Here is a 57,671-nt window from a genome sequence, read left to right on the forward strand (position 1 = left end):
CCCCTCGTTCTCGCGGAGCACGATGCAGTCGTGATCGGCCAGGTCCTCCACGCGTTCGGGCGTTCCGCTCCGTTCCAGGTAGGACGGTGCGGCGCAGGGAACCCGGCGGTTCTCCGCCAGCCGCCGCATCCGCAGTGAGGAGTCCGGGGGCGCTCCGACGTGGACGGCCAGGTCGAACTCGCGCCGGTGCGGACGCAGGGGCAACGCCGTCGTACGGAGCTGGATGCTCAGCCGGGGATGCCGGACGGTGAACTCGCCGAGCAGCGGCGCCACGTGCGCGCGTCCGAGGCCCAGGGTCGCCTGGACCACGACGGAGCCCCGCAGTTCGCCGGAACGATGGCTGACCAGGTCCTCCAGCTCGCGGACCTGGTCGAGGATCGTCTCCAGGCGCGCCGCGTAGACCTCCCCCTCGGCGGTCAGCGAGAGCCGGCGCGTGCCGCGGTGCACCAGACGTACGTCGAGCCGGCGTTCCAGGGCGCTGAGGCGCTTGCTGACAACGGGGAGGGAGCAGTCCAGCTCGCGGGCGGCCGCTGTGAGCGTTTCGCAGGAGGCGACCACCTGGAAGAAGCGGAGGTCGTCCATGGAGGTCGTCATCGGGTGCGCAGCGGGTGTCTTTCCATGGGCGAAAGGATAGGTTGCTCCGGGCGTTCTTGTGGCGGGCGTTGCCCGGCGACGAAGGTGAACGGGCGCGTGCATCGTCGACGTGGCTGGAGGAGCGCCTGTGTCCCATCGTTACCGCATCGCGGTCATTCCGGGCGACGGCATCGGACGTGAGGTCGTCCCGGAAGGGCTGCGGTGCCTGCGGGCCGTCGCGGAGATCCATGGGTTCGAGCTGGAGACCGTCGAGTTCGGGTTCGCCTGCGCCGGCTACTGGGTGCGGCACGGCGAGATGCTGCCACCGGACTGGAGGGAGGTGCTCGGCGGCTTCGACGCGATCTTCTTCGGCGCGGTCGGGTGGCCCGAGGCCGTGCCCGACCACGTGTCGCTGTGGGGCAGCCTGCTGAAGTTCCGCCGCGAGTTCGACCAGTACGTCAACCTGCGGCCGGTCCGGCTGTTGCGCGGGGTGCGCGGCCCGCTGCGCGATCACGAGCCGGGCGACATCGACTTCCTGGTCGTCCGCGAGAACACCGAGGGCGAGTACTCGAGCATCGGTGGCCAGATCTTCGAGGGCACCGACCGCGAGACGGTCGTGCAGGAGACCGTGATGACCAGGACCGGGGTGGACCGGGTGCTGCGGTACGCGTTCGAACTGGCCGGCTCCCGGCCGCGCAAGCACCTGACGTGGGCGACCAAGAGCAACGGCATCTCCATCACGATGCCGTACTGGGACGAGCGCGCGGCCGCGATGGCGGAGCGGTACCCGGACGTGGTCGCGGACAAGGACCACATCGACATCCTCGCGGCCAAGTTCGTCCTGCGTCCCCAGCAGTACGACGTCGTCGTCGCCAGCAACCTCTTCGGGGACATCCTCTCCGACCTCGGGCCGGCGTGCGCGGGGACGATCGGGATCGCCCCGAGCGCCAACATCAATCCCGACCGCACCTGGCCGAGCCTGTTCGAGCCGGTTCACGGCTCGGCTCCCGACATCGCCGGACGCGGGATCGCCAACCCGGTCGGTCAGATCTGGAGCGGCGCGATGATGCTCGACCACCTGGGGGAGCCCGCCGCGGCGGCGCGGATCGTGGCCGCGATCGAGAACGTGCTCGACGAGCGACCGGAGGTGCTCACTCCCGATCTCGGCGGCTCCGGGACGACCGCGGGTCTCGGCACGGCGATCGCCGCCGAGATCGGTTCGCAGCCGAAGGTCACCACGGCGTCATGACAGCGTCCTTCTCCGACCCGATCGCTTTGGAGGTCCGGTGGGACCGGCTCGCCGCCGCGACCGACGAGGCCGCCTCGAGGAGCGCGAGTCCTCGTGCTGTTTCGGACCGGAGTGCCGCATCAAGGTCGACCGTGACCTGGCCCTCCTCGTCAACCTCGCGCGCTGACCCGGGTCGTGGCTCTTCAGGACTGCGCGACGGAAGCCCTGGGCGCGGCGAGCAGGTCCCCGAGCCCGCCGCGGGCGTCCTCGATCACGAGCGCCTCCGCCGCCGCCGAGTCACGCGCCCGCAACGCCCGGACGAGCGCGCGATGGCTCGTGTAGCGGTGCAGGCCGAACTCGGTGTCGTGGCGGATCCGTTCGATCAGCCTGGCCCGGCGCTCCGACCACGAGAACACCCGGCTCTGGTCGAGCAGACGCACCAGGACCGGGTTGCCGGCGCAGGACTCGACGACCTCGTTGAAGCGCTGCATGGCGTCGAGCAGCCGGCCGACGTGCCGCGACGGCTCCTGCCCGGCCTTGTGCCGCTGCTTGATGAGGATCAGCAGGTCGTCGGCCTCGTCGAGGATGGCATCGAGCTGGTCAAGTTGCTCCTGGGAGGCGTGCCGGGCGGCGAAGCGGGCCACCATCCCGCGCAGGGCCACCTCGACCTCGGCGAGGTCCTGTATCGCGACGTCGCCGAACGTGGCGACCTGCACCGTCCGCGGTCCCGTCCGTTCGAGCAGGCCGTCCTGCTCCAGGCGCCGGATCGCCTCGCGCACCGGCGTCGGGCTGACCGACAACCGCTCGGCGAGCCCCCGTTCGGTGACCTTCTGGCCCGGACGTAGCTCTCCGATCGTGATCGCGTCGCGGATGGCGCGGTACGCGCGGTCGGCCAGCGTGCTGGCCGTCAGGCCCTTCAACGTCTCATCCGCCACACGAACAGTCTATCTGCCGTTGCAAAGTCAATTTGCAACTCTTGACCATTTTGCTATAGCAAACCTACCGTGGTGCTCGTCACAACGAAGGGAACGGGCCCATGTCGACGACGAGCGGGCAGCGCACGCGAGCAGGACGGATCACATTCTTCGTCTCCCTGGCGGTCTTCGCGCAGGAGTCGACGTGGAACCTCTACGACGCGCAGGTCCCGCCGTTGCTGCGCGAGCACCTCGGCAGTGCCGCACTCGTCGGCCTGCTCATGGGGATGGACAACCTGCTCGGCATCTTCATCCAGCCGTGGATGGGCAACCGGTCCGACAACACCCGTACCCCGTGGGGAAGACGTATCCCGTACCTCGTCGTCGGGATGCCGCTGGCGGCCCTGCTGTTCCTCGCCATCCCGCATGTCGCGGCCACGCTGCCGCTGCTGGTCCTGGTGATGTTCGCCTACGCGCTGGTCGCGAACTCGTTCAAGCCCATCGCCGAGTCCCTGCTCCCGGACTTCATCCCGCCGCAGCGCCGGAGCCGGGCCAACGCGGCGGTCAAGATCGCGTCGAGCCTCACAGTGATGGTCGCGGCGCTGATCAGCATCTTCCTGATCGACGACTTCCCGAAGTTGTCGTTCGCGATCCCCCCGGTCCTGATGATGGCGTCCATGATCGTGCTCGCCGCGAAGCTGCGGGACAGCCGGTCCCCGGCCTACCAGGCGGCTCTCGAGGAGGACCGCGAGCGGCGGGGTACGGCGTCGGCGGACGTGCGGCTGCGGGACGTCGTGCTCGACATCGTGCGGGACCCGGACCGCAGCAGGTTGTGGCTCATCGTGTCCATCCTGCTCTTCGGCGGTGCGTGGGCCGCCTCCCGGGCCCTCGTCACGCCGTACGGCATGGAGGCGCTGGGCCTGTCCCGCGGCGAGGCGGGCGGGCTGACCCTGCCCAGCGGGGTGGCCTTCATCGTGGCGGCCTACCCGGTGGCGATGCTCGCGGAGCGCTTCGGCCGGCTGCGCGTGATGATGGCCGGGATGGCGGTGTTCGCCGCCGGCCTGCTGCTCGGCACCGTGGTGCAGACGCCCACCGGTGCGGTGATCGGTCTGTGCGTCGCGGCGGCGGGTGCCTCCTCGTTCCTGGTCAACGCCGTCGTCGTCCTGTGGAACCTCGCCCCGTCCGACGGCGTGGTCGGCACCTACACCGGTCTCTACACCGTCGGATGGGTGGGCGGCGGCTTCCTCGGGCCGGCGGTGGTCGGCGGCATGGTCGACCTGACGAGCTGGTCCCTGCTGCTGGTCCACGTGTCGATCATCGCGGTCATCGCCATGCTGACGGTCGCGCGCGTCAGCGCCCTGCAACGACGCTCCTCCTCCGGGCGGGCGCTGTGACGGCGACCCGCGTGCTGATCACCACGGACTACCTCCGCCCCGGCGACGAGGTCGACGAGTTCCTGAGACGCTCCGGGCTGGAGACCGTGCACCTGCCCTTGGCCGGCCGGCGTGACCCCGAGCAGCTCGTGGCCGCGCTCGCCGGGATCGACGCCGCGCTGGTGGCCAACGAACCGCTGACGGCCGACGTCCTCGCCCGCGCGCCGAGGCTGAGGGTCATCGTGCGGACAGGCGTGGGCTACGACTCGATCGACGTCGCCGCCGCGACCCGGCTGGGGATCAGCGTCAGCAACCTGCCCGGCATCAACGCCAACGCCGTCGCCGAGTACACCATGGGCCTGTTGCTCGCGGGCGCCCGGCGTCTCGTACAGTCCGCACACGGGGTGGCACAGGGGGCCTGGCCACGTGAGGACGGACGCGAACTGCGGGGGGCGACCCTCGGACTCATCGGCTACGGCGCGACGGCGCGGGCGGTGGTGCCGCTGGCTCGCGCCTTCGGCATGAGCGTGCTCTGCGCCACCGGCGTGCCGGCGCGGTTGCGGAGCGACCCCTTGGTCCGGTTCGTCGACCTGCACGAGCTGCTGGCCACCGCCGACTACGTCTCGGTGCACACCTCGCTCACGGAACGGACCCGGGGCCTCCTCGGCGAGCCGGCGTTCAAGCGGATGAAGCCGACCGCGCTGCTGGTCAACACCGCGCGTGGCGCCATCGTCGACGAGGACGCGCTCGTCGCCGCCGTACGGACGGGACAGATCGCGGGCGCCGCGCTCGATGTCGTGAGCGAGGAGCCGCTGCCGCCGGGCAGCCCGCTGCGCGGCGTCGACGGCATCGTCGTCTACTCCCACCTGGCCGGGCAGACCGCCGAAGCACGAGCCGCCGCGGGACGCGGAGGGGCCGAGGAACTCGTGGCGGCGCTCGAAGGCCGAGCACGGTTCCCGGTGAACTGACACAAAGAGAAAGAGGGATATGGACAGCGTCAAATCCGTCCGGGTCCTGTCGCCGAGCGGCATGCTCGGCGCCGGTTGGGACCACGCGACGATCGAGCGCGGCATCGCCCTGGGTGCCGACGTCATCAGCATCGACGCCGGGTCGACGGACTCCGGCCCCTACTACCTCGGCTCCGCGACCCCCAAGACGACGGCCAAGGCGGTGGCACGTGACCTGCGCAGCCTGCTCACAGCCGCGTCCGGTGCGGGCATACCCGTGATCGTGGGTTCCTGCGGTACGAGCGGGACCGACAGCGGCGTCGACTGGGTCGCCGGGATCGCGGCAGAGGTGATGGCGCGGGAGGGCCTGGACCTGAAGGTCGCGCGGATCTACAGCGAGCAGAACGCGGCCGAGCTGAAGGAGCACCTCGACGCCGGCCGGATCCACCCGCTGCCGCCGTCGGGACGGTTGCGGGCCGAGACCCTCGAGAGCTGCACCCACATCGTCGGCGCGATGGGCCACGAACCGATCGTCGCGGCACTCCGTGCCGGCGCCCAGGTCGTGCTCGCCGGCCGGGCCACCGACACAGCGGTGGCCGCCGCCTACCCGCTCATGAAGGGCATGCCCCCCGGGCCGACGTGGCACGCCGCCAAGATCGTCGAGTGCGGCGGTCAGTGCACCAGCAACCCGCGCGCGGGCGGAGTCCTCGCCACCATCGACGCCGGCGGCTTCACCATCGAGCCGCTCGACCCCGCGGTGTCGTGCACGCCGATCTCGGTGGCCGCCCACATGCTCTACGAGACCGTCAACCCGTTCGAGATGCGGGAGCCCGACGGCACCCTCGACGTCCGGGACGCGCGCTACACCGCGATCGACGACCGGATCGTCCGCGTCGAGGGGTCCAGGTTCCACGTCGCCGACCAGTACACGATCAAGCTGGAAGGCGCCCGGATCACCGGCTACGAGACCATGTCGTTCACCGCGATCAGAGACCCGCTCATCCTCGCCGACATCGACGCCTGGGCGGATCTGATGCGCACGATGATCAGGCGGCGGGTGGGCCAGACGCTGGCGCTGGCGGACGACGAGTACGCCTTCGACCTGCGCCTCTACGGCCACAACGCGGTGCTGGGCGACCTCGAGCCCGAGACCGGGCCGCCCCGGGAGGTGGGCGTGATGCTGCTGGTCAACGCGCCCGACCAGGCGACGGCCACGGCGATCGCCAAGGTCGCCAACCCGCTGATGCTGCACCTGCCGACGCCCGCGATGGACTACCTGCCGAGCCTCGCGTTCGCGTCCTCACCGGCCGAGGTCGAGCGCGGCGCGGCGTACGAGTTCGTGCTGAACCACGTCGTCGACTGCGCCGACCCGATGAGCCTGTTCCGCATCGAGATGGGGGAGAACGCGGATGTCTGAGATCACCCTGGCGGACCTCGCCCATGAGGTCCGGTCCAAGAACGCGGGCCCGTTCTGGGTCACCATGGAGCTCTTCCTGCGCGACGCCGACGGTTACCGGATCGCCGCGGACGAGTCCTTCCTGAACGAACGCGTGATCGCCCAGCTCTATCGGGTCGAGGAGAGCACGGTCCAGATGTTCCGGATCCCGTCGCTGAACGTGGTGAAGATCTCCTTTCCTCGTCCCATCAGCCAGGGATCGCTGCGGGACCGCGACATGCACGCCGGCCAGCACCACGTCCCGCTCGCGCGCATGCCGATCAAGCGGCCGGCCGACCGTGATCGCTGACGACCTCGGTTCCTGGGCGGCTGAGCTGCGTTTCGACGACCTCGGCGAGGTCTGGAACGTCGATCTGGCGCCGACCGTCACCACCCTCACGAACGTCCTGGTCCTCCTGCCTCGACCTGAAAGGGAGATCCCGTGATCCGTGTCGAAGACCTGCCTGCCGGGCACCCGGGCCGTCGGCTGCTGACCGGCCGTACACCGTTCTTCGTCGCGCCGACTGAACCGCGCTGCAGCTACTGCGCCTACGTCCCCAGGAGCTGGACTCCCGATGCCCGGATGCCGGTGCTGGTGGCCGTGCACGGCACCGGGCGCAACGTCGGCGCGTTGCGTGAGGGACTCATTCCCTTTGCCGACCGGCACGACCTCATCGTCGTGACACCGCTGTTCCCGGTCGGCATCGACGATCCGGACGACGTGCACAACTACAAGACCATCGACGCCCACGGCATCCGGTTCGACCTGGTGCTGCTCGAGATCCTGGAGCAGGTCCGGGTCCGGTGGAACGCGCGGGTGGACACGGTGCTGCTGTGCGGGCACTCCGGTGGCGGTCAGTTCGCCCACCGGTTCCTCTACCTCCACCCGGATCGGCTCGCCGCCGTCGCGGTGAACGCGCCGGGCACCGTCACCCTGCTCGACCACTCGCTCACGTGGCCGGCCGGCATCGGCGACACACAGCGGCGCTTCGGGATCACGGTGGACCTCGCCGCGGTCGCCCGGGTGCCGGTGCTGCTGGTCATCGGCGGTGACGACGACGGGCGGGCCGACCTGGCCGCCATGGGCGAGCCCGGCCGCAGCCGCCCGGAGGAACTCGACCGCCTGGCCGTGAGCCTGGCACGGCACGGGACCACGGTCAGGAGGGCCGAGGTCCCCGGGGTGGGCCACGATGCCGCGGGGACGCAACCGCCGATCATCGGCTTCTTCGACGACCTGCTGGCGGGCTACGCCGAGTTCGCGGATCCGGCCAGTCCCCACCTGGCACCGTGATGTCCGGACGGTCGCCGGCACCTCCCTGGCCGGTAACGCGGGGGGTGAACGCCCAGCTCAGCAAATCACTGCAAAGGGCTGCACCCAACTAACACGGCGTTCTTTCCAGGACGGTGACGTCCTTCGGCAGCTTCCCGTGGAAGAAGTCAGAAGCGGAGATCCCATCGCCCTTCGCGATCTTTTCCATGGGAATGGTCAGGTCGCCCGAGCCGACGAAGTCCATGAAGGACTGAGCGATGGCCGTTACCGGGATTTTCACGCAGACTTTCCTCTCCTGGCCGGCGTTCGGCAGGGTGTCGGCGGTGGCGGCCGGCCCTGAGAGCAGGGCGGCACCGATGGTGGTCGCGGTCAGAGCGCGCTTGTACATGCTGCTTCCTTCGTAGCCGGTGAGAAGATCAAAGTCGGTTTGCCACCGCTGAGGCGCCGCCGTCGGCCAGGTCACGGCCCGGGGCGCCCCAGCGCGAGCGCCGCCCGAGCCGCACCCCACCTTTACGCACACGCCCCGGCAACGAGGCGGGCCCGCGTGAGTACGTCGGCGATCGTGCGTACGCCGGCGAGGGTTTCGTGCGGCATCGGGCCCCACGTGTCCTCCATGGCGACGTGGAGTTCGGCGAGGTCCAGGCTGTCGGCCTCCAGGTCCTCGCGGAGCCGCGCGTCCGGCGTGACCCGGCTCGGGTGGACCTTCAGGATGCTGACACAGCGGTCGCGCACCACCGCCAGGATCTCCTCGTCGCTCACGCCGGGCCCCTTCCTCGTATCGGTCTTGTCACTCAGCGTGGCCGGGCGCCTGATAAATGGGCACTCGTGACGCGGAAGCCGCCGTTAAGGAGTTGATCAAGTTTCGAGGGTCGCGGCGGGCGCGCGCAGGGCCTCGTACCTATCCTGAGCAGCACCTGATCTTGAGGAGGGGGATGGGTGTGGCCGCGCAGCCCGAGCCGTACCCGAGGCGGTACGCCCACGTGGCCGGGGTGGCGGTGCATCTGCCTGAGGAGAGCCTGACCACGGCGGAGCCGGCCACCCATGATTCGGGCACGCGCATCCACCGCGGCGTCATGGAGCAGGCCAGTGGTGTGGAGTGGCGGCACGTGGCCGCTTCCGGCCAGACGGCCGCCGGGCTGGCCGCGGCCGCCGCTCGTACCCTGCTTGAGCAGACCGGGCATGTCCCGCCCGTCATAGAGCTGATCATCTACGCCGGGGTTAGCGGCGACGCCGTCGAGCCCGCCACCGCGCACATGGTGGCCGCCGAGTTGGGGGCGAGCTGTCCGGTATTCGATGTACGCAATGCATGCAACGGTGTTCTGAACGCGATCGAGCTGGCCGACACGCTCATCGCGGCCGGCCGGTACCGTACGGTCCTCATCGTGGGCGGGGAGGTCGCCACTCCGGCCACCCGCCGGCAGGTCGAGTCGGGCGCGGACTTCGCCACTGCCGGGCCCTCCTGCGCCGTCTCCGAGTCGGGGACGGCCATGCTGCTGGAGGCCAGTGCGGTGCCCGGGGTGCTGGGTCACCGGTTCTGCGCCGGCTCGGCCCACTGGGATGCCGCCGTCCTGCCGGTCACGCGTTCGGCCTCGGCGAGCTACCAGGTGGTGGATCCTGCGGGGCTGGTCGTCGGGGTGCAGGAGCTCGACCGGTCCGTGCTGCGGGCGCCGCTGGACGAGCGCGGGCTCGACTGGGATGACATGGCGGCGATCTGCGTGCATCAGGCGTCCCTGCCGTCCTTGCACACCTTCTGCGAGGCGGCCGGGATCCCGCTGGGGAAGGTGACCATTGCCGAGCACGGCGATCTCGTCGCCTCCACGATCCCCGCGCAGTTGCATCAGGCGGTCCAGTCGGGCCGGGTGCAGCGGGGCGATCTGGTTGCGCTGGTCGGGGTGGCCAACGGGGTCAGCGCAGGAACCGTGCTGCTGCGCTGGTGAGTGGGCTGGAGCTTCCGCGCCCCTCGGCGCCGGTCACCGCTCCCGGAGCGGCATGATGGAATGAGCGGTAGCGACACTTCGGAGTTGTCGCGCTACCTTTCGTGACAATGCGTGGGATGATCGTGTCCATGCCGGACATACGATCCAGCGAAGGTCCGATGCGCGCCCGGGTGGCCGTCACCGGAATGGGCGTGCGTACCCCCGCGGGCGCCCATCCCAAGGAGCTGTGGGACGCCCTGCTGGCCGGCCGGTCGACGGCGCGGACGATCACCTCGTTCGACGTCCAGGGCCTGCCCGTGGACTTCGCCTGCCAGGTGCCCGACCTCGACCTGGACGACTACGTGAAGCCCAGGGACGCCCGCCGGATGGACCGGGTCACGCAGATGGCGTTCTGCGCGGCGAGCGACGCCCTGGCCGACGCCGGCTATCCGCTGGCCGCGCCCGAGCGCCGGGCCGTCGTGACCGGGACCGGGTACGGCGGTGTCGCCACCCAGGAGCTCGCCTTCGGCACCCTGGACGAGCGCGGACGCGCCTGGCCGGGCCCCCTGCACATCCCCATGAGCATGCACAACGCCGCCGCCGCGGAGATCAGCATCCGGCACGCGTTCCTCGGTCCGAGCATGTCGGTGGCCACCGCGTGCGCCTCCGGCAGCCACGCCATAGGTGAGGGCATGCGGCTGGTCCGCGACGGGACGGCGGACGTGGTGCTGGCGGGCGGCATGGAGGCGGGGGTGCGGGCCGGCGCGCTGGTGGGGTTCGGGCGGGCGGGGGCGCTGTCGCGCCGCGCGTCGGAGCCCGAACGGGCCAGCCGGCCCTTCGACGCCGACCGCGACGGGTTCGTGCTGGGCGAGGGCGCCGCGTTCCTCGTGCTGGAACGGCTGGAGGACGCCCTGCGCCGGGGCGCCCACGTGTACGCCGAGCTGAGCGGGTACGGCCGGACGTCCGACGGCCATCACCTAACGGCCCCCGACCCCGAGGGCGGCGGCGCGTACCGCTGCATGCGTCATGCGCTGGCCGACGCCGGGATCGCCGCGGCGGACGTCGTCCACGTCAACGCGCACGCCACCGCCACCCGCCTCAACGACGAGATCGAGGCGCGGGCGATCGCGCGGCTGTTCGGCGAGTACGCGGTGCCCGTCACGGGGAGCAAGAGCGTGATCGGCCACGCCCTGGGGGCCTCGGGCGCCATCGAGGCCGTGATCAGCGTGCTGACCCTCAGCGAGCGCACCGTCCACCCCACCGCGAACCTCGACCACCCCGACCCCGCCTGCCCCGTCGACGTCGTGACCGCGCCGCGCCCCATCGTTCCCGGCCCGGTGCTGTCCAACTCGTTCGCCTTCGGGGGGCACAACGCGACCCTCGTCTTCACCCCGTTCCGGGAGGACCGATGAAACTGGCGGGCACGACCGCCCTGGTCACCGGCGCCAACCGACGCCGCCGAGATCGACGTCGCGCCGCTGCCCGTCCGTGTCGCGGCCGGGCCGGCGAGCGTGTGGCCCGGGGCCGGCGCGCGGGTGCGGCGCCTCATGGGAGTCGAGGGGTACGCCCGCGCCGCCGCCGGCCGCGGCTTCCTGTGAGCGGTTGACATCAAGCAAAGTTGAGGTTGCAGGCTCGGAGGACGAGTTGATTACCGTCTCCGGGAGTGCGCCATGCATGCCGTCGTCCTGCACACCTTCGGCCCCGCCGAGAACCTCCGCTACGAGAGCGTGCCCGACCCCGAGCCGGGGCCCGGCCAGGTTCGCATCGCCGTGAAGGCGGCCGGGGTCCACCTGATCGAGACGACCATGCGGTCAGGGGCGACCGGTGGCATGACGCCGCCGCTGCCCGAGCTCCCGGCGATCTTCGGCGGCGAGGTGGCCGGACGCGTGGACCAGGTGGGTCCCGGGGTGGATCCGTCCTGGATCGGGCGCGATGTGGTGACCGCGTACGGCCGCCCCGGCGGCTACGCGGAGCTGGCGGTCGCGGACGTGACGTCCGTGCACCCGATCAAGGCCGGTTACGAGGCCGCCGTGGCCATGGTCGTCACCGGGGTGACGGCGCTGCAGTTCCTGGACGTGGCCAAGCTCACCCCTGACGACGTCGTGCTGGTGACCTCGGCGGCCGGCGGCATCGGGCGCCTGATCGTCCAGTACGCGCGCGGCCTCGGCGCCAGGGTCGTCGGCGCGGCGGGCGGGGCCGCGAAGGTGGCGGCCGTACGGGACCTCGGGGCGGATCTCGCCGTCGACTACGACCAGCCGGGCTGGGCGGAGACCGTCGCCGAGGAGCTGGGCGGCCGCGCGGTCACGGCCCTGCTCGACGGGGTCGGCGGCGACAAGGCGCGGGCCGCGTTCGGGCTGCTGGGCGACGGCGGCCGCTACGTCACCATCGGCAACGCCTCCCGGCAGGAGTTCCAGCCGGACCCCCACACGGTGGAGGAGCGCGGCCTCACCGTGACCAACGCCCTGATGCTGCTGCTCAGCGAGCCGAACACGCGGCCCGACTACGAGGTCAGGGCACTGGCGGCGCTCGCCGACGGCACGCTGACCCCTGCCGTGCAGACGTTCCCGCTCGCGGAGGCGGCGGCCGCCCACGCCGCGCTCGAAAGCAGGCGTACGACGGGCAAGGTCGTGCTCATCCCTTAGCCGCGATGGCGTACTGCGGGTTGTCGGGGCGATAGGACGAGCCGACGACGGTGAACCCGGCCTCGGCGAGCCGCGCCTCCAGGTCGGCGGGGGTGAACGGCTGGAAGTCGATGGTGTGCCGGTGGTGGCCGAGCGTGCCGTCGGGGTGCTCCAGGATGAACAGGATCTCGGCCAGGCACGGCTCGTCGAAGCTCTCGGGGAAGGTCCAGACGTAGACGCAGGTGCACCGTACGCCGTCGCGCTCGCGCACCCGGTCGCCGACCACGATCCGCCGGCGCTCGCGATAGAGCAACTCCCAGTTGCGGGAGTCGACGATCAGCGTGCCGGTCGGGGACAGCACCTGCCGCATCCCCGACAGCGCCGCCACCATGGCCTCGCGCGACCCCGTGTGGACGAGGGAGTTGCCCAGGCACAGCACCAGCTCGTACGGCCCGGTCACGGCGGCGGGCAGATCCTCCCACCGGGAGATGCGCAGCTCCACGCCGGCGGGCACGCGGCGGCGCGCCTGCTCGACCATCTGCGGGCTTCCGTCGGTGGCGGTCACCTGGAACCCCGCGTGCGCCAGCGCCATGGCGTCCGCCCCGATGCCGCAGGCGCAGTCGAGCACGGGGGCGCCCGGCGGCAGGGCGTCGACCACGGCTTGGATGAACTCCCGGCGGGAGGGGGACGTGCCGCCGATCACGCCCGGGGGGTTCACGATCTCGTCGGCGCAGAGCCAGTGGTAGTCGACGGCCAGGTCGCGGTAGTAGTCCGACACATGACGAGCCTCGCATGATCACCACATACGGTCCAGCGATTAAAGTGCCGGGCGATGGACACCTTACGAGCTCCCCGCCTGGTGCCCGGCGATCGCGTCCGGTTCGTCTCCCCCGCCTCACCGCCCAACCCCGACCTGGTCGCCGCCGGAGTCGAGCTGCTCACCTCATGGGGCCTGCCGGCCGGGCACGGCGACAATCCGCCGACCATCCCCATCGGCACCGAGGCCACGATCGACACGGCCGCGGGAACCCTCACCGTGCGGGCCGCCGTGAGGTAATCCGCGTCAATCGATGAAGAATCTCTTCGCAAAGATCTCGCCTACGAAGGAAAATGTTGAGACGCTGATCTGCACCAGGTGCCCCCCAGTCCCGAGGAGTGGTTCATGCGCCGCCTACTGGCGATCTCCGCGGTCGCCGCGCTGCCCTTAACTTCTGGCATCGTCCCAGCTCACGCCGAGGATCCCGGTGATCGCCAGCAGGCCTTCGCGGCCGCCGCGCAGGAGTTCGAGGTCCCCGAGAGCGTCCTGCTCGGCGTGTCCTACCTGGAGTCGCGGTGGGAGGCCCATGCCGGGCAGCCGTCCAACGACGCCGGGTTCGGGCCCATGCATCTCACCGACGCCGCCGCGTACGCCGCCTCCAACCATCACAGCGACGGCGAGGAGGACGCCCGGGGCGACGAGAGCCGGCCCCTGCCCGCCCCCGAGCCCCAGCAGTCCTCCGTCGCGATCCCCGCCTCCCTGCGCACCATGGAGAAGGCCGCGCAGCTCACCGGCGAGACCCACGAGCGGCTGCGTACGGACGACACCGCCAACATCCGGGGCGGCGCCGCGCTGCTCGCCGACTACCAGAAGTCGCTCGGCGCGCCGCTGAGCGACAACCCCGGCGAGTGGTACGGCGCCGTCGCCAAGTACTCCGGAGCCCAGGAGGACGGAGCGGCGAAGTTCTTCGCCGACGAGGTGTTCGCGACGATCAAGGACGGCGCGGCCCGCACCACGGACGACGGGCAGCGGGTCACGCTCCCGGCCGTCCCGAACGTGGACAAGATCGAGAAGTGGCTGGAGAAGCTGGGTCTCCGCCCGACCAGGAAGGATGGCGTGGAGTGCCCGGCCTCCGTCTCCTGCGAATGGATCCCCTCCGCGTACCAGGAACTGCCGCCCCCCAAAGACTACGGCCACTACGACCTGGCGAACCGGCCGTTCAGCCAGAAGATCGAGTACATCATCATTCATGACATGGAGGGATATTTCGCCCCCTCCATCCGCATGAACCAGGACCCCACTTACGGCGCCAGCTGGCAGTACTCCGTGCGCTCCAGCGACGGCCACATCGCCCAGCACATCAAGGGCAAGGACGTCGCCTGGCAGGCCGGCAACTGGTACGTCAACGCCAAGTCCATCGGCATCGAGCACGAGGGCTTCCTGGCCGAGGGCAGCACCTGGTACACCGAGGCGATGTACCGCTCGAGCGCCCGCCTGGTGCGCTACCTGGCCTTCAGGTACGGCATCCCGCTCGACCGCGCCCACATCCTGGGCCACGACAACGTCCCCGGCACGCTGCCCACGACCGTGAAGCAGATGCACGAGGACCCGGGCCCGTTCTGGGACTGGGCGCACTACTTCCAGCTGATGGGCGCCCCGCTGCACCGGTTCGGCGGGCCCGATTCAGGCTCGATCATGATCAAGCCGGACTTCGCGACGAACAAGCCGTACTTCTACGGGTGTGACCGCAAGAACCCGCAGAACGCCTGCCCGCCGCTGCCCGCGAGCACGGTCTGGCTGCGCACCGAGCCGAGGGCGGACGCGCCGCTGGTCAAGGACATCGGCAAGCACCCCACGGGCGAGTCCCTCTACAGCGTGTACGACCACAGCGCCCGCGCCACCACCGGCCAGCGCTTCGCTGTGGCCGACCGCCAGGGCGACTGGACGGCCATCTGGTACCTGGGTCAGAAGGCGTGGTTCTTCAACCCGGCGAGCGCGCCGACCGCGGTCCCGTCGGCCGGCCTCGTGGTCACCCCGAAGCCGGGCAAGGCCACCGTCCCCGTGTACGGCAGGGCGTACCCGGAGCAGGAGGCGTACCCGGCGGACATCCCGTACCAGGCGGTGACCCCGCTGCAGTACACGTTCTCGGCAGGCGAGAAGTACACGCTGGCCGGGACGGCGCCCGCGGAGTACTACCGGGCGGTCACCTTCACCATGGACCAGGACCACAAGGTGGTCCGGGGCAAGACGAAGTACCTGCAGATCCAGTTCGGCCACCGCGTGATGTTCGTCAAGGCTGACGACGTGCGGGTGACGTTCTCCGGGTGAACTCCTTGACGGCGCGCCTGGTGCTCGCGAGCGCCTCCTGAGAGGAGTCGTACGTGCGCTGGGCGACGCCGACGAACACGCAGTCGACGACGAGGAGCTGGCTGATCCGGCTGGCCAGGGCGCCGGGACGGAACTCCGTCTCGCGCCCGGCGGAGATCAGCACATGTTCGGCCAGCTCCGCGATGGACGAGCGCGGGTTGTTCGTGATCGCGACCGTGGTGGCCCCGGCCTCCCTGGCCCGGGTCAGCGGCTCGATCACGTCGGGCGTCTCCCCCGACGTGCTGATGCCGATCGCGACGTCGCCCTCCCGCAGCAGCACCGCGCTGGTCAGCGCCAGGTGCGCGTCCTGGAAGGCGTGGCTGGACAGCCCGATGCGCAGCAGCTTCTGCGCGACGTCCTCGGCCACCAGCCCGGAGGCGCCCACGCCGTACGCGTCGATCCGCCGGGCCCCCACGATGGCGTCCACGACCAGGCCCAGCCGCTCGGAGGTCAGCTGGGCCACGGTGTCGTTGATCGCCTCCGACTCGGCCCGCGCGACCTTCTGGATGACCTCCGACAACGGGTCGTCGGGCGCCAGGTCGCCGGGCACCAGCCGGTCGGGCTGCGCGGCGGCAGCGGCTAAGGCCAGCCGGAGCTGCGGGTATCCCGCGAACCCGAGCAGCCTCGCCGTGCGCACGATCGTCGCCTCGCTGGTGCCCGAGGCGGCGGAGAGCTCCGTGATGGTGCTCCTGGCCACCGTCGCGGGGTCCTCCAGGATGAGCCGGGCGACGGTCTGCGCGGCCGGCGTCAGGGACGGCAGCACACCGCGGACCGTGGCCACCAGAGTGTCGGCCCGCAAGCCGTTGCCGCTGTCGTCCACCCCCTGATTATGCCGTCCGTTTAACGCGATATGCCGTTCGCGGGTGCCCCTGATTAACGCAATGTGCCATTTGTCATGCCCACGGGTTCCTCCGGCACGGCGATCAGGCCGAGCTCGGCGGGGGTGGCCACGAGCGGGTGGTACGGCACGACGCGCACGGTGTATCCGAACGCGCCCGTACGGTCGAGCGGCACCGTGCCCGTGTAGTGGGCCCGGCCGTCGTCGCCCGTCGAGGCCACGGTGAGCTTCGCGTACGCCGGGCGCACCAGCTCGTCGTGCGGCCCGACCTTGCCGTAGGCGGCCTCGACCAGCACGTCGTCGGGCTCCAGGTCGCCGAGCGCGATCGTGGCGTGCAGCTCGATGGAGGCGCCCACCTCCGGCGTGTCCCCCACGCCCGTGGCCTCGACGTGCTCGACGCGAAGCCCCGGCCAGGCCCTGGTGACCCGGACCCGCCAGGCCGCGAACGCCTTCGCGGGCGCGTACGAGTCGGCCGACAGCGCGTTGGCCGCGGCGGCGGCCGGGTTGTAGAGGTCGACCACGTAGTCCCGCAGCATGCGCCCGGCCAGCACCTTGTGGCCCAGCGAGGTGAGCGTGTGCTTGACCATCTCCAGCCAGCGCCGCGGCAGCCCGTCCACCGCACGGTCGTAGAACCGGTCGGACACCTCGTGCTCGATCAGGTCGTAGAGGGCGGCGGCCTCCAGCTCGTCGCGCCGGTCGGCGTCCGTCACGCCGTCGGCGGTCGGGATCGCCCAGCCGTTGGTGCCGTCGTACCACTCGTCCCACCAGCCGTCGCGGATCGACAGGTTGAGCCCGCCGTTCAGCGCGGACTTCATCCCCGAGGTGCCGGACGCCTCCAGCGGGCGCAGCGGGTTGTTCAGCCAGACGTCGCAGCCCTGGACCATGAGCTGGCCGAGCGTCATGTCGTAGTCGGGCAGGAAGACGATGCGGTGGCGCACGTTCGCCTGGTCGGCGAACTTGACGATCTGCTGGATCAGCTTCTTCCCGCCCTCGTCGGCGGGGTGCGCCTTGCCGGCGATCACGATCTGGACCGGCTTGTCCGGGTCGAGCAGCAGCTCGGTGAGCCGCCGGGGATCGCGCAGCATCAGCGTGAGCCGCTTGTACGACGGCACCCGCCGGGCGAAGCCGATGGTCAGCACCTCGGGGTCGAGCGCGTCGTCGATCCACCCGAGCTCGGCGTCCGAGGCGCCGCGCTCCCGCCACGACCTGCGCAGGCGCACCCGGGCGCCCTCGACGAGCCGCTGTCGCAGCGTGCCCCTGATCTGCCAGAGGTCGGCGTCGGAGATCTTCTGGATGCCCTCCCAGCCGCGGGCCCGCTCCAGCAGCGAGGGCAGCTCGCGCTCGGCCAGCTCCATGAACTCCCTGCCGACCCAGGTGGGCGCGTGCACGCCGTTGGTGATCGACCCGATCGGCACCTCGTCCACGTCAAATCCGGGCCAAAGATCCTTGAACATCTCCCGGCTGACCTTGCCGTGCAGCACGGAGACGCCGTTGACCCGCTGGGCCAGCCGCATGCCCATGACGGCCATGTTGAACCGGGTGGGATCGGCCTCGGCGCCCAGCGCCAGGATCCGCTCGACGGGCACTGTCGGCCAGGCGTTCGGGCCGCCGAAGTGGCGCTCGATCATGTCCACCGGGAACCTGTCGATACCGGCGGGGACGGGCGTGTGCGTGGTGAACACCGTGCCCGCCCGCACCGCCTCCAGCGCCTCGTCGAACGAGAGCCGCGCCTCGGTGAGCTCGCGGATGCGCTCCAGGCCGAGGAAGCCGGCGTGCCCCTCGTTGGTGTGGAACACCTCGGGATCGGGGTGCCCGGTGATCTTGCAGTACGCCCTGATGGCGCGTACGCCGCCCACGCCCAGCAGCAGCTCCTGCATGAGCCGGTGGTCGGTGCCCCCGCCGTAGAGGCGGTCGGTGACGTCGCGGGCGGCCGTGTCGTTCTCGGCCACGTCGGAGTCGAGCAGCAGCAGCGGCACGCGCCCGACCTGCGCCACCCACACCTGCGCGTGCAGCTCGCGCTCGCCGGGCAGGGCGAGGCGGATCTTGACCGTCTCGCCGGCGGCGTCCTTCAGCAGGCTGAGCGGCAGGCCGCCCGCGTCGAGCGACGGATAGTGCTCCAGCTGCCAGCCCTCCGGCGACAGCGACTGCGTGAAGTAGCCGTGGCGGTAGAGCAGGCCGACCGCGAGGATCGGCACGCCCAGGTCGCTGGCGGCCTTGAGGTGGTCTCCGGCCAGGATGCCGAGGCCGCCCGAGTACTGCGGGAGGGCGGCGGCGATGCCGTATTCGGGGGAGAAGTAGGCGATGGCCCGCGCCCCGTCGGGGAGCGTCTGGTACCAGCGCGGGGAGGTCATGTATTCGCGTAGGTCGTCGGCCGCGTCGGCGAGGCGGCGCAGGAAGCGGCGGTCCGCGGCCAGCTCGCTGAGCCGCGCGGGGGTGACGGCGCCGAGCAGGGCCACGGGGTCGTGCCCGACCTGCTCCCAGAGGGCGGCATCGACCTCCGCGAAGAGGTCCAGCGTCTCCGGGTGCCAGGACCAGCGGAGATTATGGACGAGCTCGCCGAGGGCGGCCAGCTCCGCGGGCAGGACGGTGCGGACGGTAAAACGGCGGATTGCTCTCACGTTTCTGCACCCTACGGGCTAGGAGGGACCTCTCAGTCCTTCACCCCCAAGAAGGCCGTTCAAACCCCTTCCGGGAACAAGCATGAAGACGGACGATTGGGGCAACTTTCCTGAATGTTGGCACTCCCGCGGCCACACTCGGGAGGTCTATCCGCTGCTGTCCACAATTTACATGCAAGGATCGTTCCTACCACGGTGGTTCGCGTCCAGCGGCCCACCGCAGGGACGCGGAGTCTGCACCCACGGAAAGCCTCCGGCGGCACCGAGCGCGCCGTCGCCAACCCTTGAATGCGATGATCGGACGAATTCCCATCACGGACATCTCCCCCGTCGTCGACTGCGGGCAGTGGCCCGCCAAGGCGGTCGCCGGCGAGACCTTCGAGGTCTCGGCGACCGTGTTCAGAGAGGGCCACGATGCCGTGGCCGCGGGCGTGGTGCTCACCTCGCCCGATGGGCAGCGTGCCCGTCTGAGACGGATGCGCGAGCTCGCCCCCGGCACCGACCGCTGGGGCGTGGAGGTCTCCCTCCCCGACGAGGGCGACTGGCTGTTCCGGGTGGAGGCGTGGAGCGACCCGATCGCCACGTGGCTGCACGACGCCGAGATCAAGATCCCGCGCGGCATGGACGTCGATCTGATGTGCGAGGAGGGCGCCCGGCTGTTCGAGCGGGCGGCCAAGGCCGTGCGCACGGCCGACTGCCCCAACGGCCGGCCCAAGAACGGCGCCAACGGCTCCAACGGCGGCTCCAAGGGCGGCTCCAAGGGCAACGGCAACGGCAACGGTGACAGCGCCTGCGGGCACCGCGCCGCCCTGCTGTCGGTCTCCGCCACGCTGCGCGACGAGGAGCTGGACCCCAGGGCCCGGCTGTCGATCGCGCAACTGCCGGAGACGGCCGCGCTGCTGGAGGCGCACCCGTTCCGGGAGCTGGTCACCAGGTCCAAGTCGCACAAGATCAGGGTGGACCGGCGCCGGGCGCTGTACGGCTCCTGGTACGAGTTCTTCCCGAGGTCGGAAGGCGCGGTCGTCAGCGAGCTCGGCGTCTCCAAATCCGGAAATTTCCAGACTGCTGCCAAGCGCCTCCCCGCCATCGCCAAGATGGGCTTCGACGTCGTCTACCTGCCGCCGATCCACCCCATCGGCACGACGTTCCGCAAGGGCCGCAACAACACGCTCAGCCCGGAGCCCGACGAGCCCGGCTCCCCGTGGGCCATCGGCTCCGAGGACGGCGGCCACGACGCCATCCATCCAGATCTGGGGACGTTCGAGGACTTCGACGTGTTCGTCGCCCGCGCCAGGGAGCTGGGGATGGAGATCGCGCTCGACTTCGCGCTCCAGTGCTCGCCCGACCACCCGTGGGTCAAGGAGCACCCCGAGTGGTTCACGATCAGGGCCGACGGCTCCATCGCCTACGCCGAGAACCCGCCGAAGAAGTACCAGGACATCTACCCGATCAACTTCGACAAGGATCCCGAGGGCATCTACGCCGAGGTCAAGCGGGTGCTGATGCGCTGGATGGCGCACGGCGTGCGGATCTTCCGGGTGGACAACCCGCACACCAAGCCGGTCGGGTTCTGGGAGCGGCTGCTGGCCGACGTGCACACCACCGACCCGGACGTGATCTTCCTGTCGGAGGCGTTCACCAGGCCCCCGATGCTGCGGATGCTGGGCAAGGTCGGGTTCCACCAGTCCTACACGTACTTCACCTGGCGCAACACCAAGCCGGAGGTGGAGTCGTACCTCATGGAGCTCTCCCACGAGACTCCCGCCTACGTGCGCCCCAACCTCTTCGTGAACACGCCGGACATCCTGCACGAATACCTGCAGCACGGCGGCGTCCCCGCCTTCAAGATCAGGGCGGTGCTGGCCGCGCTCGGCTCGCCGAGCTGGGGGGTTTACTCCGGATACGAGCTTATAGAGAACGTTCCGGTGCGGCCCGGCAGCGAGGAATACCTCGATAGCGAGAAATATCAGTACAAACCTCGCGATTGGGTTACCGCCGAACGTGAGGGGTGGAGCCTGGCGCCCTTCATCACCCACCTGAATTTGTTCCGAAGAGCGCATCCCGCACTGCAGGAATTGCGTAATCTACGGTTCCACAGGGTCGACCAGCCGGACATCGTCTGCTTCTCGAAGCGGCTTCCCGGCGCCTATGATCCGGCCACTCGCAGGCACGGGCCGGGCGACGTGGTGCTGGCGGTCGTCAACCTGGATCCGCACCATACCCACGAGGCGACCGTAGACCTTGACCTTCCTGCCATCGGACTCGACTGGAACGCCGAGTTCGTCGTGGACGACGAGCTCTCGGGCGAGTCGTACCGCTGGCGCCAGAGCAACTACGTGCGCCTCGACCCCCACATCCAGCCTGCCCATATTCTCACCGTCCGAGCCGCGCCACGGTAAGAACTGAATTCAGCGGGGAGTCTTCAACGTGTGTGAAAGCGCCTCCGTCATGAGCCGCTCCCGGAGTGGCTCATGAGCTCAACCACACCCATTCCCAACACCTTTGACGAAGAAAAGCCGCGCGATCCGTACTGGTACAAACGCGCGGTTTTCTACGAGGTCCTGATCCGGGGTTTCGCCGACTCCAACGGCGACGGCACGGGCGACATCAGAGGGCTCATCGACAAGCTCGACTACCTCCAGTGGCTCGGGGTCGACTGCCTCTGGCTGCTGCCCCTCTACGAGTCGCCGCTGCGTGACGGCGGCTACGACATCGCGGACTTCATGAAGATCCTGCCCGAGTTCGGGGATCTGGGAGACTTCGTGAGGCTCGTGGACGAGGCGCACAAGCGCGGCATGCGCGTCATCGCCGACCTCGTCATGAACCACACCAGCGACGCCCACCCGTGGTTCCAGGCCTCCCGCCACGACCCCGAGGGGCCGTTCGGCGACTTCTACGTGTGGTCCGACACCGACGAGAAGTACCAGGACGCCCGGATCATCTTCATCGACACCGAGACGTCCAACTGGACCTACGACCCGGTGCGCGGCCAGTACTACTGGCACCGCTTCTTCCACCACCAGCCGGACCTCAACTACGAGAACCCGGACGTGCAGGAGGCCATGCTGGAGGTCCTGCGCTTCTGGCTGGACCTGGGCATCGACGGGTTCCGGCTGGACGCGGTGCCGTACCTCTTCGAGGAGGAGGGCACCAACTGCGAGAACCTGCCGAGGACCCACGAGTACCTCAAGCGGGTCAGGGCCGAGGTGGACCGGATCTACCCCGACCGGGTGCTGCTCGCCGAGGCCAACCAGTGGCCGTCGGACGTGGTGGAGTACTTCGGCGACCCGGTGGGCGGCGGGGACGAGTGCCACATGGCCTTCCACTTCCCGCTGATGCCGCGCATCTTCATGGCCGTACGCCGGGAGTCCCGCTACCCCATTTCCGAAATTTTGGCGCAAACGCCGAAAATTCCGGAGCACTGCCAGTGGGGGATCTTCCTCCGTAACCACGACGAGCTCACGCTCGAGATGGTCACGGACGAGGAGCGCGACTACATGTACGCCGAGTACGCCAAGGACCCCCGCATGCGGGCGAACGTCGGCATCCGCCGCCGCCTGGCGCCCCTGCTGGAGAACGACCGCAACCAGATCGAGCTGTTCACCGCGCTGCTCCTGTCGCTGCCCGGCTCCCCCGTGCTCTACTACGGCGACGAGATCGGCATGGGCGACAACATCTGGCTCGGCGACCGCGACGGCGTGCGCACGCCCATGCAGTGGGACCCCGACCGCAACGCCGGCTTCTCCGACTGCGACCCCGGCCGGCTCTACCTGCCGGTCATCATGGACCCGATCTACGGCTACCAGGGCCTCAACGTCGAGGCCCAGCAGCGCAACGCCGGCTCGCTGCTGCACTGGACCAAACGCATGATCGAGATCCGCAAGCGGCACCCGGTGTTCGGGCTGGGCGGTTACGCGGAGCTCAACTCCTCCAACCCCAGCGTGCTGGCGTTCGTCAGGGAGCTGGGGGACGACCGGATGCTCTGTGTGAACAACCTGTCACGCTTCCCCCAGCCGGTCGAGCTTGACCTGCGGAGATTCGTCGGCGTCTCCCCCGTGGAGACGATGGGCGGCGTCCCATTCCCGGCAATTGGCGAACTTCCGTATCTTTTGACGCTTCCTGGGCATGGGTTCTACTGGTTCACACTCCCGCCGGCTATCACCCAGGAGGAGTAGGACGTGCTGAGCGAGCCCCTTGCCGCATGGATCGGTCGTCAGCGTTGGTTCGGCGGCAAGGGGCGGGTGATCGACGAGTTGTCGATCGAATCGGACGTCGAACTGACGTCCGGGCTCAGACATCTGATCGTCGCCGTGTGGCAGGAGGGCTCGCGCGACCGCTACCAGATCCTGCTCGGCGAGCGGACGGAGCTCCCCGACCGCCTGGCGCACGCCCTCATCGGCACCATAGGCGACACCTACCTCTACGACGCCGTCCACGACTCCGAGCGCATGAGCTGGCTCCTCGAAGGCATGGCCCACGACGTGAACGGCAACGGCCTGCGCCTGCGCCACGTGCCGGACGCCACCATCGACACCTCCCAGCGCAGCCTGGCGCTGGGGGCCGAGCAGTCCAACACCTCCCTCGTGTACGGGGACGCGTACATCTGCAAGCTCTTCCGCCGCCTCATCCCCGGCGTCAACCCCGAGCTGGAGATCGTCACGGCGCTGGCGGCCAGGGGCGCGCCGCACGTCGCGCGGCCGTACGGGTGGATCGAGACGGACCTCGACGGCACCGGCACCACGCTCGGCTTCATGCAGGAGTTCCTGTCCAACGCCAACGACGGCTGGGACCTCGCCCTCACCAGCGTCCGCGACCTGTACGCGTCGCTGCCCGAGCTGCCGGCGGCCGAGGCGGGCGGCGACTTCTCGGCCGAGTCGCTGCGGCTCGGCAGCGCCACCGCGCGGGTCCACCACGAGCTGGCCACGGCCTTCCCCACGGACGTCATCGAGTCGCACGAGGTCAAGCGCATGGCCGAGACGTTCCGGCGGAAACTGGGCCGGGCCGCGGCGGAGGTGCCGGAGCTGCGCCGGCATGTGCCCGCCATCGAACACGCCTACCACCAGGTGGAGCTGCTCACCCACGAGGTGCCCGTGCAGCGGGTTCACGGCGACTACCACCTGGGCCAGGTCATGCGCACGCCCACGGACTGGGTGGTGCTGGACTTCGAGGGCGAGCCCGGTCAGCCGCTGGCCGAGCGCAGGGCGCTGTACTCGCCGCTGCGGGACGTGGCGGGGATGCTGCGCTCGTTCGACTACGCGGCCAGGCACCTGCTGGCCGGCCACTCCCAGGCCGAGCGGCTGGAGCCGCGGGCCCAGGAGTGGGCGGACCGCAACCGGGCGGCGTTCCTGGAGGGGTACGCCGAGGGCGGCGGCATCATCTCGCGCGGCGACGCGGCGCTGCTGCGGGCGTTCGAGCTGTCCAAGGCGGTGTACGAGGTCGTCTACGAGGCCCGCAACCGCCCGTCGTGGATCTCGATCCCCCTGGCCGCCTTCCGCCCCCGCTAGAGCTCCTCCACCAGCCCCGACAGCCCCTCGTGGGCGAGCCCCCTGGCCACGCGCCGGTCGATGACGGTTTTAATGGGCAGGAGCAGGTCCGGCTTGACGCCCTGCTCCTCGAAGGCGCGGACGAGGTTCTCCATGCCCGCCCTGTTGATCTCCAGGTTGGACACGTCGGTCCGGTAGTCGCCCGCCTCGATCTCCTCCGCCCAGCGGGGCAGCATCGCGGCCATCGCGTTGAGCCACGGAATCAGCAGTTCCGTGGTGAACTCCATCAACGGGTACTTCGCCGACCTCACCAGGGCGAGGGCCTCCAGGGAGCCGGCCATCTGGCCATACGTGCCGGTCAGCATGGCCAGGTCGAGCAGCGGGGCCATGTCGGGGTCGTCGCCGGTGTAGCGGGCCGCGGCCATGGCCCCGAACGCCTGCTCATAACGCTCGAACGCCGGCTGGGAGCCGCTGTAGAGGATGAGCGCGCCCGGGTGGGCGATCATCTGGGGCACGGCCATGATGCCCCCGTCCAGGTAGTCGCCGCCGCGCTCGCCCACCCAGGCCGCCATCTCGCGGGCCTCGGCGGGGCGGCCGGTGGTGAGGTTGGCGACGACCCGGCCCGCCAGGGGGACGCCCTCGAGCGTCTCCAGGACGGAGGCGTAGTCCAGCAGGCAGACGATCACCAGCGGGCTCGCCTCGACGGCCTGCGCCGGGGTGGCCGCGCAGGTGGCGCCCTTGGCGACGAGAGGGTCGGCCTTGGCCGGCGTACGGTTCCACACGGTGACGTGGTGACCCGCCTCGATGAGGCTCGCCGCGAGCGCGGTGCCCATGAGGCCGAGGCCGAGCACGGAGATATTTTCCGACATTTCAGTGTTCTCTCTGAGTAGGAGTGATGCGTACACCCTCCAGGTGCACGGTTATGGTCTGGTTTGGAGTGGGTTATGGGGGTGGGATGCGGTTCGGGGTGCTGGGCCCGCTCGCGGTGTGGACCGCGGACGGGGAGCCGGTCAAGGTGCCGGAGGTCAAGGTCCGGGCGCTCCTCGCCGACCTGCTGATCCACGCCGGCCGTCCCGTCTCCGCGGACCGGCTGATCGAGGACCTCTGGGGCGACCGTCCCCCGGCGAACGCGTCCGGCGCCCTGCGGGTGAAGGTGTCGCAGCTGCGCCGGGCGATCGGCGGGCTGGTCGCGTACCGGGCGCCCGGGTACGTGCTGCACGTGGAGCCGTCCTCCGTGGACGCGGGGCTGTTCGAGACGCTGATCGGGCGCGCGCAGCGGGCCTCCGGCCCGCAGGAGCGGGCCGCGCTGCTGCGCGAGGCGCTCGGGCTGTGGCGCGGAGACGCCTACGCCGAGTTCGCCGACGAGCCGTTCGCCCTGGCGGCCGTGGCGCGGCTGGGCGAGCAGCGGCTGGCGGCCCTGGAGGAGCTGGCCGAGGCACGGCTCGGGCTCGGCGAGCACGTCCTGCTCGCGGCCGAGCTGGCCTCCCTGGTGGCCGAGCATCCGCTGCGCGAACGGCTGCGCGCCGCGCACGTACGGGCCCTCTACCTGGCCGGGCGGCAGAGCGAGGCACTGACCGGCTACGAGGAGCTGCGGCGGCGCCTGTCGGAGGAGCTGGGCCTGGACCCCGGGCCGGAGCTGGCGGCCCTGCACCAGGCGATCCTGCGGCAGGACCCGTCCCTGGGCCCGGTCGCGCGCCCCCGAGGCAACCTGCCCGCGCCCTTGACGAGCCTGGTGGGCCGGGACGAGGCGGTGGCCGAGGTCCGCTCGCTCCTGCGGGCCGGCCGCCTGGTGACGCTCACCGGCCCCGGCGGCGTCGGCAAGACCCGCCTGGCCCTGGCCGCCGCCTCGGGCACGGGCGGGGACGGGTGGCTGGTCGAGCTCGCCGCGCTACGACCCCGTCCGGCGCAGGTCGAGGCGGCGCAGGTCGAGGCGGCGCAGGTCGAGGCGGCGCAGGTCGAGGCGGCGCAGGTCGCGGAGGTCGAGGTGGCCGAGGCGATCGCGGCGGTGCTCGGCCTGCGCGACGACGCGGCCGGGCCGGGCGCTCCGCAGGAGGGCGCGGTCGAGCGGATCGCGGGCGCGCTGGCGGGCCGGGAGACGCTGCTCGTGCTGGACAACTGCGAGCACGTCGTCGAGCAGGTCGCCGCGCTGGCCGGGCGGTTGCTCCGGGCCGCGCCCGGGTTGCGGATCCTGGCCACCAGCCAGGAGTCGCTGCGGATCGAGGGCGAGGTCCTGTGGAGCGTGCCGCCGCTGACGCGCGAGGCGGCGGTGGAGCTGTTCGCGGCGCGGGCCGGCGTGGAGCCCGACGCGGACGTGGCGGAGATCTGCGACCGCCTGGACGGCCTGCCGCTTGCGCTGGAGCTGGCCGCGTCCCGGATGCGGGCACTGACCCCGCGCCAGCTCGCCGACCGGCTGGACGACCGGTTCAGGCTGCTCGCGTCGGGTCTGCGCGGCGCTCCGGCCAGGCAGCGGACGCTGCGGGCGATGATCGACTGGAGCTGGGAGCTGCTGACCGGCCCCGAGCGCGTCGTGCTCCGGCGGCTGGCCGTGCACGCCGACGGCAGCACGCTGGAGGCCGCCGAGGAGGTGTCCGCCGACCCCGGCGTGGACGTCCTCGACGTGCTGGCCAGGCTGGTGGACCGCTCGCTGGTCGTCCGGGTGCGGGCGCCCGGGGCCGAGCCGCGGTACCGGCTGCTGGAGTCGGTCGCGGCCTACTGCCTGGAACGGCTGGCGGAGGCCGGCGAGCTGGACGAGGTACGGCTCAGGCACGCCGCCTACTACACGGCGCTCGCCGAGCGGGCGGAGCCGTACCTGCGCGGGCACGGGCAGCGGGACGCGCTCGCGCTGCTCGACGCCGAGAGCGCCAACCTGCGGGCGGCGCTGGAGACGGCGGTGCGGCTGGCCCGGCCCGGCACGGCGGTGCGGCTGGTGAACGCCATGGCCTGGTACTGGGTGCTGCGCGGCAGGCTCGGCGAGGGACAGCGGGCGCTGGAGGCCGCGCTGTCCGTCCCGGACGCGGCAGGATCCGGAGCCGCGCAGGCGAGGGTGTGGCTGGCCGGGCTCCGGATGCTGGCGGGGCGGCTGCGGCCGCCGGACCCCGAGGTGTTCGAGGCCATCGAGGGGCCGGCGGCGCGGGCCAGGGCGCGGTGGTTCATCGGGTACGCCATGTTCGGCTACGACGACCTGTCGGCCAGCGGGGCCCTGGTCGAGCAGGCGCTGGAGACGTTCCAGGAGCTGGGCGACAAGTGGGGCACGGGCGCGGCGCTGAACGTGCTGGCCCGCTACGCCGCCACCCGCGGTGACCTGGCGGCGCTGCGGCGGGACGGCGAGCGGGGGCTGGCGCTGTTCAGGGAGCTCGGCGACCGGTGGGGCGAGCTGCGGGCCGCCGAGAACCTCGGCACGCTCGCCGAGATCACCGGCGACTACGAGCGGGCCGCCGAGCTGCGCGCGGACGGCCTGCGGATGGCGGAGGAGCTGGGGCTGTGGAGCTCGGTGCCCGACGCGCTGTCCCGGTTGGGGAGGATCGCCCTGCTGACGGGCGACCACGCGCGGGCCGACGACTATCACGAGCGGGCCAGGCGGCTGGCCGTTGAGCAGTCGAACCGTCCGGCAGAGGAGTTCGCGGAGCTGGGCCTGGCGCTCGCGGCGCGGCGGCAGGGCCGCCTCGACGAGGCCGAGCGGCGGCTGCGGACCTGGCTGGGGTGGGTCAGGGACGTGGCCGGCGAGCCGGGGGCGGCGCTGATCCTGGCCGAACTGGGGTTCGCGGCCGAGCAGCGGGGCGACGCGGCCGCCGCGCTCGAGCTGCAGCTGGAGGGGCTCAGAGCGGCCCGCAGGGTCGGCGATCCGAGGGCCACCGCGCTCGCGCTGGAAGGATTGGCGGGCGCGCGGGCCCTGGGCGGACGCCACGAGGAGGCGGCGCTGCTGCTGGGCCGGGCGGCGGCGCTGCGGGCGGCCGCGGGCGCGCCGCTCCCCGCCGGGGAACGGGGCGACGTCGACCGGATCACCGCCGCGGTGCGGGCGGTCCTGGGGCAGGAGGCGCTCGATGCGGCTCTGGCACGCGGCGCGGCGGCGGAGCCGGAGAGGATGGATCCAAGCCTGGTGTAAGGCAGGTTAAACCCAGGATTTCGCACTTTCGGTGATTGTCCCGGTGAAAGCGGGCAGTGCCTGGGGTGGACGGTCATCATAGGGCAAGGTTGGGAGCATGCCGATGAGGACAGAGCTCGACCGCCTCGCGGGTGGGGCACACCACGATCCGCACTCCGTGCTGGGAGCGCATCCCGTGTCCGGCGGGGTGGTCTTCCGCGCCCTGCGCCCGCTGGCCGAGCGGGTGCGGGTGGTGCTGGACGACGGTACGGCCCACGACATGAAACACCAGGCCCACGGGGTGTTCGAGGTCACCGTCCCGGGCCTGGACAAGGTGCCCGGCTACACGCTGAGCGTCAAGTACGCCGACCACGACCCGTACGAGGTCCGCGATCCGTACCGGCACTGGCCCACGCTCGGTGAAGTGGACCTGCACCTCATCGGCGAGGGGCGGCACGAGCGGCTGTGGGAGGCGCTCGGTGCCCGCGTGATGGAGCACGAGGACGTCGAGGGCACGGCGTTCGCCGTCTGGGCGCCCAACGCGCGCGGCATCCGGGTCGTCGGCGACTTCAACCACTGGGACGGCACCGCCTACCCGATGCGGTCGCTGGGCCGCTCCGGGGTGTGGGAGCTGTTCGTCCCGGACGTCGGCGCGGGCGAGCGGTACAAGTTCCAGATCCTGGGCGCCGACGGCGTGTGGCGGGACAAGGCCGACCCGATGGCCAGGCGCACCGAGGTGCCGCCGATGACCGCCTCCGTGGTCGACAAGTCCACCTACGCCTGGGCGGACGACCAGTGGGTGGCGGAGCGGGCCGAGAGCCGTCCGCTGGCCGGGCCGATGAGCATCTACGAAGTGCATTTGGGGTCCTGGCGGCCGGGCCTGTCGTACGTGGAGCTGGCCGAGCAGCTGTCCGCGTACGTGGTCGACATGGGGTTCACCCACGTGGAGCTGCTGCCGGTGGCCGAGCACCCGTTCGGCGGGTCGTGGGGCTACCAGGTGACGTCCTACTACGCGCCGACGGCCAGGTTCGGCACGCCCGACGAGTTCCGCCACTTCGTGGACCTGATGCACCAGCGCGGCGTCGGCGTGCTGCTGGACTGGGTGCCGGCGCACTTCCCGATGGACGACTGGGCGCTGGCGCGCTTCGACGGCACCCCACTCTACGAGCACGCCGACCCGGCCAGGGGCGAGCACCCCGACTGGGGCACGTACGTGTTCGACTTCGGCCGCAGGGAGGTGCGCAACTTCCTGGTGGCCAACGCGCTCTACTGGCTCAAGGAGTTCCACATCGACGGGCTGCGGGTGGACGCGGTGGCGTCGATGCTCTACCTCGACTACTCGCGGCGCGAGGGCGAGTGGACGCCCAACGTCTACGGCGGCAGGGAGAACCTCGACGCGGTCGAGTTCCTCAAGGAGATGAACTCCGTCGCCTACCGGGAGGCTCCCGGCATCTCGACCGTCGCCGAGGAGTCGACGGCCTGGCCGGGGGTCTCGCGGCCGGTGCACCTGGGCGGGCTCGGGTTCGGGTTCAAGTGGAACATGGGGTGGATGCACGACACGCTCGAATATCTGCGCCACGAGCCGATCTTCCGCCAGTACCACCACCACCAGATGACGTTCTCGCTGCTGTACGCCTACTCCGAGAACTACGTGCTGCCGCTGTCCCACGACGAGGTCGTGCACGGCAAGGGGTCGCTGCTCGGCAAGATGCCCGGGGACGAGTGGCAGCGGTTCGCGCAGCTGCGGGCGCTGCTCGCGTTCATGTGGGCGCATCCGGGCAAGCAGCTGCTGTTCATGGGCGGCGAGTTCGGCCAGGGCTCGGAGTGGTCGGAGGAGCGCGGGCTCGACTGGTGGGTGCTGGAGTTCGACGGGCACCAGGGCGTGCAGCGGCTGGTCCGCGACCTGAACCGGATCTACAAGGAGACCCCGGCGCTGTGGGAGCTGGACGCCCAGCCCGAGGGGTTCCGGTGGATCGACGCCGACGACGCCTCCGGTAACACGTTCTCGTTCGTCCGCTACGCCGACGACGGGTCCGCGCTGGCGTGCGTGGTCAACTTCAGCGGCGCGCCGCACGAGAGCTACCGGCTCGGCCTCCCCTACTCCGGCCAGTGGTCGGAGATCGTCAACACCGACGCCTACGACTACTGGGGCAGCGGCGTGGGCAACATGGGCGTGGTCGAGGCCGACGACGAGCCGTGGCACGGCCTGCCGTACTCGACCACGCTGAGGGTGCCGCCGCTCGGCGCGGTGTGGCTCACCCACGAGGGGGAAACGCTGAACGTTTGAGGGAACGGTTGAGGCAGCGCCCGCTGAAAGTTCGGTGAGAAACCGGGCCAGAGACCTGTCTCTGTCCGAAAAATCACCCTAAACTCCGAGATCATCCCCCTCTCGGAGGACGCGTGCGACTTCGCCCCCTGATCGTGAGCTCGATCGCGCTGGCCCTGCTGCCGTTCTCGGCGCCGGCCTACGCGGAGGATCCCACTCCCAGCCCGAGCGTCGTGGAAGAGACGACCTCCACCCCCAGCGAGCCCCCCGCCAAGGTGGAGGAGGGCTTAGGCGTCGACGGTGGCTCCGTGCGGGCCATCGTCGAGCTGGCCGACCCGGCGCAGAACGCGCCCGTCGCGAGCCAGGCCGCCGCCGAGAGCGTGGACGTGGTGATGCAGCCGCAGAGCCAGTCGTTCATGGTCGTGGAGGGGACCGCGGAGGAGCTGGCCAAGCTGGCCGAGGACCCGCGGGTCACGTCCATCCACCGGGACAGGACGTACGAGCCGGTGGACGTGAGCCCCAACCTCAAGCTGATCGGGGCCGACCAGGCGCACGCCAAGAACTACACCGGCTCCGGGCAGGCGGTGGCCGTGCTGGACACCGGCATCGACCGCGACCACCCGTGGTTCGGGAACAGGGTCGTGGCCGAGGCCTGCTTCTCCGCCGTGGAGGACGGCGTCGAGTCGCTCTGCCCGAACGGGCAGACCTCGCAGACCGGGGCGGGCGCGGCGGACGCCACGACGGCCAAGTGCCTGGCCGGCGGCGCGAACCTGTGCGAGCACGGCAGCCACGTCGCGGGCATCGCGGCCGGCACCGGCGGCGTCGCGCCGGGGGCGAACATCGTGGCGGTGCAGGTGTTCAGCCGGGTCAACGATGAGGACATCTGCGGCGAGCCCTCGTGCCTGCTGGCGTTCGAGTCGTCGCTGCGGCAGGCCATGGACTACGTGGCCGGCCTGACCGAGCCGATCGCCGCCGTGAACCTCAGCCTCGGCGGCGAGCTGTCCGAGGCCGACTGCGACTCCAGCGAGGAGGGAACGATCTTCAAACCGAAGATCGACGCCCTGCTGGCCAAGGGCATCGCGACCGTGGTGGCCGCGGGCAACGAGTCGTTCGAGGGGGCGTCGTACCCGGCCTGCATCTCCTCGGCGGTGGCCGTCGGGGCCAACGACAACAACGACGTCATCGCGGACTTCTCCAACCGCGGGGCCATCGTGGACCTGTTCGCGCCGGGCGTGGACATCGAGTCGTCCGTGCCCGACAACCGGACGACCGTCTTCAGCGGCACCTCCATGGCGACCCCGCACGTCGCCGGCGCGCTGGCGCTGATGAAGCAGGCCTCGCCTCAGACGCCGATGGCCGACCTGATCAACACGCTGAAGACCACCGGCAGGCCGTACTCGTACGAGGCCAACGGCCAGCAGGTCAGCACGCCGCGCCTGGACCTGGCAGCGGCCCTGGCCGGCGCCTCGCCGCAGCCGACCATCTCGCAGACGCCGGGCGTGCCGACCGAGGACCCCGCCCCCGAGCCCGACCCGTCGGACAGCAGCGGCCCCAGCCCCGAGCCCGAGGTCCCGGCCGACCCCACCCCCCAGCCCTCGACCTCCACCTCGCCGGTCCCGCTGCCCACGGTCACCGTCACGGTGACGATCACGCCGACCCCGAAGACCACCGCGCAGGTCTGCACGCGCGGCACGAACGCCGCCAAGCTGTCGGCCAAGCAGTGGGCCGTGGAGATCCACCGCAGCAGCGGCACGATCCCGGACGCCACGCTCACCTGCTACCTCAAGCTGATCGGCAAGTCGAGCAAGGTGTTCCCCGAGGTCACGAAGGCGTCCTCGCTCGGCAAGGCGTACCGGGTGCTGAAGAACACCAAGGCCAGCAAGGCGAAGCTGGACAGCGCGCTGCTCACGTCCTGGCTGAACTGGGCGCACGGCACGAACGGCACCAAGAAGCTGACCACCGCCGAGAAGGTGCGGCTGAACGGCAAGTCGACCGCGGCGGCACTGCGGAAGGCGGCGAAAACCGTCAAATAGCCAGCGCTAGGCGGCTAGGGCCGCAGGAAGGCAAAAAAGCCTCCAACGTTTCTCTGGGCTACATAGACCACCGACATCACAGTTGTCGCAGGTGGGGATGTATGCGGCTGTAAGCGAGCCAGGAGCTCTCGGAGGAACAAGTGAGGCTACGAACTCTGTTGGCCGGCGCCGCGGCGCTGGCCGCAACAGTCGCAGGGCTCTGTACGGCCCCGGCGCTCCACGCCGACTCGGGCGATCCGGTCATCAGCCCGTCGCTGGCCGCGGAGGTCGAGGCGAAGTCCAGGGTGCGCTCCATCATCCAGCTCAAGCCCGGGCAGAGCGTCGAGGCGGTCGCCCGCGACCTCGAGAAGGCGTCCGACGGCAGCCGGGTCCTGGAGTCCGCGCAGTCCCCGCACTTCTTCGTGGCCGAGGTGGACGGCCCCACGCTGGCCAAGCTCAAGAAGGACAACCGCGTCCAGTCCGTCTACAAGGACGAGCTGCGCATGCCCACCCTTGACGTCAGCACCGCCCTCATCCGCTCGAACCGGGCGAACCAGGCGGGCTGGACCGGCCGGGGCACCACCGTCGCCGTCCTGGACACGGGCATCGACCGGGACCACCCGTTCTTCACCGGCCGGATCGTGGACGAGGCGTGCTTCTCCTCCTCCGACGCCAGCGACGGCACCGTCTCGCTCTGCCCGAACAACCAGCCCAGCCAGACCGGCCCCGGCGCGGCGGACGCCGAGACCGCCCAGTGCGTCATCAGGGGAGCGAACGCCTGCTACCACGGCACGCACGTGGCCGGCATCGCGGCCGGCCGGCTGGCCACGGGGGCGCCCTCCAACGGCGTCGCCCCCGAGGCCGGCATCCTGCCGATCCAGGTCTTCAGCCGGGTGGACAACCCGATGACCTGCCTGATCGGCGGCGTCTCCGCACCGTGCTTCCTCAGCTACACCTCCGACGAGAAGCTGGCGCTCGAATACGTCGCGCGGGTGGCCAAGACCCACAACATCGCCTCGGTGAACATGAGCTTCGGCGGGGGCGGCCCGTACGCCCAGGCCTGTGACACGGACGCGTCCGCCGCCGCGGTCAAGCCCGAGTTCGACACGCTGGTGGGCCTGGGCGTGGCCCCCGTGGTGGCGGCGGGCAACAACGGCTTCCCGAACGGCGTCTCCACCCCCGCGTGCATCTCCACCGCCGTCACGGTGGGCGCCACCGACGACGCCGACGCGGTGGCCGCCTTCAGCAACCGGGGGACGCTGCTCGACCTGTTCGCGCCGGGGGTGAACATCAACTCCTCCGTGCCGAACAACACGTACGCGGAGAAGAGCGGGACGTCGATGGCCGCCCCGCACGTGGCGGGGATGTTCGCGCTGATGAAGCAGGCGTACCCGGCCTTCACGGTCGCGCAGAGCCTGCAGCGGCTGCAGCAGACGGGCACGCCCATCCGTTACGACGCGGCGGGCACCTCAGTGACCACCACGCGGATCGACGCCGAGCGCGCCACCGCGGGCGCCCGCGCCTGATTCGGCGCGGGGAAGGCCGGACGGCGGGGTCCGGCTGCGAGGGCCGGACGGCGGGGGCCGGCCACAAGGGCCGGATCGGCGGGATCCGGCCCTTTTCACTGCCTGATTGCCCATCTGGGTGGTCAGCCTGCTGGACCCCGCCCCGAGCACAAAGGTCTTCACAGGGAGGCGCTTCGCGCTCGGGGCTCAGGCGTTTCTTCTTGAGGCGCCTGGCGGCGCAACCCCCGCGCCTTCGGCGCCATCGCCCACCCGTGACCCGGTTACCGGCCTGGCCTGCTGGAGCCCACCCCGAAACCCCCGCTCGCTCCGCTCGCCAAACGCCCCCGCCCCGTTGACCGTCGAAGCGGTGGGCCGACTGATGCCCACCCCGGACCGGGATGCCTTTCGGGCCATCCATTGGCCGCCAGGCGCAATTGTTGGCCAGACTCGGTCAAGCGACCCGTACCGAGTGAGGCCCAACGCTGATTGTCACGTCGACGTGACCGCCGAGAGCAGCTGCGTAGGCACGGATGGTCTCGAGCTCCATCGAGTCCAGATCGCCGTTCTCGATCTGAGAGACCCGCGCCTGAGAGATCCCGAGGGCGGCCGCGACCTCGGATTGCGTCTTGCCGACGGACTTGCGCAGTTCTTTCAGGTGGTGGCCGGCGACGTACGCGTCCAGCTGCGCATCGGCGGCGGCCTGACGCTGCGGATCGGCCAACTCTGGGTACAACCGGTGCGCTTCCGCCTTGACCTCACGCCAATTACGTCCAGGGCTCATCGCTTGCCCTCCCTCTTCGTCTCAGCCGCCTTCGCTGCGCGATAGTCGGCATAGCGTGTCTTGGCCAGAGAAATCGCGGGGGCGCATCAACGAGTCCCGTTTTCCATGGCGCCCGCCAGAACGGCGATCGATCGCTCAGCCCGCGCCAGCCTCATCCCAGAACGGCGAGACGAATGCGCCGTCGCGACGCGTCACGATCTTCCCATCAAGGACGTTCAGCAACTCCGGCTCATCGTCCTCGTACCAGCGCTGATACCCGAAGAAGGACCCGTTCTTGTGGAGCCGGGCGGCCAACCAGTCCATCAGCTCGGCCACCTCGGCATGCCCGTCGGGGTGGATCTCCCAGCGGCAGGTCAGCGCCCACCGTTCGTCGCCGTGATCATCCGCGCGCACCAGGATCGAGCAGCCTGCGCCCGGAATCTTCGAGGCCGCGTACGGCGAACCATCGCTCCACGCCGGTTGCGGAAACTCCTTGATCACCCAGTCGCCGTTCTCGTCCCGCACCGGCTCCTGCTCCTCGTCCAGCAACTCGAGAACGTCGTTGACGATGATCGTCTGTTCGGTGATGTGCTCGGGCCGCGAGCCGAGGCCCACCTGCCAGCGCAACTCGGCGAGTTCGGTCTCGGACAGGTCGCCACGCAGGTCCATCGCGACCACGAGTTCGTGAATGTCAGCCACGGCAGCACCGTATCGACAGGGGCCGACACCGGGCGGCCGTACCAGAATGGCGATTCCGCTCGGCAGGAACTGCGACACGATTGACGGGAAGCATGATGGGCCCACTACGGTGCTGCGGATCTCCACCATTCGGCGGGACGTATCCCTCCGCGACGCTCCGTTAATTGGCGTGAGTTCCGGGAACCGGCCTGGGACCATGGCAGCCGTGAAACGAGTCGTGATCCTGGGGCGTGGCGGTTCGGGCAAATCGACCCTCGCGGCCCGGCTGGGCGCGATCACCGGACTCCCCGTCATCGAGCTGGACAAGCACTTCTGGCGACCAGGTCTTGAAGCGACGTCTCCCGATCAGTGGGCCGCCGTCCAAGGCGAACTCGTCCGGGCCGAGGCCTGGATCATGGACGGCGACCTCGGTCCCTACGACGTCCCGGACGTCCGCCTCCAACACGCGGACACCGTCATCCTGCTGGACTTCTCGTTCTGGCGCTGCGCCTGGCGGGCGATCCGGCGCTCTCGGGAACGCGCCGATTTCTGGTTGTGGGTATGGGCCTGGCGACGCCGGAGCCGGCCGCTTCTCCTGTCGGCGATCGCGACCCACGCCGGTGATGCGAAGCTGCACGTGATCCGGAACCCGCACGCGCTGAGACGCTTCATTGCCCAGGTCACGACCGGCAAGACCGCGGGCCAACCGTAACCGACCCGGCGGGGCGTCATCCCTTCATCCCGGGGAGGCACGGCCCCGAGCGGAGAACGCCCCGGCCGGCGGCTTCACCAGGTCTTGCCGGCCTGCTCCCGCGTCGCACGGTTGATCCGGTTGAAGAAGTTCGTCAGCGCGATGTTCAGCACGATCGCGGACATCTGCTTCTCGTCGAAGTGGGCGGCGGCGGCGTCCCAGATCTCGTCGGTGACGCCCTGCGCGCCGTCCTGGATCCGGGTGGCGGCCTCGGTCAGCGCGAGCGCCGCCCGCTCCGCCTCGGTGAAGAAGGGCGTCTCGCGCCAGGTGACCACGTTGTGCAGCCGCTCGTCGGTCTCTCCGTGCTTCTTGGCCGAGGCGACCCCGGCGAAGACGCACGGGCTGCAGCCGTTGATCTGGCTGGCGCGCAGGTGTACGAGCTCCAGCACGAGCGGGTCGACGCCACCGGCGTGAACAGCCTTGTTGAGATGCTGGACTGCGGTGATCACGTCAAAGTTCGCGGGGCCCTGAGTGCGTGCTTCCATCGCTCTTGCTCCTTCATCGGTTACGTGTGCCCGTCCGGGCTCGTCATCCCCATGACGGAGCCGATCCGAGGAAGGTAACAACATGTCCGAGACCAGCCCGAGGGACCCGATGGCCGAGGCGTTCGAGGCCCAGCGCGATCGGCTGCGCGCGGTCGCCTACCGCATGCTCGGGTCGCACGCCGACGCCGAGGACGCCGTCCAGGAGGCCTGGCTGCGGCTGTCCCGCCAGGACACGGCGACCATCCACAACCTCGCCGGCTGGCTGACCACGGTGGTCGGCCGGATCAGTCTCGACGTGCTGCGATCGCGCCAGTCCCACCCCGAGGCGTCCTACGACGCGCAGCTGCCCGAGTTCGTCGTGACGGTCGACGACGGCCCGGCGCCGGAGGACGATGTGGCGCTCGCCGACTCGGTCGGGCTCGCGCTCCTGGTCGTCCTGGAGTCGCTCGGGCCGAGCGAACGGCTGGCGTTCGTGCTGCACGACCTGTTCGCGGTGCCGTTCGAGGAGATCGGCCGGATCCTCGGCAAGTCCGCCGACGCCACCAAGATGCTCGCCAGCCGCGCCCGCAGGAAGGTCCGGGCGACCGACCGGCCGGCGGTCGTCGGACGGGAGCAGCGCGAGGTGGTCCAGGCGTTCCTGACGGCGGCTCGCAGCGGCGACTTCGACGGGCTGCTGCGCGTGCTCGACCCCGAGGTGAGGCTGACCGTGGACACGCCCCATGGCGAGATCGTCGTCCTCGGCGCCACCAAGGTCGCCGCCGGCGCGCAGTGGTCCGCCGGCGCGGCCGTGCGGGGGCAAGCGGTGCTCGTCAACGGCCTTCCCGGGATCGTGGCCTGGCGCGCGGACGGCTCCCCGCTCTCGGTCGTCGCCTTCACCGTCGTCGAGGGGCGGATCGCCGGGATCGCGATCGTGACCGACCCTGCCAGGCTCGCTTCGATGGGCCTGCCCGATCCGGAGTGAGTCACCGCCCGAGCCGCCCCGATGACGGCCCGGGCGCATTCGCTCTGCGTCCGAGGCCGCCCCGGAAGTCGCTGGCCCGCCGGACGGCCCGGTCGATAGAGTCCACGGGTGCGTTGATCTTCCGGGCGGCGGCCACGTGCCGCCGCGGACGGCGCGGGCGACCCCGGCAGTCGGGGCCGCCCCGGCAGGCATTCCCCCGTCACCACGCCACCGGAGATCACCGTGCCCGCTCAGCAGCCTCTCACCTACCGCGCGTTCGTCGAGCTCGCCACCGCCGACCCCGCCGTCGTCGGGCTCGTCCTCAAGGGTTCCCACGCCCACGACGGCATGATCACCGAGCATTCCGACCACGACCTGTACGTCGTCCTCGCCGACGGCGCGGCAACGGATCTCACCCGGTTCGCCGGTCACCGCAGCCCCGAACTCGACCTGGTCATCATCACCCTGGCCGAGTTCCGTACGGCTGGGATGCCCGGCTTCGAGCGATACGCGCTCGCCCGCGCCCGGATCGTGCTCGACCGGCTCGACGGAGGCATCGGCCGCATCCTGGCCGCCAAGGCACGGCTCGACGCCGGCGAGGCGTTCCGGGACTGCGGTGAGTGGCTCGACGCCTACGCCAACTCCCTCTACCGCTCCGTCAAGAACGACCGTGACGGGCATGCGCTCGCCGCCCGCCTCGACGCCGCCGACAGCGTCCGGTTCCTGCTGGAGCTGCTGTTCGCTCTCGACCGCCGTCCCCGCCCGTACAACAAGTACCTGGAATGGGAGCTCGCCCGATACCCGCTGCCGGGCTGGGACACCGGCATGCTGCTGGACGCCGTCCGCCGCATCTCGGGAACGGGCGACGTACCCCTGCAACGGCGCCTCTTCGCCCAGGTCGAGGCGGCGGTCCGGCGTGCCGGGCACGGCGCGGTGCTGGACGCGTGGGGTGAGGACCTCGACCTGATGCGACCGCGGGAGGACCGGTCCTAGCCCACGGACTTGACCTCCGGGTAGCGCGACGCCGGGTCGTTCAGGAGGGGTTGCGGCTTCCCGCGCAGGTGGAGGTCGTAGAAGGCCGCGACGATCCGGCGCGTGATCTCCAGGGAGCGGGTGGCGGGCAGGTCGGCGCCGTCGTCGATGCCGAGTTGCTCGGAGAGCACGGAGATGTCGGTGAAGGAGGCGTGTTCGGTACCCGTCACCACGAACCAGCGCTTCCAGCCGGTGAGGTTCGGCCAGGACTGATCCCAGGTGGGGTCCTTGCCCGGGCTGTGCTTGGCCTCCGAGCCGAGGAGCAGGTACGGCTTGGCCAGCCCGCCGCTGGGGACGGGGACGACGGCGGTGCCGTCGATGTTCATCCCGGCGCGCAGCCGGGAGTCCTTCAGCAGGGCGGCCACGGAGCTCGCGCCGCCCACGGAGTGGCCGCCCATGGCGATCCTGGATCGGTCGATCAGCTTGGGGTATCTGGCCAGCACCGAGTCAAGGACGAAGGTGACATCGGCCGCCCGGATCTGCCCGACCTTGGCGAAGAATGCCGGATTCTTCGGCTCGACCTCGCAGGCGACGCATTCGGCGACCCTCCCGTCGGGGAAGCTCGTGGCGACGTTCTCGTACGTGTGCCCGATGACGGCCACCGCGTAGCCCCGGCTGGCCAGGTCCTCGGCCAGGCCGGTCAGCGAGTAGCGGGGCTTGGTGAAGCCCGGGGAGAGGACCACGAGGGGCAGCCGGCCCTTGGCCGGCCTGGCGTCCTTGACGGCGTCGATCCGCGTCTTGCTGAGCAGATCACCCGGTACGCCGGAAGCGCCCGCCTCCTTCAACGTGAGCTCGGACTCCTTGACCGTCATGTACGGCGCCCGCGCCCCGCCGGCCTTCGCCGCCGGATACCAGAGCGAGACCATGAGCTCGCGCGCCTTCACGCTGGGCACCCAGGGGTCGGGGCGGGAGGTGTCCTTGAGGTGGAGGGAGGTCATGCCGACCGGCAGCTTGCCTGTCGGCTTGGGGATGCGCAGAGCGGAGGCGGGCACGCGGTTCCCGTCCGCGGCCTCCGAGGTGGACGTCCAGGAGGCGGGCACGTGGTTCCCGACCGCGGCCTGCGAGGTGGAGGCCCAGGAGGCGGCGGCCGGCAGGGCGAGGAGTACGGCGAGGGCAAGCCGCCCGATTCGGTGACTCATGGGCCCCGACGCTAGGGCCGGGCGATCTCCGTCCGCGTCGGCCGTGACGACGACATCGGCGGCGGGGTCGTCCTTGAGATGTACTCCGCTCCGCCGATGCCCCCATACGCCACGAACAGGACAATGTGCGAGTGTCACTGATCAGAAGGCGATGGCGGGACCTGCTCCGTGCGGAGCACAGGCCCTCGCGTCGCGCGCTCGCGTTCGACGTCCTCCTCGCGGTCGCCTTGACCGTGCTGGCGGTGGTGGCGGCGGCCCCCGCCGTGGACGCCGTCCACAGCGTCGACCCCCTGCGGCTGCCTCCCCCGCCCCGGCCCGTCCTGCCCACCCACGGTGACGCGGTCGATCCGGGCCTGCTCTTCGCGGTGGCGATGACGGCGTTGCCGCTGGCCGTACGGCGGCTGTACCCGCTGACCGCCTTCTGGGTGGTGCTGCTCGCCGCCCTGTCCACCGATGACGAGGCGACCTGGGTCACCGTGGCGACCTGCGCCATCGCCGCCTATGGAGCGGTCGCCTACAGCCGCAACCGGCTGGTGGCGCTGGGCGGCCTGGTGCTGGCCACCGTGCTGGCGGGCATGGCCTTCAGTGATGCCGTGGCGGGGTTGCCGAGCTGGCTCGGGCCGTTCGTGGTGCTGCTGAGCGCTGGGGTCATGGCGAGCTTCGTCCGGTTGTGGCGGCAGCAGCTCGCCGAGCGGGACGAGAAGCTCCGCCGGGCCGTACAGGTGGAGCGCTCGCGCATCGCCGGCGAGCTGCACGACGTCGTCACCCACAATGTGAACGTGATGGTGATCCAGGCGGGGGCGGCGCGCAAGGTGATGGACACGGCGCCGGAGCGGGCCAAGGAGGCCATGCTCGCGGTGGAGACCAGCGGCAGGGCCGCCATGGCCGAGCTCCGCCACGTCATGGGCCTGCTGGCCGCCTCCGGCAGCGGGTCCGACCTTCTCGAACCGCAGCCGGGGCTCGACCAGCTCGGCTCGCTCATCGAGCGCGTGCGCGCGGCCGGGGTCGCGGTCAGCGCCGACATCGGTACGCCGGAGGGTCCGGTGCCGCCCGGGGTGGGGCTGGCCGTCTACCGCGTCGTCCAGGAGGCTCTCACCAACACGATCAAGCACGCGGGCGGCGCGGCCGTGTCGGTGGCGATCAGCCACACCGGCGACTGGCTGGACATCGAGGTCGCCGACCGCGGCGGCACTCCCGCGGCCCGTGCGGGGGGCGGCCAGGGCCGGGGGCTGATGGGGCTGCGCGAACGGCTGGCGCTCTACGACGGGACCCTGGAGGCGGGGCCGCGCAGCGGCGGAGGCTTCGTGACGAGGGCGCGCCTGCGGTGGACGGCATGAACGGGGCGCCGCGCGTGGTCATCGCCGACGACCAGGCGCTCGTGCGGAGCGGGTTCGGGATGATCCTGGCGGCCGACGGGATCGAGGTGGTCGCCGAGGCCGCCGACGGTGTCGAGGCGGTCGCCGCCGTCCGGCGGACCCGTCCCGATCTCGTGCTCATGGACGTACGGATGCCGCGCATGGACGGCATCGAGGCCACCCGGCAGATCCTGTCCGGCGGCACGGGCGGGACCCGCGTCCTCATCCTGACCACGTACGACCTCGACCACTACGTCTACGCGGCGCTCACCGCCGGGGCCAGCGGCTTCCTGCTCAAGGACGTCTCCCCCGAGCACCTGGTGGCCGCGGTCCGCCTGGTGCGCACCGGGGACGCGCTGCTCGCGCCCGCGATCACCCGCCGCCTGATCGAGCGCTTCGCCCGCCACGGCGAGCCCGCTCACCGCGCCGTGCACGGCGACCTGTCGCAGCTGACCCCGCGCGAGCTGGAGGTCCTGCGCCTGCTCGCGACCGGCATGAGCAACGCCGAGCTCGCCGACCGCCTGGTGCTGAGCCCGACGACGGTCAAGACGCACGTCGCGCGCATCCTGTCGAAACTGGAGCTCCGGGACCGCGTCCAGGCCGTCGTCCTCGCCTACGAGACCGGCCTGGTCACGCGTAAAGCTCCTTGAGGCCGACCCGGCGGACGCCTTCGGGGATGTCGTCGTGGAACCCGGCCCCGCTGTAGCAGGCCAGCACCGTGTCCCTCGTGTCGTACCCCTTCACCGACAGCAGATCCCGAGCCCGCCGCAGCCGGTCCACGTGCCCAGCGGTCATCGCCTTGTCCCACTTGGCCTCTCCCAGGGACAGGATCCGCTGCGGACGCCCAGGTTCCTCCTGAGCGAGAACCGCCACGTCCACCTGGATCTGCGTCCGGTTGTGCGGGTCGGCCACCACCCCCGCGGCCACCCTGCCGGGCAGTTCGCCGAACACCTCCTCTTCCGCGAACATCGCCCACTCCCTGCAGAGGGCTTCGAAGTGCGGCCCGACCACCTGAGACAGGAAGGTGGCACGGGAATTGCTCCAGGCGGCCTCGGTCCGGCCCCGTTCCAGCCGGGTCCACTCGCGGCGCATCACCGCCTCGTAGAAAACGATCAACGGCTCGCAGATCCGGTAGAGGGACCTCCCCTTCCTGAACGCGTCCTCTTCACGGGCGATCAGCTGCGAGTCCTCCAAGACCGAAAGCGGATGCCCGATGTCGGTGGATTTGCGGCCTATGTGGTTCGCGATACCGCCACGCGTGGCATTCCCCGCCGCGATGGCCCCCAGCACCGCGTGGTGGATGGCCCGGTCGCGGACATCGGCCCTCTCCGCCATCAGGTGGCGGGCCTCGTGGTACAGCGGGATCGCCGGATTGAGCACAGTGCGGGCCACCCAGGCGTCGAAGTCCTCCACCGACTCGGGAACATCCCCGGCCACGACCTCGCGCCGGTACGCCGGGATGCCGCCCACGATGGAGTGGACCAGCACCGCGAGACGGTGATCGTCGAGGCCCCAGAACCTGGCGGACGCCTTGTGATCCAGTGGTCTCACGACGAGGTCGAGGCTCGCGCGCCCGCACAGAGGCGCGTTGTCGTCCAGGAGGCGGCCCATCGCCTCGGGCGCCGAGCCGCAGAGGAGCAGGCGCGTCCTGCCCTGCCCCGCGGGTCCCCTGGGATCGAGGTGGTGCTGGATCAGCGAGGGGAGGGAAGGCGAGACCCTGCTCAAGTGAGGGAACTCATCGATCACGACGAGCCCCTCCGGAACGACGGAGAGCAGCCGCTCCAGCGCCTCGTCCCAGTTGGCGAAGGCCAATCGCCCGCCTCCGGTGTGCGGCGCCAGGGCCTGGCCGAAGCGGGTCAGCGCCGCGGACTCGGCCTCCTCCGCGGCGGTGAGGAAGAATCCCCCGACTTCCCGGGTCAGGGCGTCGAGCAGGTAGGTCTTGCCTAGCAGCCGCCTGCCGCTCACCAGGCCGAGGCGCACGTCAGGGCTGGGTGATGCGGCGAATCTGACCAGGTCCGCCCATTCACGATCGCGGCCGAAGACGTGGGCGGGCTTGGTGACCGAACTCATAGGAGAACTATGCGGCCATGGGGTGGACACCTTGGCTGTAGATCCCCAAACCCATTTCGTATTGGGTCGCTTAGGGTGTCTTCATGGAGGCAGGAAAGGCGATCTTCGAAACCGTCGACAAGCTTCGTCAGCGGCGCACGGCCCCGCTGGTGCTGGAGCTCGATCTCACAGAGGGCCTCACCGAGGGCCCGCCGACGGACCCGCTCGCCGCGGTGCTGTCCATGCGTAAGACGCGCCTGTCCGACGTCCTGTCCGGGCTGAAGCGCGCCAGGCAGGACTCCAGGGTCAAGGCGCTGGTGGTGAAGATCGGGGGCAACCCGCTGGGCCTGGCCATGGTGCAGGAGCTGCGCCAGGCGGTGATCCAGTTCAGGGCGTCGGGCAAGCTGACCGTCGCGTTCTCGGAGACGTTCGGGGAGTTCGGCGGCGGCACGGTGCCGTACTACCTGGCCACCGCGTTCGAGCGCGTCTACCTGCAGCCGAGCGGCGACGTCGGGCTGACCGGGGTGGCGCTGGAGCAGCGATTCCTCAAGGGGGCCCTGACGAAGCTGGGTGTCGGGTACGAGGCCGGGCAGCGGCACGAGTACAAGACCGCCGTCAACACCTTCACCCAGGACCACATGACCGAGCCGCACCGCGAGTCCATGGGGCGCATCGTCGAGTCGGTCACCGAGAGCCTCAGCGCGGGCATCGCCGACGGGCGCCGGCTCGACCCGGGCAAGGTGCGGGAGCTGATCGACCGCGGTCCGTTCACCGCCTCCGAGGCGCTGGAGGCCGGGCTGGTCGACGGGCTGGCGTACCGGGACGAGGTGTACGAGCAGGTCAAGCAGGCGGCGGGCGACGACTCGCACCTGCTGTACGTGTCCAGGTACGCCAGGGGCGCGGCCGTGCGGAAGCTGCCGCACCCGACGGCGGACGGGATCGCGCTCATCCACGGCACCGGCATGATCAGGACCGGCCGCAGCGGGCGCAGCCCGCTCGGCGGGGGCGGGGCGATGGGCTCCGACACGATCAGCGCCGCCTTCCGGGCGGCCCGGCGGGACGAGCACGTCAAGGCGGTCGTGTTCCGGGTGGACAGCCCCGGCGGCTCGTACGTGGCCTCCGACACGGTCTGGCGCGAGGTGACCCTCACGCGCAAGGTCAAGCCGGTGATCGTCTCGATGGGCGACCTGGCGGCGTCCGGCGGCTATTTCGTGGCGATGGCCGCCGACGTGATCGTGGCCCAGCCCGGCACGCTGACGGGCTCGATCGGCGTGTACGGCGGCAAGCCCGTCGTGGCAGAAATGCTCGAAAAAATCGGCATAAATTCGGAAATGGTGGCGTCCGGGACTAACGCCGGAATGTTCTCCACCTCTCGCAGCTTCTCCCCCGAGCAATGGGAGCGAGTGAACGCCTGGCTCGACCGAATTTACGATGACTTCGTGGGCAAGGTCGCCGCGAGCCGCGACCTGACCCGGGAGCGCGCCCACGAGCTGGCCCGCGGCCGCGTCTGGACCGGCGCCGACGCGCACGCCAGCGGGCTCGTCGACGAGCTGGGCGGCCTGGAGGACGCGCTGGCCCTGGCCAGGAAGCGGGCCGGCCTCTCCGACGACGCCCCCGTACGCGCCTACCCCCGGCTCAACCCGCTGGAGCGGCTGCGCGGCCCCGACTCCAGCGAGGACAAGTCCGCCGCCCTGGCCCGCCTGCGCCTGGACGGGTGGGGTCCCCTCGCCCGCCTGTCCGCCGAGCTCGGCCTCCCCGCCGCGGGCCCGCTGCTGCTCCCCACGTGGTACGTGATCCGCTGAGCGCTCACGTTCCGACCGGGCGGTAGCGGGAGCGGAGCCGTACCAGAGGCTGGAGAGAGGGCTCGACGTAGGGGACCGCGAGGACGGCGGCGATGAAGAGGGTGTGATCCCCGGCCGGGACCACTGTGGTGGTCTCGGCCTCCAGGGCGGCCACCCCGCCCTCCACCACCAGCGCGCCGGAGTGCGTTCCCCGGTGATGCGGCGTGCCCGCCAGCAGCAGCCGGGCGCTGGGGCGGCCGGCGGTGGCGAAGCGGCTGGCGATGGCCGCCTGGCCGGACGACAGGAGCGAGGCCGCCCAGCGGTCCTGCCGGAGCAGGACCTCGTTGAGGTAGCCGCCGCTGGCCAGGCTCACCAGGAGGAGCGGGGGCTCCAGCGAGACGGACATCAGCGCCGACACCGTGACGCCCAGGTCGTCGCGCCCATCGCGTACGGTCACCACGGCCACCCCGGCCGCGAGCTGCGCCATCGCCTCCGTGAACTCGCTCACGGCACGAACCTAGCGGTGCGGGCCCCCGGACGGCGGGGACCCGCACCGGAAGGCGGCGTCAGCCGAGGCCGTTGGAGGTCAGCCATTCCTTGGCCACGGTGCCGGGCTCGTCCTTGTTGACGGAGATCTTCTGCATCATGTCCAGGAGGGACTGCGTGGTGAGCTTCGCCGAGACGGCGTTCAGCGTGGTCTTGATCGTGTCGGTGGCGGCCGCCTTGTTGAGGAGCGGCGTCACGTTCTGGGCGGGGAAGATGTTCTTGGGGTCCTGCAGCGGCACGAGGTTGTTGGCCGTCATCTTGGGGTCGGTGGTGAACACGTTGCCGACCTGGATCGTGCCGTCCTTGATCGCGTCAGCCGTGGTCGGGCCCGTGGGCTTCCACTGCTTGAACTCGATCCCGTAGACCTCCTTGAACCGCGCCTCCCACCGCTTCTTGAACTCGGGCGGGCCGCCGACGACGAAGGTCTTGGAGACCTTGGCCAGGTCCTCCATGGTGTTCAGCGACTGCTTGGTCTGGGTGTCCTTGGTGATGGACAGGCTGTCCTTGTCCTCGGCCGGGGAGGAGTCGAGCACCTCGAGCTCGGCGGGGAGCTTCTCCTTCAGCGCGGCGTTGACCTCGTCGGTGGTCGCGGCCGTGTTCTTGAGGTCGACGAAGGCCAGCAGGTTGCCGTTGTACTCGGGCACGATGGTCAGGCCACCGCTCTTGACCTGGTCGATGACGACCTCGCGGCTGCCGATGCGCGGCTTCTCCTCCACCTGCACGCCCTTGGCCTCCAGCGCCTGGGCGTAGATCGACCCGAGCAGCACGCTCTCGTCGAAGTCGAAGGATCCGATGACGGCCTTGCCCCCGCCCCCGCCCCCGCTTGAAGCCGAACCGCTGGGGGCCGCGCTCGAGGTGTCGAGCGGGTTTCCTCCAGTGTTGCCGCCGCCACCGCCACAGGCGGCCAGCGCGAGCATCGCCGAAACGAACACCCCGGCGATGCCGTACTTGCGTCCCATCTTGCTTTTCCCTTCTAAGCGGGAGGTAATACAGGAGACTAGCGGACCTTAAGCCGTCGGCTCACCCCCGGGGAGACCGTCACTCTCTGGGCGAGCGTGAACAATATCTGGACCACCAGGGCAAACAGCACAACCAGTACTGAACCACCGACGACGCTCGCGTAATCCTTCGTCGCGAAACCGTCGATCACGAACCGCCCCAGACCGCCGAGCCCGGTGTACGAGGCGACGGTGGTGGTGGCCACGACCTGGATCGCCGACAGCCGGCAGCCCAGCAGGATCAGCGGCAGCGCGACCGGGACGAGCACCTGCCCGAGCACCTGCCCGCCGCGCAGCCCCATCCCGTACGCGGCGTCGCGCAGCTCGGGATCGACCCCCTTGATGCCCTCGAACGTGTTGACCAGGATCGGCGGCACCGACAGCAGCACCAGCGGGATGATCACCGGCCAGCTCGAGGCCGTGCCCAGCAGCAGCACGAACATCACCAGCAGGCCCAGCGTGGGCAGCGCCCTGGCCAGGTTCGCGGTGACGGCGACCAGCACCTCGCCCCGGCCCGTGTGGCCGATCAGCAGCCCCAGCGGCACCGCGATCGCCACGGCCAGGGCCAGCGCCAGGGCCGAGAACTCCAGGTGCTCCAGCAGGCGCATGGGGATGCCGTCGGGGCCGGACCAGTTGGCGCCGTTGCCGAAAAACTCGGTCAGCCAGCCGAAGAACGCGGTGAGCCAGCTCACGATCCCTGCCCCCTTCGGGCCCGTACCCATGGAGTGAGCAGCCGCTGCGCCAGCACCAGCAGCCCGTCGGCGACCAGCGCCAGCGCCACGACCAGCACGATCCCGACGATCACCGGCGGCATGAACGGGTTCTGGTAGGCCCGCGTGAACAGCCCGCCGAGCCCGCCCTGCCCGATCAGCGCGCCCACGCTGACCAGGCTGATGCTGGAGACCGCGACCACCCGCAGCCCCGCCAGCACGACGGGGACGGCGATCGGCAGCTCGACCGCGAGCAGCCTGCGCAGCGGCGTGAACCCCATCGCGACCGCCGACTGCCGCACGTGGTCGGGCACCGAGCCGAGCCCGTCCACGACGGCCGGGATCAGCACGGCCATGCCGTAGAAGGTCAGCGGGATGATCACCGTGGCCTGCGACAGCCCGGTCACCGAGATCAGCAGCATGAAGACCGGCAGCGAGGGGAGCGCGTAGACGACGTTCATGAAGCCGGCGGTCGGCTGGTAGAGCCAGCGCCAGCGCACGCAGGCCAGTCCCAGCGGCAGCGCCACGACCAGCGCGAACAGGATCGGCACGAGGGACATGGTCAGGTGGTCGATGAGCAGGTTCTTGATGCTGTCGACCCGGCCGGTATCCCAGTTACGCCCGATCCATTCCCATATGGAAGGAGGGCCGTCAGCCATCTGCCGCCTCCGCGAGCGCCTGGTCGAGCGTCTCCCTGGTGGCCACGCCGACGACCTTGCCCTGCTCGTCCACGGCCACCGCGCAGCCGGACGGCGACAGCAGCGCCGCGTCGAGGGCCGTGCGCATGGAGTCGCGCCCGTACACGAACGTCCCGTACGGCTCCAGCTCGTCGGGCCGATCCCGGGAGACCCACCCGGTCGGCCTGCCGTCCTCCACGACCAGCCGCCACGGCTCATCCCCGGCGTCGGTCAGGCCGGTCAGGTCGGTACGCAGCCGCAGCCCGCCCGTCGAGATGAACTGCAGCCGCCGGATCCCCCGGTCGTGCCCCAGGAACTCCTTGACGAAGTCGTCGGCCGGCTCCGACAGCAGCGTCTTGGGGGCCGCGATCTGCGCCAGCTTGCCGCCCACCCGCAGCACCGCCACGCGGTCGCCCAGCTTGATGGCCTCGTCGATGTCGTGCGTGACGAACACGATGGTCTTGTTCAGCTCGGACTGGAGCCTGAGCAGCTCGTCCTGCAGGCTGGTGCGCACGATGGGGTCGACCGCGCTGAACGGCTCGTCCATGAGCAGCACGGGCGGGTCGGCGGCCAGCGCCCTGGCCACGCCCACGCGCTGCTGCTGCCCGCCCGAGAGCTGGAAGGGGTAGCGACCGGCCAGCGCCGGGTCGAGGCCGACCCGTTCGAGCAGCTCCATGGCCCTGGCGCGGGCCTTCTTCTTGTCCCAGCCGAGCAGGTAGGGGACGGTGGCGATGTTGTCGACGATCTTCCGGTGCGGGAAGAGGCCGGCCTGCTGGATGACGTACCCGATGCCGCGCCGCAGCGTCGGCGGGTCGATGCCCTGGACCGGGGTGCCGTCGAGGAGGATCTGGCCCTCGGAGGCGTCGATCATCCGGTTGATCATCCGGAGGGACGTGGTTTTACCGCAGCCCGAGGGGCCGACGAGCACGGTGATCTCTCCCGTGGGCGCCTCGAGGTCGAGACGGTCCACGGCGACCGTTCCGTCTGGGTAGCGTTTGGTGACAGCGTCGAATGTGATCACGCGCGAACTCTCGCTTCAGGCTTCTGTGGCAGGGGTCGCAGCCCCCGTGCCACGACCGCCGCATGATCTATCGCAGCACAGACTACGGCGATCCGGACCACCGTGTCGTCCCGGGATCCCGCTGAAACGCTTCAGTTGAGCTGGATATTTACCCCAAATCTCGAAGTGGTAGTGCGCCGGACCGTGGTGTGTTGGCATGATTACCTCCACGAACTTGTGACCTATACCTCCACAAAGTTCCGACGAACATCCCGAATGAAAGTCACGAACTTCAGCCCCTCACCCCTCACCTCAGCGTCCGCTCACAGCAAGAGGATCCGGCCCCGTGTCTCAGCCGCTCACCGATCAGCGCCGACGCGCCGAGTTGATCGCAGAGCTCTACGACCGCCATGCCGCTGGGCTGTTCGCGTACTGCGCTGACCAGCTCGGCGACCTAGGCTCCGCGTCCGACGTACTGGTGACCTTGTTCTCCAGCGTCGCCGGCGTTCCCTCCGCCGCCGAGGCGCCCCGCGCCGCTCTCTACGCGTTCGCCCGCCGCGAGATCCGCCGGCGGGACATCGTCTACGCGCCCCCCTCCATCGATCCGCTGATCGACCCGGCCTCCGCCCTCGTCGAGCGCACCTTCCGCGAGCTGCGGCCACACCAGCGCGAAGTGCTGGTGCTGTGCGCGGTCTGCGGGATGAGCAAGGCGGAGCTGGCATGGGTACTCGACGTCGCCCCCGACACCGCCGAGGAAATGGCGGTGGGAGCGGCCCACCACTTCCGGCACGCCCTGGTGACGGCACTCTCCTCGACGGGGGTCCGCGTGCCCAAGCCGGTGGCGGACGTGTACGGCGCCCTGGGCGTGGCCCCGCTCGCCGACATCATCGGCCGCCTCCCCTGGGCGCAGCCACCCGGAGCCCTCCGCATCCACTTCGCGGGCTCCCGTTCCGCCAGTCCCGCCCCGCTCTTCGTCAAGCCCCGCTGGCCCAGCCCGCCGATGTGGCCGCAGCCCCTGGCGGACGCGGACCCGGCGACCAGCACGGTCATCTTCCCGGCCGAGCTGCTGACGCCGCCGTCGCCGTCGCACGTGCCCGAGCACGCCGCCACGACGGCCCCGATGCCCAAGCTGAACAACTCCCCGGAATCCGCACCGCGCCGCGGAGAAGTCCCGACCTCGCACGTTCCCTTCGGAGAAGCCCCGACTTTCTTCGGAGAGGGCCGGAGCTCGACTCCGGTCTCCTTCTTCGGAGACGACACGACCTCGACCGCCCGCTCCCCCCTCAGGGACCCGTTGGCCTCCGCCCAGCGTCTGCACGATCCGCTGGGTCCCACCCCGTCTCTCAGAGATCCTCTGGCGGCGGTGGACGGCGCACGGCCCGATCAGCCCGGCACACCACAGACAGCTCCACCCTTCGCAGGGAGGACCCCAGTGCCGCCTTACATCCATCCGTTCTTCCAGGACCCGCCCGACGAGCCTTTCGGCGGTCCGGAACCCTTCGCGACCGGCGACGTGATCTTACCCAGGGACACCGCGGAGCCCTTCGCGACCGGCGACGTGATCCTGCCCAGGGATCTCCCCAAGCCGTTCTCGGACGACGACGACGGCGACATCCTGGCCCCCAGGGACCCGCACCCCGACGTGCTGGTGCACAAGGGCCCCGCCCGCCCGCTCCAGCAACCGCCGCGGACGAACGAGCCGGCCCGCGACGCGGCGCCCCTCTTCCGCCCTCGGCCCAAGTCCGCCAGGCGCACCAAGCCCGCCAAGCCCTCCGAGCCGGCCGGGCGCACCCCCAAGCCGGCCGAGCCCGCGAGGCCCGCCGAACCGGTCTACCGCCTGCCCCTGTACGACAAGGCGCCCCCGAAGCCCCCCACTCTGCCCAGGCCCTCCTCCTCGTCGAGCAGGAAGACCCAGGCCCCGCCCGACGAGGAACCCCAAGGGACCTTCGCCTCGCTCTCCCCGGAGCCCTCGCTCCTGGCCCCGCGCCCGGTCCGCCCCCGTCCGGTGCCCAAGAAGCGCCCGGCGTACACGGCCCGGCCCGAGAAGCCCCGCCGCCGCAAGGACCGGCACTTCGACTGGGCCTGGGAGGTCGTCGGGTTCCTGGTCTGCGTGGCGATCGCCATGATCGTCTTCTTCTCGATGCCCGCGTTCCTCCACCCGTGACCCGTACGCCCGGCGACGGCCGGGCGGGTCGCGGCGAGCGGAGTTCTCCTCAGCTCGCCGCCTGCTTCACGAGCGCGCTGATCCGCTCCTCGCTCTCGGCGGTCAGCTCCGTCAGCGCGAAGGCGGTCGGCCACATGGTGCCGTCGTCGAGGTTCGCCGGGTCGTTGAAGCCGAGGGTCGAGTACCGCGTCTTGAACTTCTGCGAGGGCTGGAAGAAGCAGACGATCTTGCCGTCCTTGGCGTAGGCGGGCTGCCCGTACCAGAGCTTCGCCGACAGGGACGGGGCGCTGGCCTTGACGATGGCGTGGATCCGCTCGGCGATGACCCGGTCCTCATCCGCCATCTCGGCGATCTTCTCGAGCACGTCCCGCTCCGCGTCCGCCGCCTTGTCCGCGGCCGAAGAGCGGCGCGCGGCCTTCTTCAGCTCCTGGGCGTGCTCCTTCATCGCGGCCCGCTCGTCATCGGTGAACCCGTCGAACGTGCCGCCGGCCGCGGTGGTCTTGGTGGTCTTCTTCGTTTCGCTCATGGTGAGACTCTCCTTGTCCGTGAATCATCCGTCTTGCGAGGTTGCGGCCCCGGGCGGCGGATCAGTGTATGCCGCCCGGGAAGCGTCATGCCCTTAGCCCCAGGCGCCGGCGATCTGGCGGGTGGTGGCGTTGAGCCGGTTGAACAGGTTGGTGACGCCGATCATCAGGACGATCGCGGCCAGCTGCTTCTCGTCGAAGTAGGTGGCGGCGCTGTCCCAGACCTCGTCGTTGACCGCGTCGGCGCGGTCGGCCAGCCGGGTGGCGGCCTCGGCCAGCGCGAGCGCCGCCCGCTCCTCATCGGTGAAGTACGGGGTCTCCCGCCAGGCGGCGACCGTGGCCAGCTTCTCCTCGCTCACCCCGGCCTTGCGGGCCGTCTTGACGCCGCCGTCCACGCAGGCGCTGCAGCCGTTGATCTGGCTGACCCGCAGGTGCACCAGCTCCAGCGTCTCCCCCTCCACCCCGCCGGAGTGCACGGCCTTGAAGATCTGCTGGATGGGCTGCATCGCGCCGGACAGGATCATGGCGGGGTTCTGCATACGAGGCTGCATCGGGTTTCTCCTCTTTCAGGTCTGCGCCCCGTTCCCTCGGGGGCGTGACTCCATGACAGCCGGAGGAGGGCTACCATGACGACGTCGATGGGACACTTTGGGACAGTTGAAATGGCTCTGACCAGCAACGACCGTCCTCGAGAAGTTTCCGCCGGTGTGGGACAGAAAGACGGGGGAAACGGTGGCTGCGCAACAGAAGGCCGACCCGCAGGACGAGCTGGCCGCCCGCCTGCGCCTGCTCCAGGAGCTGTCGGAACGCGGCGTGCGGGCCCTGGCCCGGGACGCCGGCCTCAGCTCGTCGTCGCTGTCGCGCTACCTCAGCGGGCAGACGGTGCCTCCCTGGCCCGCGGTGGTCGCGCTCTGCCGCCTCCTCAAGCGTGACCCCCGCCCGCTGCGCCCCCTGTGGGAACGGGCCTCCAACCCCCTGCCCGCGCCCCCGAAGACCAGCCGCCAGGTCCAGCCCCCCTCGCCGCCCGCGGGAGCGCCCCGCCCGCCCCGCAACGACCTGCCGCGCGACGTGCCCGACTTCACCGGACGCGAAGCCCAGCTCGCCGCCGTGCTCGCAGCCGTGGACAGCAGCCGGGTGGTCGCCATCGACGGCATGGCGGGCGTCGGCAAGACCTGCCTGGCGGTGCACGCGGCCCACCGGCTGGGCGCCGGCTACCCCGACGCCCAGCTCTACCTGGACCTGCACGGGTTCACCGCCGGACGGGAGCCCCTCGGACCCGACCCCGCGCTGCGGGCCCTGCTCGCCGCCCTCGACGTCCCCTCGGAGAAGATCCCGCAGGAGGGCGGCATCGAGCCGCTGGCCGCCTGCTGGCGCTCCGAGCTCGCCCACCGGCGGGCCGTCGTGGTCCTCGACAACGTCGCCGACGCCGACCAGGTCCGCCCGCTGCTGCCCGGCGCCGGCCCCTCCGTCGCCCTGATCACCAGCCGCAACCGGCTGCTGGGCCTGGACGAGGTGCCCCCGGTGTCGCTGGACGTGCTGACCCCGCAGGAGAGCGCCGAACTGCTGGCCCGCGCCAGCGGCGACCCGGGCGGGCCCGACAGCCGGCTGTCCCGCGACCCGGAGTCCGCCGCCGAGGTGGTGCGGCTGTGCGGCCAGCTGCCGCTGGCCCTGCGGCTGGCCGCGGCCCGGCTGCGGCACCGGCCGGGCTGGACCGTGGGCATCCTCGTCGAGCGCATGGCGGAGGGGGCCACGGAGTTCGACACGGCGTTCGCGATGTCCGTACGGCAGCTGGACCGGTCGCAGCGCCGCTTCTTCCGGCTGCTGGGCCTGATGCCCGGCTCGACCTTCGACGAGTACGTGGCGGCGGCGCTGGCGGACATACCGCTGCGCAGCGCCCGGGCGATGCTGGAGGACCTGCTCGACGCGCACCTGGTCCAGCAGCCGGCGGCCGGCCGCTACCGCCTGCACGACCTGGTGCGCCAGCACGCGCGCCGGGCCGCCGCCGAGCAGGACTCGCCGGCGGAGCTCGATCAGGCGCTGCGCCGGGTGCTCGACTACTACGTGCACGCGGCGGCCGCCGGCGACGCCGCCATGTCGTACCTGTCCCCCGACCGGACGGTCTCCGCGGGCCCGCCTCCCCCTGAGCTGCCGCAATTCGCCAACAAGCACGCGGCCCTCTACTGGTTCGCCACCGAGTACACCAACCTGATGGCCGTCTTCGAGGCGGCCGTCGCCGCCGGAGCCGACGCGCACGTGTGCGAGCTGCCGCGCTTCATGCGGGCGTTCTTCGCGCGGCGCTGCGGCACGACGCACCTCAACGTCCTGTTCGAGCGGTCGCTGGTGGCCGCGCAGCGCCTGGGCGACCCGGTGCAGCTGGCCGAGGCGCACAGCGACCTGGGCTTCGCCCGGTACAACGCGGGCCGGATGGCGGAGGCGGAGGCCGCGTACGAGGCGGCGGCGCCGCTGGTGTCCCAGACCGGGGCCACCAGGTCGGAGGCCGAGCTGACCATGCGCCGCGGCTACCTGAGATGGGACGAGGGCTACGTCGAGGAGCCGCTCGACCTCTTCCGGCTGGCGGGCAAGCTGTACGCGGACGCCGGCTGCCCGACGGGCACGGTCCACGCGACCGCGTACGAGGCCTGGGCGATGCTGCAGCTGGGACAGCGCGAGGAGGCGGCGCGGCTGGCCCGCGCGGCGCTGGACGTCCCGCACTCCGACCCCGCCTGGCCGCCCACGCTGACGGCCAGGATCACCCTCGGCGTGGCCATCGCCCCCGAGGCGCCCGCCGAGGCGCTGGAGCACCTGGAGCAGGCGCTGACGCTGGCCCGCGAGGACGGCCACAAGCACAACGAGGCGTGGTGCCTCAACTGCATGGGCGTCGCGCTGCGGCAGATGGGCCGGTACGAGGAGGCGCTCGCGAGCCACCGGCAGGCGTTCGCGCTGCTGGACGAGCTGTTCGAGGAGCACTGGAAGATCCACTTCCTCAACGGCTACGCCGAGACCTGCCGGCTGGCGGGCCTGCCCGAGGAGGCCCTGAGCCTGCACCGGCAGGCGCTGGAGCTGGCCCCGAAACTGGGCTACCGGTACGCGGAGGCACTGGCCCACGAGGGGGTCGCCGCGGTCCTCGACGAGAGCGACCCACCCACGGCCGCCGAACACCGCGCGGCCGGCCAGGCCATCCTCCAGGAGCTCAAACCGGCAACCTGACGCCGGCGGATATCGCCACGCAGATTCGGTCCCGGTAAAAATCCTTGCGCAGAATGAGCAGAACCCTGGACTCGCCGTTCTGGGGCGGGTGAGAATCCGATCGTCAACCGAAGATCGTGGAGACGCCGGGCAGCTCTTGTCCCGCGCGTAACCCCTGCTCGACACGGGCGAGGACGTATGCGGGTAGTGCGTGGGCTGCTCACGGCGGCGCTGATTTTAACGATCTCCCCGGCGGTCGCCGCCCGGGCCGACGAGGTGCCGGAGCCACCGAAGGCCGTCCAGGAGCCGCCGCAGGCCGAGGAGTCCGCGGTCGCGGCCGCTCGGAGCGCCGGCCGGCCGGTGGAGATCGAATCGATGCGTACGGAGACCCGCCAGGTCTTCGCCAAACCGGACGGCACGCTCTCGATGGAGCTGAACGTCCGCCCGGTACGCGTCCGCCAGGCGGGCGGCTGGGTTCCCGTCGACACCACGCTCCGCCTCAACCCCGACGGCTCGGTCAGCCCGGCCGCGACGGCGATCGGGCTGAGGTTCTCCGGCGGCGGTGACGCCCCGCTGGCCACGCTGTCGCGCGGCGCCAAGTCCCTGCAGCTCGGCTGGCAGGGCACGCTCCCCAAGCCCACGCTGAACGGCGACACCGCCACCTACGCCGAGGTCATGCCGGGCGTGGATCTCCAGGTCACCGCGGACGTGGACGGCTTCTCCCACATCCTGGTGGTCAAGTCGCGGGCCGCCGCCGAGAGCATGACGGAGCTGACGTTCCCGCTGTCGGCCTCCGGCCTGTCGGTCGAGTCGGACCAGGCGGGCAACATCGAGGCCGTCGACAAGAACGAGGGCACGATCTTCACCGCGCCCACCCCGAAGATGTGGGACTCCAAGGGCATCACGAGCCCGCAGGCGCTCAAGGAGGGCCGCTCCCCCGAGGCGCGCGAGGCCACGATGGGCGTGGAGCTGGCGGGTAAGCAGCTGCGGCTCAAGCCCGACAGAAAGATGATGACGGACCCGAAGACCCACTTCCCCATCTATCTCGACCCGTACTTCTCGGCCGCCCGCAACGCCTGGACGGCGGTCTGGAGCAACTGGCCCAACTCCAACTACCTCAACTCCAGCGACGTCGCCCGGGTCGGCCACGTCGAGTCGCAGAAGAACCGCTCGTTCTTCCAGATGAACACCGGCTCGACCATCCACGGCAAGCAGATCATCAAGGCCACGCTGCGCACCTACGAGACGTGGTCGTACTCCTGCAGCGCCCGCAAGGTCGAGGCGTGGGCCACCAACACCATCAGCAAGTCCACCACCTGGAACAACCAGCCCTCGTGGGTCAAGCTGCTGTCCACGGTGAACGTGGCCAAGGGCTGGGGCTCGTCCTGCCTGCCCGGCGGCGTCGAGTTCGACGTCACCCCGCAGGTCGTGGACGCCGCCGCCAAGAAGTGGCCCAACGTCACGATCGGCCTGCGGGCCACCAGCGAGACCGACGTGTACGCCTGGAAGAAGTTCAAGAACAACCCGAGCCTGGTCATCGAGTACAACTCGATCCCGTCCGACCCGGTGGCCGCCGACGCCTGGTCGGACCCGGGCGGTCCCTGCGTCTCCGGTGACGGGCGGCCGGTCATCAGCACGGCCAGTCCCAAGCTGTGGGCCAAGCTCAAGGACGCCGACAACTCGGTCAAGGGCCGTTTCGAGTGGTACAACGCCGCCGGGACGAAGACCGGCGAGTACGTCACCGCGACGGGTTCGTCCGGCTCCGCCTACTACGCGACGGTTCCGGTCAGCCTGTACGCGGACGGCGCGCTGATCCGCTGGCGGGTGCGGGCCGAGGACGGCAAGGCCACCAGCGCGTGGAGCCCCTGGTGCGAGGCCACGGTGGACGCCACCGCGCCCGGCAGGGAGCCGGTCGTGACCTCTCCCCAGTACGCCGAGGAGGGCTGGAACGACGGCGTCGGCCTGGCGGGCACCTTCAGATTCGAGCCCAACGGCGTCACGGACGTGGCCGCCTACGTCTACGGGCTGGACACCACGCCCAAGTCGGAGGTGGCGCCCGCCGCTGACGGCACGGCCACGATCGCGCTCACCCCGCGCCACGACGGCCCGAACGTCCTGTCGGTACGCAGCAAGGACCGCGCCGGCCAGCTCGGCCCGATCCGCACCTACGTCTTCAACGTCAACTCGGGCCGCGCGCCCAGCGGCCACTGGGCCATGAACGAGGGCCAGGGCGCCGTGACCGCCGACGCCACCGGCGGGCACCCCGCCACCCTGTACGGGACGTCGTGGACGACCGGCAGGACCGGCGCGGGGCTGAAGCTGGCCAACGCCTACGCCCAGACCTCCGGCCCCGTCACGGACACCAGCCGCAACTTCACCGTCACCGCCTGGGCCCGCCTGACCGGCAACGCGGCCACCGCCACGGTCGTCACCCAGGAAGGCTCCAGAACCGGCGGCTTCGCGCTCCAGTACTCCAAGCCCGACGACCGCTGGGCCCTGATCCGCCCGGGCTCCGACGCCGACGGCGCCGCGACGGCCAAGGCCCTCTCGGCCGCCGCCCCCAGACTGAACGAGTGGACCCACCTGGCCGGCGTCTACGACTCGGCCGCGGGACAGATCTCCCTCTACGTCAACGGCAGGCTCGAATCCACGGTCGCCGCCACCTCACCGTGGAACGCGGCCGGACCCCTCA

The 57,671-nt window shown here is 70.8% G+C and carries 48 protein-coding genes (2 of these 48 only partly in view); 28 read left to right on the forward strand and 20 right to left on the reverse strand.

All coding sequences use genetic code 11. The features are described from left to right. Nucleotides 1-582 carry the 5' portion of a LysR family transcriptional regulator gene (locus tag HD596_RS05465; RefSeq protein ID WP_221519191.1) on the reverse strand. The gene continues 333 nt to the left of window position 1, outside the view, so only the first 582 of its 915 coding nucleotides appear in the window; the start codon lies at nt 580-582; its stop codon lies beyond the left edge, outside the window. Between the two features lie 139 nt (nt 583-721). Here HD596_RS05465 and HD596_RS05470 point away from each other — a divergent pair, with 139 nt between their 5' ends. Continuing rightward, entirely contained in the window at nt 722-1,822 is a 1,101-nt protein-coding gene (locus HD596_RS05470; RefSeq protein ID WP_185068220.1) for a tartrate dehydrogenase, read from the forward strand. 182 nt (nt 1,823-2,004) lie between these two features. Here the strand turns inward: HD596_RS05470 and HD596_RS05475 are convergent, their stop codons facing one another. Continuing rightward, nucleotides 2,005-2,736: a GntR family transcriptional regulator gene (locus HD596_RS05475; RefSeq protein ID WP_185068221.1), complete on the reverse strand. Its 732-nt coding sequence runs from the start codon at nt 2,734-2,736 to the stop codon at nt 2,005-2,007. Nucleotides 2,737-2,837: 101 nt separating this feature from the next. Here HD596_RS05475 and HD596_RS05480 point away from each other — a divergent pair, with 101 nt between their 5' ends. From HD596_RS05480 to HD596_RS05505, 6 genes are read left to right on the forward strand one after another with little or no spacing between them, the layout of a single operon-like run. Beyond that, complete coding sequence (locus HD596_RS05480) at nt 2,838-4,109, forward strand: MFS transporter (RefSeq protein WP_185068222.1); 1,272 nt, start codon at nt 2,838-2,840, stop codon at nt 4,107-4,109. Next, nucleotides 4,106-5,056, forward strand: coding sequence for a phosphoglycerate dehydrogenase (locus HD596_RS05485; protein WP_185068223.1), 951 nt, complete (start codon nt 4,106-4,108; stop codon nt 5,054-5,056). The genes HD596_RS05480 and HD596_RS05485 overlap by 4 nt, the downstream gene beginning before the upstream one ends. 19 nt (nt 5,057-5,075) lie before the next feature. Then, complete coding sequence (locus HD596_RS05490; RefSeq protein ID WP_185068224.1) at nt 5,076-6,452, forward strand: acyclic terpene utilization AtuA family protein; 1,377 nt, start codon at nt 5,076-5,078, stop codon at nt 6,450-6,452. Then, nucleotides 6,445-6,780 (forward strand): DUF4387 domain-containing protein, encoded by a 336-nt coding sequence (locus tag HD596_RS05495; protein WP_185068225.1) that lies wholly within the window; start codon nt 6,445-6,447, stop codon nt 6,778-6,780. The genes HD596_RS05490 and HD596_RS05495 overlap by 8 nt, the downstream gene beginning before the upstream one ends. Then, nucleotides 6,770-6,916: a hypothetical protein gene (locus tag HD596_RS05500; protein ID WP_185068226.1), complete on the forward strand. Its 147-nt coding sequence runs from the start codon at nt 6,770-6,772 to the stop codon at nt 6,914-6,916. The genes HD596_RS05495 and HD596_RS05500 overlap by 11 nt, the downstream gene beginning before the upstream one ends. Beyond that, entirely contained in the window at nt 6,913-7,761 is an 849-nt protein-coding gene (locus tag HD596_RS05505; RefSeq protein ID WP_185068227.1) for an alpha/beta hydrolase family protein, read from the forward strand. Before HD596_RS05500 ends, HD596_RS05505 begins: the two co-directional genes overlap by 4 nt. Nucleotides 7,762-7,849: 88 nt before the next feature. Here HD596_RS05505 and HD596_RS05510 read toward each other — a convergent pair whose 3' ends face one another. Beyond that, complete coding sequence (locus HD596_RS05510; protein WP_185068228.1) at nt 7,850-8,128, reverse strand: hypothetical protein; 279 nt, start codon at nt 8,126-8,128, stop codon at nt 7,850-7,852. Nucleotides 8,129-8,250: 122 nt separating this feature from the next. Continuing rightward, complete coding sequence (locus HD596_RS05515) at nt 8,251-8,499, reverse strand: acyl carrier protein (protein ID WP_221519192.1); 249 nt, start codon at nt 8,497-8,499, stop codon at nt 8,251-8,253. Nucleotides 8,500-8,672: 173 nt separating this feature from the next. Between HD596_RS05515 and HD596_RS05520 the strand changes: the two genes are divergently transcribed. The 3 genes from HD596_RS05520 to HD596_RS05530 all read left to right on the forward strand — a co-directional run bounded on the left by HD596_RS05520 (nt 8,673) and on the right by HD596_RS05530 (nt 12,298). Further along, nucleotides 8,673-9,677: a 3-oxoacyl-ACP synthase III family protein gene (locus HD596_RS05520; RefSeq protein WP_185068229.1), complete on the forward strand. Its 1,005-nt coding sequence runs from the start codon at nt 8,673-8,675 to the stop codon at nt 9,675-9,677. Nucleotides 9,678-9,805: 128 nt separating this feature from the next. Beyond that, nucleotides 9,806-11,068, forward strand: a complete 1,263-nt coding sequence (locus tag HD596_RS05525; protein WP_221519193.1) for a beta-ketoacyl-[acyl-carrier-protein] synthase family protein — start codon at nt 9,806-9,808, stop codon at nt 11,066-11,068. Between the two features lie 258 nt (nt 11,069-11,326). Beyond that, nucleotides 11,327-12,298 (forward strand): zinc-binding dehydrogenase, encoded by a 972-nt coding sequence (locus HD596_RS05530; RefSeq protein WP_185068230.1) that lies wholly within the window; start codon nt 11,327-11,329, stop codon nt 12,296-12,298. Here HD596_RS05530 and HD596_RS05535 read toward each other — a convergent pair. Beyond that, nucleotides 12,288-13,055: a class I SAM-dependent methyltransferase gene (locus tag HD596_RS05535; RefSeq protein ID WP_185068231.1), complete on the reverse strand. Its 768-nt coding sequence runs from the start codon at nt 13,053-13,055 to the stop codon at nt 12,288-12,290. The genes HD596_RS05530 and HD596_RS05535 overlap by 11 nt on opposite strands. A 54-nt stretch (nt 13,056-13,109) precedes the next feature. On the opposite strand from HD596_RS05535, the gene HD596_RS05540 reads away from it, so the two are divergent. Together HD596_RS05540 and HD596_RS05545 are read left to right on the forward strand one after the other, a co-directional pair. Then, complete coding sequence (locus HD596_RS05540) at nt 13,110-13,334, forward strand: hypothetical protein (protein WP_185068232.1); 225 nt, start codon at nt 13,110-13,112, stop codon at nt 13,332-13,334. 105 nt (nt 13,335-13,439) lie between these two features. Beyond that, the gene (locus HD596_RS05545) at nt 13,440-15,362 is read left to right on the forward strand and encodes an N-acetylmuramoyl-L-alanine amidase (protein WP_185068233.1); all 1,923 of its coding nucleotides are present in this window, start codon (nt 13,440-13,442) and stop codon (nt 15,360-15,362) included. Here the strand turns inward: HD596_RS05545 and HD596_RS05550 are convergent. Then, entirely contained in the window at nt 15,325-16,221 is an 897-nt protein-coding gene (locus tag HD596_RS05550) for a MurR/RpiR family transcriptional regulator (RefSeq protein ID WP_185068234.1), read from the reverse strand. The genes HD596_RS05545 and HD596_RS05550 overlap by 38 nt on opposite strands. Nucleotides 16,222-16,274: 53 nt before the next feature. Next, complete coding sequence (gene glgP / locus HD596_RS05555; RefSeq protein WP_185068235.1) at nt 16,275-18,857, reverse strand: alpha-glucan family phosphorylase; 2,583 nt, start codon at nt 18,855-18,857, stop codon at nt 16,275-16,277. A 293-nt stretch (nt 18,858-19,150) separates the two neighbouring features. Between glgP and HD596_RS05560 the strand changes: the two genes are divergently transcribed. The 3 genes from HD596_RS05560 to HD596_RS05570 all read left to right on the forward strand — a co-directional run bounded on the left by HD596_RS05560 (nt 19,151) and on the right by HD596_RS05570 (nt 24,361). Then, complete coding sequence (locus HD596_RS05560) at nt 19,151-21,256, forward strand: alpha-1,4-glucan--maltose-1-phosphate maltosyltransferase (RefSeq protein WP_185068236.1); 2,106 nt, start codon at nt 19,151-19,153, stop codon at nt 21,254-21,256. Nucleotides 21,257-21,328: 72 nt separating this feature from the next. Beyond that, nucleotides 21,329-23,032 carry a maltose alpha-D-glucosyltransferase gene (gene treS / locus HD596_RS05565; RefSeq protein WP_185068237.1) on the forward strand — a complete coding sequence of 568 codons (1,704 nt, stop codon included), beginning with the start codon at nt 21,329-21,331 and terminating at the stop codon, nt 23,030-23,032. Nucleotides 23,033-23,035: 3 nt separating this feature from the next. Continuing rightward, nucleotides 23,036-24,361, forward strand: coding sequence for a maltokinase N-terminal cap-like domain-containing protein (locus HD596_RS05570; RefSeq protein ID WP_185068238.1), 1,326 nt, complete (start codon nt 23,036-23,038; stop codon nt 24,359-24,361). Here HD596_RS05570 and HD596_RS05575 read toward each other — a convergent pair. Further along, nucleotides 24,358-25,209, reverse strand: coding sequence for an NAD(P)-dependent oxidoreductase (locus tag HD596_RS05575; RefSeq protein ID WP_185068239.1), 852 nt, complete (start codon nt 25,207-25,209; stop codon nt 24,358-24,360). The two genes, HD596_RS05570 and HD596_RS05575, sit on opposite strands and share 4 nt — an antisense overlap. Nucleotides 25,210-25,295: 86 nt before the next feature. Here HD596_RS05575 and HD596_RS05580 point away from each other — a divergent pair, with 86 nt between their 5' ends. The 4 genes from HD596_RS05580 (at nt 25,296) to HD596_RS05595 (ending at nt 34,225) form a co-directional block, all read left to right on the forward strand. Next, nucleotides 25,296-28,442, forward strand: coding sequence for an AfsR/SARP family transcriptional regulator (locus tag HD596_RS05580; protein ID WP_185068240.1), 3,147 nt, complete (start codon nt 25,296-25,298; stop codon nt 28,440-28,442). Nucleotides 28,443-28,545: 103 nt separating this feature from the next. Continuing rightward, on the forward strand, nt 28,546-30,708 hold the full coding sequence (gene glgB, locus HD596_RS05585) for a 1,4-alpha-glucan branching protein GlgB (RefSeq protein WP_185078304.1): 2,163 nt from the start codon (nt 28,546-28,548) through the stop codon (nt 30,706-30,708). Between the two features lie 113 nt (nt 30,709-30,821). Further along, a complete protein-coding gene (locus tag HD596_RS05590; RefSeq protein WP_185068241.1) occupies nt 30,822-32,720 on the forward strand; it encodes a S8 family peptidase in 1,899 nt (632 codons plus the stop codon). Between the two features lie 140 nt (nt 32,721-32,860). Further along, complete coding sequence (locus tag HD596_RS05595) at nt 32,861-34,225, forward strand: S8 family peptidase (protein WP_185068242.1); 1,365 nt, start codon at nt 32,861-32,863, stop codon at nt 34,223-34,225. Nucleotides 34,226-34,655: 430 nt separating this feature from the next. On the opposite strand, the gene HD596_RS05600 is transcribed toward HD596_RS05595, so the two are convergent. Continuing rightward, entirely contained in the window at nt 34,656-34,985 is a 330-nt protein-coding gene (locus HD596_RS05600; RefSeq protein WP_185068243.1) for a helix-turn-helix domain-containing protein, read from the reverse strand. 135 nt (nt 34,986-35,120) lie between these two features. Then, nucleotides 35,121-35,741 (reverse strand): hypothetical protein, encoded by a 621-nt coding sequence (locus HD596_RS05605; RefSeq protein ID WP_185068244.1) that lies wholly within the window; start codon nt 35,739-35,741, stop codon nt 35,121-35,123. A gap of 127 nt (nt 35,742-35,868) precedes the next feature. Here HD596_RS05605 and HD596_RS05610 point away from each other — a divergent pair, with 127 nt between their 5' ends. Further along, a complete protein-coding gene (locus HD596_RS05610; RefSeq protein ID WP_185068245.1) occupies nt 35,869-36,354 on the forward strand; it encodes a P-loop NTPase family protein in 486 nt (161 codons plus the stop codon). Between the two features lie 74 nt (nt 36,355-36,428). Here HD596_RS05610 and HD596_RS05615 read toward each other — a convergent pair whose 3' ends face one another. Further along, nucleotides 36,429-36,878 carry a carboxymuconolactone decarboxylase family protein gene (locus HD596_RS05615; RefSeq protein WP_185068246.1) on the reverse strand — a complete coding sequence of 150 codons (450 nt, stop codon included), beginning with the start codon at nt 36,876-36,878 and terminating at the stop codon, nt 36,429-36,431. An 82-nt stretch (nt 36,879-36,960) separates the two neighbouring features. Here HD596_RS05615 and HD596_RS05620 point away from each other — a divergent pair, with 82 nt between their 5' ends. After that, nucleotides 36,961-37,839 (forward strand): sigma-70 family RNA polymerase sigma factor, encoded by an 879-nt coding sequence (locus tag HD596_RS05620; RefSeq protein WP_185068247.1) that lies wholly within the window; start codon nt 36,961-36,963, stop codon nt 37,837-37,839. 222 nt (nt 37,840-38,061) lie between these two features. Further along, nucleotides 38,062-38,811: a hypothetical protein gene (locus HD596_RS05625; RefSeq protein ID WP_185068248.1), complete on the forward strand. Its 750-nt coding sequence runs from the start codon at nt 38,062-38,064 to the stop codon at nt 38,809-38,811. On the opposite strand, the gene HD596_RS05630 is transcribed toward HD596_RS05625, so the two are convergent. After that, complete coding sequence (locus tag HD596_RS05630; RefSeq protein WP_185068249.1) at nt 38,808-39,989, reverse strand: alpha/beta hydrolase family protein; 1,182 nt, start codon at nt 39,987-39,989, stop codon at nt 38,808-38,810. The two genes, HD596_RS05625 and HD596_RS05630, sit on opposite strands and share 4 nt — an antisense overlap. A gap of 131 nt (nt 39,990-40,120) precedes the next feature. On the opposite strand from HD596_RS05630, the gene HD596_RS05635 reads away from it, so the two are divergent. Further along, a complete protein-coding gene (locus HD596_RS05635) occupies nt 40,121-41,326 on the forward strand; it encodes a sensor histidine kinase (protein WP_313042889.1) in 1,206 nt (401 codons plus the stop codon). Next, nucleotides 41,323-41,994 carry a response regulator gene (locus HD596_RS05640; RefSeq protein ID WP_185068251.1) on the forward strand — a complete coding sequence of 224 codons (672 nt, stop codon included), beginning with the start codon at nt 41,323-41,325 and terminating at the stop codon, nt 41,992-41,994. The genes HD596_RS05635 and HD596_RS05640 overlap by 4 nt, the downstream gene beginning before the upstream one ends. On the opposite strand, the gene HD596_RS05645 is transcribed toward HD596_RS05640, so the two are convergent. Next, nucleotides 41,975-43,414, reverse strand: coding sequence for an AAA family ATPase (locus HD596_RS05645; protein ID WP_185068252.1), 1,440 nt, complete (start codon nt 43,412-43,414; stop codon nt 41,975-41,977). The genes HD596_RS05640 and HD596_RS05645 overlap by 20 nt on opposite strands. Nucleotides 43,415-43,497: 83 nt before the next feature. On the opposite strand from HD596_RS05645, the gene sppA reads away from it, so the two are divergent. Beyond that, complete coding sequence (gene sppA, locus HD596_RS05650) at nt 43,498-45,195, forward strand: signal peptide peptidase SppA (protein WP_185068253.1); 1,698 nt, start codon at nt 43,498-43,500, stop codon at nt 45,193-45,195. Nucleotides 45,196-45,199: 4 nt separating this feature from the next. Here sppA and HD596_RS05655 read toward each other — a convergent pair whose 3' ends face one another. The 5 genes from HD596_RS05655 to HD596_RS05675 are packed head-to-tail and all read right to left on the reverse strand — an operon-like array spanning nt 45,200 to nt 49,126. After that, nucleotides 45,200-45,682, reverse strand: a complete 483-nt coding sequence (locus tag HD596_RS05655) for a flavin reductase family protein (protein WP_313042893.1) — start codon at nt 45,680-45,682, stop codon at nt 45,200-45,202. A 58-nt stretch (nt 45,683-45,740) separates the two neighbouring features. Continuing rightward, nucleotides 45,741-46,679, reverse strand: a complete 939-nt coding sequence (locus tag HD596_RS05660; protein WP_185068254.1) for an ABC transporter substrate-binding protein — start codon at nt 46,677-46,679, stop codon at nt 45,741-45,743. A 38-nt stretch (nt 46,680-46,717) separates the two neighbouring features. Further along, nucleotides 46,718-47,410: an ABC transporter permease gene (locus HD596_RS05665; RefSeq protein ID WP_313042895.1), complete on the reverse strand. Its 693-nt coding sequence runs from the start codon at nt 47,408-47,410 to the stop codon at nt 46,718-46,720. Continuing rightward, complete coding sequence (locus tag HD596_RS05670; protein WP_185068256.1) at nt 47,407-48,087, reverse strand: ABC transporter permease; 681 nt, start codon at nt 48,085-48,087, stop codon at nt 47,407-47,409. Before HD596_RS05670 ends, HD596_RS05665 begins: the two co-directional genes overlap by 4 nt. Then, complete coding sequence (locus HD596_RS05675) at nt 48,080-49,126, reverse strand: ABC transporter ATP-binding protein (RefSeq protein WP_185068257.1); 1,047 nt, start codon at nt 49,124-49,126, stop codon at nt 48,080-48,082. The genes HD596_RS05670 and HD596_RS05675 overlap by 8 nt, the downstream gene beginning before the upstream one ends. A gap of 325 nt (nt 49,127-49,451) precedes the next feature. Between HD596_RS05675 and HD596_RS05680 the strand changes: the two genes are divergently transcribed. After that, nucleotides 49,452-51,269, forward strand: coding sequence for an RNA polymerase sigma factor (locus HD596_RS05680; RefSeq protein ID WP_185068258.1), 1,818 nt, complete (start codon nt 49,452-49,454; stop codon nt 51,267-51,269). Nucleotides 51,270-51,318: 49 nt separating this feature from the next. Here the strand turns inward: HD596_RS05680 and HD596_RS05685 are convergent, their stop codons facing one another. Both HD596_RS05685 and HD596_RS05690 read right to left on the reverse strand, forming a co-directional pair. After that, a complete protein-coding gene (locus HD596_RS05685) occupies nt 51,319-51,795 on the reverse strand; it encodes an iron chaperone (RefSeq protein ID WP_185068259.1) in 477 nt (158 codons plus the stop codon). 93 nt (nt 51,796-51,888) lie between these two features. Beyond that, entirely contained in the window at nt 51,889-52,344 is a 456-nt protein-coding gene (locus HD596_RS05690) for a carboxymuconolactone decarboxylase family protein (protein WP_185068260.1), read from the reverse strand. Nucleotides 52,345-52,525: 181 nt separating this feature from the next. On the opposite strand from HD596_RS05690, the gene HD596_RS05695 reads away from it, so the two are divergent. Then, nucleotides 52,526-55,000, forward strand: a complete 2,475-nt coding sequence (locus HD596_RS05695; protein ID WP_185068261.1) for a tetratricopeptide repeat protein — start codon at nt 52,526-52,528, stop codon at nt 54,998-55,000. A 177-nt stretch (nt 55,001-55,177) separates the two neighbouring features. Continuing rightward, nucleotides 55,178-57,671 carry the 5' portion of a LamG-like jellyroll fold domain-containing protein gene (locus HD596_RS05700; RefSeq protein ID WP_185068262.1) on the forward strand. 767 nt of this gene lie beyond the right edge of the window, so only the first 2,494 of its 3,261 coding nucleotides appear in the window; it begins with the start codon at nt 55,178-55,180; the stop codon falls past the right edge of the window.

Origin of the sequence: Nonomuraea jabiensis, assembly GCF_014204795.1 — a bacterium.
In the GTDB taxonomy this organism is placed as follows: Bacteria; Actinomycetota; Actinomycetes; order Streptosporangiales; family Streptosporangiaceae; genus Nonomuraea; species Nonomuraea jabiensis.

Bases quoted from the DNA above. Each gene is read 5' to 3' on its own strand.
- HD596_RS05510 (WP_185068228.1), bottom strand. From the start codon at position 8,128: ATGTACAAGCGCGCTCTGACCGCGACCACCATCGGTGCCGCCCTGCTC.
- HD596_RS05560 (WP_185068236.1), top strand. From the start codon at position 19,151: ATGATCGGACGAATTCCCATCACGGACATCTCCCCCGTCGTCGACTGC.
- HD596_RS05545 (WP_185068233.1), top strand. From the start codon at position 13,440: ATGCGCCGCCTACTGGCGATCTCCGCGGTCGCCGCGCTGCCCTTAACT.
- HD596_RS05600 (WP_185068243.1), bottom strand. From the start codon at position 34,985: ATGAGCCCTGGACGTAATTGGCGTGAGGTCAAGGCGGAAGCGCACCGG.
- HD596_RS05480 (WP_185068222.1), top strand. From the start codon at position 2,838: ATGTCGACGACGAGCGGGCAGCGCACGCGAGCAGGACGGATCACATTC.
- HD596_RS05615 (WP_185068246.1), bottom strand. From the start codon at position 36,878: ATGGAAGCACGCACTCAGGGCCCCGCGAACTTTGACGTGATCACCGCA.
- HD596_RS05630 (WP_185068249.1), bottom strand. From the start codon at position 39,989: ATGAGTCACCGAATCGGGCGGCTTGCCCTCGCCGTACTCCTCGCCCTG.
- HD596_RS05580 (WP_185068240.1), top strand. From the start codon at position 25,296: ATGCGGTTCGGGGTGCTGGGCCCGCTCGCGGTGTGGACCGCGGACGGG.
- HD596_RS05525 (WP_221519193.1), top strand. From the start codon at position 9,806: ATGCCGGACATACGATCCAGCGAAGGTCCGATGCGCGCCCGGGTGGCC.
- HD596_RS05530 (WP_185068230.1), top strand. From the start codon at position 11,327: ATGCATGCCGTCGTCCTGCACACCTTCGGCCCCGCCGAGAACCTCCGC.
- HD596_RS05670 (WP_185068256.1), bottom strand. From the start codon at position 48,087: ATGGCTGACGGCCCTCCTTCCATATGGGAATGGATCGGGCGTAACTGG.
- treS (WP_185068237.1), top strand. From the start codon at position 21,329: ATGAGCTCAACCACACCCATTCCCAACACCTTTGACGAAGAAAAGCCG.
- HD596_RS05575 (WP_185068239.1), bottom strand. From the start codon at position 25,209: ATGTCGGAAAATATCTCCGTGCTCGGCCTCGGCCTCATGGGCACCGCG.
- HD596_RS05490 (WP_185068224.1), top strand. From the start codon at position 5,076: ATGGACAGCGTCAAATCCGTCCGGGTCCTGTCGCCGAGCGGCATGCTC.
- HD596_RS05540 (WP_185068232.1), top strand. From the start codon at position 13,110: ATGGACACCTTACGAGCTCCCCGCCTGGTGCCCGGCGATCGCGTCCGG.
- HD596_RS05620 (WP_185068247.1), top strand. From the start codon at position 36,961: ATGTCCGAGACCAGCCCGAGGGACCCGATGGCCGAGGCGTTCGAGGCC.
- glgB (WP_185078304.1), top strand. From the start codon at position 28,546: ATGAGGACAGAGCTCGACCGCCTCGCGGGTGGGGCACACCACGATCCG.
- HD596_RS05685 (WP_185068259.1), bottom strand. From the start codon at position 51,795: ATGAGCGAAACGAAGAAGACCACCAAGACCACCGCGGCCGGCGGCACG.
- HD596_RS05495 (WP_185068225.1), top strand. From the start codon at position 6,445: ATGTCTGAGATCACCCTGGCGGACCTCGCCCATGAGGTCCGGTCCAAG.
- HD596_RS05660 (WP_185068254.1), bottom strand. From the start codon at position 46,679: ATGGGACGCAAGTACGGCATCGCCGGGGTGTTCGTTTCGGCGATGCTC.
- HD596_RS05520 (WP_185068229.1), top strand. From the start codon at position 8,673: ATGGGTGTGGCCGCGCAGCCCGAGCCGTACCCGAGGCGGTACGCCCAC.
- HD596_RS05690 (WP_185068260.1), bottom strand. From the start codon at position 52,344: ATGCAGCCTCGTATGCAGAACCCCGCCATGATCCTGTCCGGCGCGATG.
- sppA (WP_185068253.1), top strand. From the start codon at position 43,498: ATGGAGGCAGGAAAGGCGATCTTCGAAACCGTCGACAAGCTTCGTCAG.
- HD596_RS05640 (WP_185068251.1), top strand. From the start codon at position 41,323: ATGAACGGGGCGCCGCGCGTGGTCATCGCCGACGACCAGGCGCTCGTG.
- HD596_RS05645 (WP_185068252.1), bottom strand. From the start codon at position 43,414: ATGAGTTCGGTCACCAAGCCCGCCCACGTCTTCGGCCGCGATCGTGAA.